The following is a 57671-nucleotide window of genomic DNA, read 5'->3' as shown; positions in this document are numbered from 1 at the left end:
GCGTACTAAAACCTAGCAAACCAGAAATAAATCGTATGACAACAAATAAAACTGCACCCTGTACCAAAGACATAACCTTTGTTCCAGCTAAGGCTTTGATAAAACGATAAATTAACCAAGATACAATTAAGATGTCAATAAGATTAATAATAATGGTAATTGGATTATCAAAAAGTGACCTCCAAAAATTGGCGTCTATATTAAATAAATTACTCATACAACACTCTCTCAATCTTATCTATTTTTTAAAGTCTTTCCTATTATACCATTTTTTGCGGTTTTTTTCTTTATAGGAAATCTAAATTTTATGTTAAAATATAGGAATGAAACTAAAAACATTAGCAGGAATGACTGCAGGAAAAACAAGTAAATTTATTTTAAATAGATTAGGAAGAGGCTCCACATTACCTGGTAAAATAGCTCTTCATTTTGATAAGGATATTCTAAAAACACTGGCTAGTGATTATGAAGTGATTGTAGTAACCGGTACCAATGGAAAAACTGTAACCACAGCTTTAACCGTTGGGATTTTAAAAGAAGCCTTTGGAGAAGTTATCACAAACACTAGTGGTGCCAACATGATTACTGGTATCACTTCTACTTTTTTGAGTGCCAAAAAAGGCAAGTCTGGAAAAAAGATTGCTGTTTTAGAAATTGATGAAGCCAGTCTTCCAAAAATAACAGACTACCTAACACCAAGTTTGTTTGTGTTCACCAATATTTTTCGTGATCAAATGGATCGTTATGGTGAAATTTATACGACTTATCAAATGATTCTTGATGGGACAGCAAAAGCACCCGAGGCAACAGTTATAGCTAATGGGGATAGCCCACTGTTTCACTCCAAGAAAATTCCTAACCCGATAAAATATTACGGATTTGATACTGAAAAACACGATCCACAGTTGGCTCACTATAACACAGAAGGTATTTTGTGTCCGAGATGTCAACACATTTTAAAATTCAAACTTAACACTTACGCTAACCTTGGTGATTATATCTGTGAAAACTGTGGTTTTAGTCGCCCCAAACTTGACTATGCTCTTACAGAATTAACAAATATCACAAATACTGATTCTGAATTTGTGATTGATAATCAGCGCTATAAAATCAATGTTGGTGGCCTATACAACATTTACAATGCTCTTGCTGCTGTTGCTGTTGCTGAATTTTTAGAAGTACCAGCAGAAAAAATCAAACAAGGATTTGAAAAAAGTAAGGCAGTATTCGGACGTCAAGAAACCTTTAAAATTGGTGACACTTCATGTACACTCGTTCTTATTAAAAACCCAGTAGGCGCTAGCCAAGCGCTTGAAATGATTAAATTAGCACCTTATCCTTTCACACTTTCAGTTCTTCTTAATGCTAACTATGCCGATGGCATTGATACCAGTTGGATTTGGGATGCCAATTTTGAAAGCATAACAGAAATGTCAATCCCAGAAATTTATGCAGGTGGTATTAGACATTCTGAAATCGCTAGACGTTTACGAGTGACAGGATACCCAGAAAATAAGGTTACTACCGTTGAATCTTTAGAAGATTTAATCATAAAACTTGAAACTCAAGAAACAAAACATGCCTATATTTTAGCCACTTATACAGCAATGCTTGAATTTAGAGAACTACTCGCCAATAAAAAAGCCGTACAAAAGGAGATGACATAATGGTTTATCGAACAATTGAATCCCCTCATGATAAAGAATATCGCTATGAGCTGAAAGTTGCTCATCTTTATGGTGATTTACTAAATACATATGGTGACAATGGCAATATTTTAATGCTAAAATATGTTGGTGAAAAATTAGATGCAAGAATGCAGTTTGATATTGTTTCATTAGGAGATGATTTTAATGCTGATAATTATGACATTATCTTTTTTGGTGGAGGTCAAGATTACGAGCAGTCGATTGTCGCTAAGGATCTACCACCTAAAGCTGATGAAATCAATCGATTTATTCAGGAAGATAAAGTTTTACTAGCCATTTGTGGTGGTTTTCAACTTCTTGGACAATATTATGTTCAAGCTAATGGTGAAAAAATTGATGGCATTGGTGTCATGAATCACTACACGCTAAATCAAAAAAATAATCGCTTTATCGGAGACATTAAAATTCATAATGAAGAATTTAATGAAACCTATTACGGCTTTGAAAATCATCAAGGACGTACCTTTTTATCCGAAGAAGAAAAACCACTTGGAAAAGTTGTCTATGGACACGGTAATAATAAAGAAGATGGGACAGAGGGCGTCCACTATAAAAATGTTTATGGTAGCTACTTCCATGGTCCCATCTTATCACGCAACGCTAAACTGGCTTATCGTTTAGTGACAACAGCTTTAAAAAATAAGTATGGTCAAGCTGTTTCATTAAAAGACTATGATGACATTCTTTCTAATGAAAAATCTGAAGAATTCCAAGATGTCAAAAATAAGGCTGATTTTGAAGCCTAAGAAAACTCACAGAAATTCTGTGAGTTTTTTAATATAATCAATCATCAAAACCTTCAAGTTTTTCAGCTACTTCTTCCCATTCAGTCATCAGATCACCTTGTTTTTTTGATTTTTGGTCTAGTTTTTCCTGAAGAGAGATGAGGGTTTCTGTATCATTTGTTTCTGTCATTTCTCTTTCAATCGTTGCAATCAATGCATCTGTTACTTCTAAAATCTCCTCAAGTTCAGCTAGTCGACGCCTTAGTTTGCGTAATTCTTTTTGATTTTCTTTTTGCGACTGATAATCTGATTTTTCAGCTTGTGTGGTAACTACATTTCTTTTTTCATCAAGACTTGCTTGTTCTATTAATGCCATTTTCTTTTCAAGATAATAATCATAATCACCCAGATAGAGAGTGCTACCTGTTTCAGAAATTTCAATAATTTTTGTAGCAACGCGATTGATAAAATAGCGGTCATGACTGACAAAAATCAAGGTACCATCATAATCAATAAGGGCATTTTCAAGCACCTCTTTGCTGTCAATATCAAGGTGGTTGGTAGGCTCATCTAATAAAAGAAAATTATTATTCTCCATGGATAATTTAGCCAGTAAAAGTCTTGCACGTTCACCACCTGATAAGACAGAAACAGTCTTTTTAACATCATCGCCTGAAAAAAGAAAGGCACCCAATCGATTTCTAATGGCAACTTCGGGTGTTGTTGGAAAAGTATTCCATAACTCATCAAGAACTGTATTGGTTGGTGTTAGGCGAGATTGTGTCTGATCATAATAACCACTTTCAACATTAGCACCGAATCTCACATCTCCTTTAATCAGTGGAATGTCTCCAATAATGGATTTTATAAGTGTTGATTTACCAATACCATTTGGACCGACAACGGCAATGGCATCATATTTTCTAATGTCAAGATTGATTGGTTCTGCTAAAATATTATCATGATAACCTATTGCCGCATCTAAGACGGATAGAACAACATTGCCTGATGGTTTATCGGAGTGAAAAGTCATATTAGCAGATTTCGTCTGACTTGTTGGCTTATCAAGTCGTTCTATTTTTTCCAATTGTTTGCGTCTTGATTGTGCTCGTTTGGTTGTTGATGCTCTTGCGATATTACGTTTAACAAACTCTTCAAGAGAAGCAATTTCCTTGGCTTGTTTTTCAAATAATTTTTCTTGAGTGGCTAATTTTTGAGCTTTTTGCTCCACAAAACGAGAGTAATTTCCAATATATCTATCAAGAGAATTTGGTGTTAAATCAAGTGTTATCGTTGTCACCTTGTCTAGAAAATACCTGTCGTGACTCACAATAATTAGGGCACCAGGATAATTAACAAGATAATTTTCCAACCAGGCAATCGTTTCAATGTCTAAATGGTTAGTTGGTTCATCAAGAATCAAAAGGTTAGGCTTTTCTAACAACATTTTTGCTAGGGCAAGACGTGTCTTTTGCCCACCAGACAATGAAGCAATCGGCATTTGCCACATGGACTCGTCAAATTTGAAACCATTTAAAATAGAACGAATGTCAGATTCATAGGTAAAGCCCCCGTCACGTTTGAAGCGTTCAGATAACTGATCATAATCATGCATCAATTTTTCCAAAGCATCTTTTGAGCTATTTCCCATCTGCTCTTCCATTTGGCGAAGTGTTTTTTCTGTTTGGCGTAGGTCATGAAAGACGAGAAGCATTTCTTCATAGATTTGGTTTTGTGAATCAAGTTGACTATCTTGTGCCAAATATGATAAAGAAAGATCTTTTTTTATGCTTAGTTGACCATCATTTGGTGTTTCTTCACCCACCAAGAGTTTAAGAAGCGTTGATTTTCCTGCACCATTTCGACCAACAAGAGCGATGCGATCACGTTCATCGACTTGAATATTGATATTATGAAATAAAATATCTCCAGCAAAGGAGCGTTCTAGCTTGTTTCCTTGTAAAATAATCATATTAATATTGTAACAAAAAAGCCCACAAAGTGGGCAAAAAATTAAAAGCTTTTAAAACTTAGAAACTAAAAGGTTAACAAGGTCTTGATTTTTCATTAACAGATAAAGGCCAATCAAAATAATGGCAACAAACAAGACAAATTTAATCAAGCCTTTGACAAAACGGATTAAAATAAGTACTCCCATAGAGATAAAAAGCCAAATCCAAGGCGAACCCTGAACCAGCACTTTAAGGTTTTCCAAATTGTCTCCTGTGAAAGCACGGATAGACTCAGGCATTTTTGACATGATAGCTTGCGAGTCAATGCCTAAATGATCAAGAATTGTTTGACTACCCATTTTTAACCAAGTGAAAACACCGGCATTAAATAAGAATAAAAAAACTTGTTCGGGAAATTTTTTAACGGTTCTAAATAACATTGATTATATCACTCCTTTTAATGTTGAAGCTCAAAATATTATTTATGGCTTAACATGTCCTTTTATTCTATAAAAAAAGAGAATGAAAAGCAATCAATTACCTTATTTGTAAACTAGACATAAAAAAAGTGGCTTGCCCACTTTTTTATTCTTTAAATTCTTCAAACTTACCATCCTTAACTTCTTTAAATCCTTGTTGTTCAATAAGTTGTATTGATTTATCAAGACTGATGTAATCGGAATTTTCAAGGTTAATAGATTCAATACCAGGAATTTGGGAGAGATCTGCAAAATTTGCCTTAGTATAATCTAGTGTAACGGTTTGTGTTAAAGAGGTTTCACCAAACTCAATTTTTTCAGTCACACCTTCAATACCTTCGTACATACTTGTAAACTGTTCAAGCTTAGCCTTAGCAGCCTCAGCATCTTTAACACCTAGGAAATCATAAGACATTTGTGTATAGGCTTCTTGTTTAGTGACTTCATCAGTATCCTTTTTATAATAATAAGTAATCCGATTATCAACACCTTCTTGAATGCTTTGATAAGAGACACTTTCAACATCATTTGCTTTTCCACCACAAGCCACTAAAATAGCAAGTAGGCTTGTCATTAACAAAGTAATAATAATATGTTTTTTTCTCATTATTTTCTCCTTTTCATTTTATATTATACTGACTTGTTGATAATAAAGCAAACAATTACGGTTGATTAGAGTTGGTTATAGTCCCTACAAATTTAAGGCTGAAAATCTTTGAAATGACCATCTCTCACTTCAACAAAACCACTATTTTCATTTCTAAATCCTTTTGTAGATTTTGCTAGGCTAAAATAGTCTGCATTTTCTTCTTCAATCTCGAATCTTTCATCATCTTTTAATTGCTTTAAATTGATTTTTAAATAATCAACAGTAATCTTTTCTCGGAAGTAGTCCTTTTCATATTCAACTGTCTCGGTAACACCTTTTAAGTTTTCATAGTCTTTTGATAAAGGATCTAAAAGTTCTTTTGCTTCTTCTTTTGAAGCAACACCGAAAGCTTGATAAGAAAAAGTTGTTATCGATTCTTGTTTAACAATTTTATCAGTGCCTTTTTCATAATAAAAAATATATCTAATATCTCTACCTGGTATAGAATTTTGATAACCAATAGATGCAATTTCTTTTTCTTTTGAACCACAAGCCGTTAACAAAAACATTATTGTAGCTAAAAGAACAACTAGCCATTTTTTCTTTTTCATTTCCTTCCCCTCTTTTAAAACATATCTTTATTTTATCTTGTTATTTAAAAGAAAACAAGATTTTTTTAATTCCAATATCTCATTTTAAAGAAAAAGAAAAAGCTATTGATAAGAGACTCTTATCAATAGCAATATTTTAAAACTTTGTTCTAATCTAGTGGTTGAAAGTCTTTAAACTTACCATCTTTAACTTCTTCAAATCCACTTTCTTTTAGCAAGTCAGCACTTTTTGTATAACTAACATAAGTGGCATTATTGTTACCATCTGATAAAAAACCAGGCAACTTAGAAGCATCGTTTATGTCAAGATTTTCATAATCTAAAACTAAATTTTCAATAATATACTCATCACCATAGTCGACAGTATGAGTAATTCCATCAATACCTTCATATTGAGAAAAAATTGGGGCTAAAGCTTCTTTTGCTTCATCAATAGTTGTGACACCCAAAGCTTTATAAGAAGCTTGAGTATGTGTTTCTTGTTTTAAAACCATATCAGTAGATGCTTCATAATAAAACGTTATTTGCGTATCAATCCCAGGTACTAAACTCTGGAAATATCCAATTTCTTGACTTTTTTCAGAATCTTTTTTCTCAATTGTAGTAGTTTTTGTGGAAACTTCTTCACTATCACTTTTAGTATTTTCTTGATTTCCACCAGAACCACACGCCACCAAAACAACAAGTGCAAAAAACGATAAAACACTAAGAATAATTTTCTTTGTTTTCATAATAGACTCCTAAATGATTTAATATCATCATTATAACTTTTTATCAGTGATAAAACAATGATAATTGCTGATTAAGAATAAAGAGTAAGAAATAGGTAATGCTTAATGAATAAAACTATCATTTTTAGTTGATAAAAGAGATTTAAACATTAGCAAATCATTAACAGTTGTAATTTTTAAATTGGTTTCACATCCCTTAGAAAAATAGACTTTTTCACCTAGTTCGTGCATCAAGACACAGGTTGCTGCAGATTTAGTAATTCCTTTTTCAGCAGCTTTTTCATGAATTTTAATAACATCAGATAACTTATAAACATGAGGCGTCTGTGTTCGATAGAGGAGATCTCTATCAATAACTGACTCACCATGAACACCGTCCTGACTCATAAATACTGCTTCTGTTGTTGGAATAGCTGCCACTGCTGAGCCATATTGGTGATAGGTTGCAATAGCATTATCAATAATTTCTGAGGTAACCAAGGGTCTATTACCATCATGAATCATTACAATAGAATCCTCAGAACTTATTTTCTTTATGGCATTAATACCTTTAAGGATTGAAGCTTGACCTGTTTTGCCGCCAACAACTATTTTTTTAAGTTTTGTGATATTGAATTGTTTGGCATAAGCATGTAATACTTTTACCCATGACTTAAGAGTCACAACTACTATGGCATCAATGTTAGGATCGTTTTGAAAGACTTCCATCGTATGAATAATAATCGGTTTGTTATTCACATGTAGAAATTGCTTAGGAATATCTTGTTTCATTCTTGATCCAGTTCCAGCTGCGGTTAATAATGTTGTAATCAATGTCCATTCTCCTTCTATACCATCTAAGGTACTGCATTTTTAGACGTACAATAATTTCATGGCAATTTGATTAACGTTTTTGTTACAAACTGTCTATATTGCTTGTTTATCCTCTTATTTTTTACCTATTGAAATAAGAGGATAAATAAGTGAATAAACTCATTATATATTATTCTTGGTTTTTATTCAATTTATTTATCTTTATTTAAATCTTTTTTAATCTGTGTTGTGCTTATCTCAGGTGTTCTCTCTAAATAAATGACTTCTACGCCTTCATCCTTTAAGAAATCAAATTTTCCTTTCCAGTCATCTCCAATAACAAATGTATCAATATGATATTTATGTACATCACTGATTTTTTGTTCCCAATTTTCTTCCGGAATAACCAAATCAACATATCTAATTGACTCAACAAGTGATTTTCTTTGGTCATATGAAAAATAACATTTTTTTTGTTTTTCATTCCAATTAAATTCATCAGTAGAAATGGCAGCAATTAAATAATCACCATAAGATTTAGCTCTTTTTAATAAATTAATATGGCCATAATGTAGCAGATCAAATGTTCCATAAGTTATAACTCTTTTCATGTAAATCCCCTTTTATAAATTGGCAAATGATTTAAGTGTCGTCCAAAAATCTAAATAGTCTGCTTTACGGTTTTCAAAGAAAACGGTCATGATAGTTTTATAATTCTCTAAGCGATCTTTTGTAAAGTAGCGTTCATCTTTTACATCATTTAGATGAGAAATTAATTCTTCACCATTGAAAACTAGTAAGTGTTCACAATACTCGTTTAAGTCAAAGAATATGCCGACATCACCATTTTTAAAATTCTCTAAATCAGGTGTATACATGATGACAGGAACGTTTTTGTAAACAGCATCAAAGACAGCAGATGAATAGTCTGAAACAACAGCATCGACATAGTCATAGAGAATATTAACATCAAATTTTTCATCTAGGAAATAGACATTTTTATATTTAGCTGTATCATTGATGGAAAAATCTGATGCAGAATGTTGTTTTTCTATCCAAAGGATATCATTTTTGTCAATAAAATCAAGTAGATGTTGATTTTCTAATGGATGAGTGTAGTTAGTATAATCACTTCTAAAAGTTGGTAAATAAATAACCTTCTTTTTAAATGGAGCAATTTCTTTTAAAACAGTTTTTTCGTCTTTTAAAAATTCTAGACAAGCGTTATTTCTAGGATACGATGAAATCCACATATTTTCCTTTAAACAACGAGAAATTTTAAAATTATCTTCGCGACTTTTTTCACTGGTTGATAAGAAATAATAGTCATCCCATCCACCTCTTGTCAAAAGATGACGTATTAAAGATCGTTCAGGGTCTTTAGGATTTGGATTTTTTGCTCTAGCTTCATTAGAGGCTGCTCCAACTGATTTGATAGCAATGCCATGCCACAATTGAATTCTCTTCGCACCAAACGATAATTCAGTCTGAATATCTGGTTGAAATTTTCCATTTTTTAACTCGTAGACTGCATTGCAAATGATATGAACACCTGATTTGAGATGCCAGTAAAAACTTGCAAGAGTACCGCATTTGTATACTTCATACCCCATTTGAAGTAATTCTTGATAAAGATCTTCATTTCGGGTAACCCAGATAACTCTTTTTAAGTTTAAATCGGTTTTGTTGTAATGTAAAAATTGGTAGAGATATCTTGAGTTATCAGAAAATTTTTCACCCATCCAACTTCCCACTAAAACAACAGATTTATCTCTCCAAATTAATAAATTGAGAAGTGAAACCAAAACGTTCATCAAGAGATTTTTTATCAATAGTAAAATCTTTTTTAACACAATATCATGACCTTTCTATCCAAGCGTTTTAAAACCAAAACGCCTTAGTATCTTATTCAAGTTAGTATCAATTGTTTCTTCTTTGAGTAGATATAACATACCAAAATAAATCACAGCAGCAATTATAATTTCAGAAATAATTTTTATAATAAGCGGTAATTGAAACATTTGATAAACAGCAATAACTAAGAACATAGCTACAGTTGCTTTAATGATTTTCGAAAGATTTGTTCTTAATGGTTTCAGCTTAAAATATCTTCTTCCAAAGTTAATATAAACAACCATAACAACTATTTCTCCAATCACTGAAGCTATAGCTGAACCGTATTCTGAGAATTGCTGAATGAGAAAGAAATTACCAATGAAATTAACAACTGCACCAATGAAAACAGCAATTAGCATTTTAGATTCATTGCCTGTTGCGAGCATGACACGTGAACCTAGTAAATAGCCGATTGGAGAAACTGTAATCATCAATGACAAAATTTTAAGAACACTAGCTGAGGGTAAATAATTTACTCCGTATAACAGGGTAATAATGTCATTTGAAGTAATGAAAATACCAACAATAATCGGTAAAGCTAGTAAAAGAATTAAATTCAAGGTACGTGATAAAACCAAGTTAAAGTCATCAAACTTCTTCTCTTTATAATAAAGAGAAATTCTTGGTACAACAACAATAGTAAAGGAATTAATAACCTGAAGAAGAATCTTTTGAATTTTACTAGCGTAGGAATAGATGGCTATGCTTTGTTTGGAAGCAAATACACCTAGCATGGTAATATCAACAAGAGTGTATATTTCAATAGCTAAATTGACTGCGACCAGATAGAGTATAGGCTTCATATGGCGTTTAAATTCAAGATTTTTTAAAACTATTTTTTTAAGAAACTTTGGCACATGAAACATGTTGACAATGTAGTTTCCCGCAGTTCCAATGACTGTTATCGCAGCATACCATAGATAATCAGAAGGTGATTTTACCAGAAGTATTAAAAGAAGAAATGATAAAATTTTAAAAATAAAATTTCTAATCGAAATGAAACCAAATTCTTCAAGTCCTTCATAAAACCAAGAAATTTCCATGGCATTTAAAGCGATAGCACAGCCGGTAATAACATATAATACTAAATTATTTCGAAACTGTGAAATGGATAAAACGAGAACGATATAGAGACTTAAAAATGTGATGGTTGAAACGAGATTGATAATAAATAATTCAGAAAATAATTTTGCTGTTTGTTCACTATCTTTTCTCACTTTAGATATTTCTCTCATTCCATAAGTTGGAATACCCAAAAAAGCAAAGGTAACAAAATATTGTGTAATGTTTTGTGCATAGGCAACTTCACCAATATTAACTTGGAGCAATGTCCTAGAGACATAAATTCCAGTTATCAAGGGAAAGAGAATATTGAGTGTATTATATATTAAAAAATAGAAACTATTTTTTGTAAGAGATTTTTGTGACATCACCACTCCTCAGTGTATGAATAATACTTATTGTTTGACTTTATTTGCCATTATTTGTGTAATTTTTTGATTATTGCCCCAAATAGCTTTTGAATCATATGGTCGATCTGGGAAGGTTCCGTATTGTAATCGAATATCAAAATGATTTTCAGAAATAAATCGTTCAACACGATCGGCTAATTTTTCCGGACGTCCAGAACAAATATTGATTGTTCCTAAGATATCATCTTGAAGAATGGCTGCAGTAACTTGTTGACAAAATTCAGGATAATCAAGAAAGTCAAATTGGTTAAGACCCATTGTGAACGGAAATTCTTTATCACCGTTTTTCACAGATTGAACAATTTTAGAAAAAATTGATGAGCCGTGTTCAGTGTTATTAACAATGTAAAAACCACGTAACCATTGTAGTTTTTTATGGTAAAGTTTATCTAGATATTCAGCATCTAATCTTAGGGCATTCTTTGCGATACCATATAGGCTCAAGGGTTGACAGGCTGAGTTTTCATCAACACTACCTTCATGAAAACCAATTTCATGCATTGTTCCCAACACCGCAATTTTCTTAACATCACTTTCAAATAGCTTCTTCAAGAACGTATGGTGATTAGGCAGTTTTAATAAATGGCTATCTGCGTTATGAACAAAACCATCTTTCCATGCCAAATGTAGTACCACATCAGGTTGTCCAAAAGCATTATAAGGATCTTTAACTTCAAATAGATTTGAAGCTACTTTTGTAGCTCTTTCATCAACATGGTCTAGTTTAAAATCCGTAGCGATAACATCGATATTTTCATCAAGTAATTGTTTGACAATACCAACTCCAAGAAAACCATTTGCTCCTGTAACGAGTACTTTCATCTAGAAACTCCTATCTTTTATCTTTTTAATTAATTATCTTTTTAATGAGCGATTGACTATTTTTAAAATAAATATGGTAAATAATGGTATTCCCAGACTAAACAGGGCTAATCTTGGAATTGCATAGAGATCATTTCTCACAGAGTACAAGAGTTCTCCTAAAATAAATGAAATGGTTAAAAAAGTTGCTATTTTTCGTTTAGCATTACTTTCAAGCAATTTCTTCTCTAAAAAACCTATCCCTGATCCGATAAGACCAGCAAATATGAAATACAGATAACCAAAATTATAAAACTGTTCAGCGTAAATAGAAGAACCGTAGCCAAAATTATTTGTATTATAGTAAAGTGGCGATAATGAACTGCTAATTGTTAACGTATAAGTATCTGTAAAGCCAAATCTTAGAAAATCAGGTAAACAGATAATAATGGCACCAATAAATGATTTCCCATTAAAAAACGGTAAAACACTTGGTACTTTATCAATGACATTACTTACCGTTGTAAAAGTAATTCCCGTTTCCCAGAAAATTGAACTAAAAGGTCTTCCAGTAAGATAATCAAAAACACTATCTGCAATCGATTGAATGGAGTAACCTGCAGAGCCTCTTAAATTAGTTAGAATCCCTAAAACAATGATAAGAGGGAAAAGAACAATTGGCAAATATTTAAGATGTTTCTTTTTAATAGATTTATGCCAGAGATACTCAATCAAAAAGATATTTAAAAAGATTTTTATCAATGTAAAACGAGAACCAGTCAACATATATATCATGCTATAAACCATTAAGATAGAGTATGGAATCCATCTGAGTCTTTTTTTAGAAATAGACATGATTAGCATATAAATTGCTGGTAAGAACCAATCTGCAATATAAATTTCTCGCAGGGAAACACCTAAAATTTCGTGATAATTCCATTGATTTTCAATCTGTCTTCTCATTAAATAGCCAAACTGCTGACTAAGACTATATTGCGCATAAACCTCTTTAAAGGCAGGATAAATAGAAATTATCAGGAAAATAATGGCAACTAAACTGTAGATAGAATAATGTTTGGTATTCTCTTTAGTCGGTTTTTCTATAACAGCTTCACTAAAGTCATTTTTATATCTATCATTGACCATAATATAACCAAAAGTTAGTAATAAGAGGAAGATGATAATCATAAAAGTGGCATTAATGATACTAGAATCCGCTAATCTCCCATCAAGAATGTGAAAATTTTGGTAGTATCTTAAATAATCATAGTCAAATATTGCCACAAAATGTTGTCCATAAGAAAATGGAATACTTAATAAAATAAAAATAAATAGAAAGCTAATTTGTCGGTACAGCTTTAACAAAATAGCAAATATGTAGCAATAAGAAACAAAGACAAATGCTGTTGCTATCGTTAGCTTATCAATCAAACTAACATCAAAAGCATTTAAGGTAATATTAAGTATAATACCAAAAAAAACAAAAAGAATTAAGAAAGCTGCGTAGCTTGGTATAGAAAACACTGTGCTTTTTTTATTATTCATTATTAAGACTTTCTTTTAATGCATCGAGATAGCCATATTGGTATCTTTCATCAGGTTCTAAATAACCACCTTCAGCCCATTCATTCCAAGCAAAAATGAAAATCATATCATTATGATAAGTATTTTTAACATTTTCAATTTGCTTTGTCATGTATTTTTTGAATTTATCAGGCGTTGAACCAATACAAACACGGCCTTTATTACCTCTTCTTGGTGTATTATCCCAGTCAACAAACATGCCTGCAACAGATTTTTCATCGTCACCGTGACGATTGATGATTGCTTGGCATAATTCATCATAATCTTCAAAACTAAGACCTTGTTTTGTAAGATTACCAGCAATATTAGTACCCAAAGCTTTATCAACCTTAGAAGCCATACCTCTGATACCTGTTTTGACAGTTAATAACTTACTTTTTATACCACCAGCATTTTTTTGAGCATCATATCGGGCATAACCTGGTTGGTACTCAATACGATAACGAAATCTGCTTTCATCTTTATCATCAAGTAAATAATAAGAAACTTGTTGGTAAGCAAAACACATACCAGGAAAACCAGCTTCTACTGCTAGTTCTTGCCAGTAATCCAGCATCTCATTTAAGCGTTCAACAATTTCTGGACGATATAAAACGAGTAAAGGTTTTCCATCAACTAGAATATAGTTTTTATCTTTGAAGAATTGCAGTAGGTAGTCAAAATGGTCTTTCCACTCAGCTTTATCACCGTAGCGTTGTGCAATAAGTGTTTTGGTGTTCCCATCTGCTTTCCAAGCATTAGTCCATGGCTCATTAGCCCAGCAAATTGTGTAGGGAAAGTTGATGTTATCATTCTTCAACATGTTTTCCATTGGTTTTTCAAGAAGCATATGCCCGTCAAACCAATAATGGTAGAAACAAAAACCGTATAAACCACTTTCTTGTGCCAACTTAACTTGCCACTCCATAGTCTTATCATCTAGTAAATTGTAATAATTATGATTGAGAGGAATTCGTGGCTGGTAGTGACCATCAAATAATGGTTCAGCAGATTTCATATTTGTCCATTCTGTAAAACCTTCTCCCCACCATTCATCATTTTCTGGAATAGCATGGAATTGTGGTAAATAAAAAGCAATTGTTTTCATTAATTTTTCTCCAAATCATTAAATACGTTAAGCCATTTTTGAATAATAGCATCATTGTCCCAGTTTATGATTGTATCTAAAGCAGCTTTTTTCATTTGTTCTTTGTCATTATTATTTTTAGTGATAAATTCACAAATTCTATTGGCAAATAACTCTTTATCATAACATGGAATTAAATAACCATTGTTTTCATCTTTTACAATATCACGTGGACCACTTGGTGAATCAAATGAAATACAAGGTACTCCAAAAGACATCGCTTCTAATAAAACCATGCCAAATCCCTCCATTTTAGAGGTAAAGACAAACAATTCTGCCTTTTGATAATAGTCAGTGATTTTTGATGTATGAGGAATAAAACTAACATTTGCGATCTTGTTAGAACGTGCAAAATTTTTCAAGTGATTTTCTTCTTCACCACTACCAATAATTTGTAATTTCCAATGATGTTCTGGTAATTTTTGATTCACCAATTGCCAAATTTCTAACAACATTTGCTGTTGTTTATCACTTGTTAGGCGACCAACATTGATGATAGTTTTAGTGTCTTTTGAAACAAGTGGTGAGGCAGAAAAAGTTGATAAATGTGGAATATAAACCGCATGATAGCCTTTGTTTTGATAAATTTCAGTATCCATAGTAGTTGGAACTGAAATAATCTTTAACCTAGGATATAAAAATGTTTTCATTCTTTGATAGACTGAGTTATAAGCATAATAAGAAGCATGTTCTGAGGCAACCAATTTTTTCCTAAGATTTTTTTCAGCTAGATAAATTTCAAGACCATTTGTAATATAAGCGGTATAAACAAGATCAAAATGGTGTGTTTTAAAGTATTTTTTTAAAACTCTCACTGAATTAACAATATTAACTGGCACACTAAAAATTCTTTTCAATCGTGAAGACATATCCATCACCAAAGCAGTATCAAGAGACTCGATTTTTATTTTTGGATTCAATGGATAAGACGAGATTGGGTTGTCTTTTACTAGAATAGTGATTTCAAAATTATCAACTAAAGAATTAGCAAGATTAGAGATAACCCTTTCAATACCTCCATAGGCATTCATGCTATTGACATAAAATAATAATTTTTTCATTTACTTAATTTCGTTAATACAATTCTTCTAAAATATTTTAGTTCACTAAATATTGTGATAAAAATGTAAAAAAGAAGAGTTATATCTTTTCTTTCTCTTAGTTCTTTCAAATTTTTTCTTATTCCATCTTGCATGGCTACAATGTTTCCAGAAAGACCTCGAACTCCGAACCCCCTCTTACCATTATCATAAATAACAAGTTGATCTGGAATATAATAGAAATTATAATTAACGCAAATCTTGTTAAAAAATTGACCGTCTTCAGCATAATTTCGACTCTCATCATACCCACCAATTTCTTCGTATATTTTTCTTCTAAATATTGCTGTTGAAGGTTGAGGTAATGATTTTATTAAAATTTCTTGAATTGTAGGTCTATATAAAGTTGTGATTTTTTTCCCTAAAATTGATATTGGTTTATCAAGATGATTGCCTCCAAGAAGGTCAATTTGAGGATTTTTTTTAATAACTTCTGATTGAATTTCAAGCTTTTTATCAAACCACTCATCATCTGAATCTAATAAAGCGATCCATTCTCCTTTAGCATGTTTCAATCCTACATTTCTTGCAGATGAAACGCCTCCATTTTCTTTATTAAAAAGTATAATTGGAAGTACTAAATTTTTAGAAATAAACTGTTTAATAAGCTCTTCTGTTTTATCAGTGGAACCATCATTAATAACTAAAACTTCAAGAATTAAATCTCTTCTTGATTGATTAATAACTGACTTCAATGTTGGAATAATGGTTTTTTCAGCATTATAAGCTGGAATAATAACAGAAATTGAAGCATTTTTTATACCTTCTCCCACTGTAAAGTCTCCTTATTAAAAGTTTTTATAATTTTTGCAGGTGAACCAACAATAACAGAATAATCTGGAAACTCACCTTTCACAACTGAATTTGACCCAACTATGCATTGTTTTCCTAACTTAGTCCCAGCTTGAATTGCTACACCAAAACCAATAAAACAATTATCACCAATAGTTGTTTCAATATTTTTCATTGGTTGTTCTAAAATATGAATATCAATTTTTTCATAAGAATGATTGACATTTGTAATAAAAACATTACCTGAAATAGTGGTGTTTTTTCCAATTAAAAGATTAGTTTTATCTGAAATAATGTGAAAATTTTGCCCGATAGAACAATTATCTTCAATAATGATAGTACCACTATTATATGTTTCCATACGGTTTCCGGGGAAAATTCTAACCTGATTACCAATAGTAATATTCTTAGTACCGATTAATGAAACAGATGGTCCCAAATAGGAAGATTTGCCTATTTTATTAAAAAAAGGCCGACGTAGTAGTAAGCGAAGCCACCACCAAAGTTTGCGTATTTTCATTTTCACTCCTTAAGCATTTCAAGGACCCATGCCTCTAAACTATAGTGATAGTATATTTCTTCATCTAGTGGTTCATAGGGTTTATCAAAAAAAGAAACATCAATCTTAACATCTTCTCTATCAATAACACTAATATTATTAGGATTGTAGAAATCATATTGCTTAATTGCAGCATTGGTAGTAATGATTTTTTTATGCATTCCAATCATCTCAATCGTTCTCATCGTTAAACCAGTCTGTTTAGGATGCTGAATGTCTAAGACTATTTTCGATTGTGAAACGACATCTGCTATTTCAATACTTGACATCTTATCAAAACTAAAATCTGATGGTCTAGTGTCTTTAAATTCTTCCTTGGTTAGTTTATAAAAGTCATACATAAAACGACTCTGCAAAAAATTGAAGAAAAACGTTTTGAGGTTGTTTTTCTTAGCAATTCTTTTCACTTGGCTAATAACTTTATAGCGGTCTGAATGAATAGTACCTAAAAAACATAAATCATAGGTAAAGTTTTCACTTAAAGAATGCTTTATTTGAAAATCATCAGCATAAAATAAAGGTCTAAAGTTAATATTATCATTACGTTTACTATCATCAACATCAAAACTGTAAATATCATCAAAAAAAGAAAGTTTTTTTTCGATATTAACAACATTTGAAAGAGAATCCCACATATAAAGGCAAAATTTAGATTCTTTAAAGTGGTTTCGATAGGTTTTCATGACCTTTATAGTAGGCATTTCACACTTTAAGAAGAAAACATAATCAAATTTAATATCCTTAACTTTCTCAAGAATATTAAAAAAGTAGCGTTCAGTTCTATGAGAAAATATATTTGGATTTACTTTTAATAAAGCTTTCTGATAACTTTTTGTAATCGGACGCTCATCAAAATAATAGACATCAGCGCCAAGTGCAATCATCTTATCTTTGATTTTTATTTCATACCCAAAAAAAGAGGGAGAGAAAAATAAGATTTTTTTATCTCGTAAAGGAAGATTAGACAATGTTAACTCCTTATTGTTCTGATTTTTTGACTGATTCTTCAAAATTTACCACTTGATAGTTGAAATCATAACTTGAAAGTTTTTTATCATAAGTCAAGTTGCCAAATAATTTACTGAGAGGCTTAATACTTGTCAGTGATAAAATAATAGGATTGAAGAAATGAGTTAATAGTGTTTTTCTATTGTGGCAAAAACGAATTTCTTTTACTAGATTGGAAGTATTAACATACTCCTTATTTTGTGGGAAATAGAGACCTGAAAGATTTAAATCAACAGCTTTTTTGATAAATTCTGAAAGATTATCGATGAAAATCATACTGCGTTGATTGTTGATATTTGGAAAAATTGGTGTTAGCTTAGAAAGTTTGGATAATCTTGTGTAATTACCTGTTGCTTTTGGACCATAAACCATTGGAGGTCTTAAGATAACAAGATTAAACTGATCTGAAACTAGTGTCGTTAATAGCTCTTCAGCTTCAAACTTTGATTTTGCATAGTGTGATTGAGGTTTTAAAGGGGTTGCATCATTAATTATTTCTAATCCATCACCATACACACTCATACTACTAAGAAAAATAAACTGAGGAACTCCTGCTTCTTTTGCTTTTTTTGCAATGGCAAAAGGAAGATCGCGATTAACTTGATAGTATAAACTTGATTCCACATTTTTTTCATTTTTGTGAACAATAGCTGCAACATGAAATATTGAATTATAATTACTAAAATCATGAGTCTTCCATTCGTTATTCTTCACATCAAGCGTATGAATCATGTAATTGTCATTTGATGTTGTCAACCACTTTTCAAATGAGGTGCCAATATAGGAATTAGCACCCGTTATGAGAATCTTTTTCATCTACTTATCCTTCTTTTGTCCAGTTCCACCTTCAACAACACCATCACTTTTAATCACTGAAATAAAAGTTCCAAAAAAGCATTTTATATCCATTAAAAGAGTCATGTGTTGAACATAGTAACCATCTAATTTTGACTTTTCTTCAATTTCCAATTCATCACGCCCATTTATTTGAGCCCAACCAGTTAAACCTGGACGAATATCATTTGCCTGATATTTATCTCTTTCAGAAATCAAATCATATTGATTCCACAAAGCAGGTCTAGGTCCAACAATAGCCATTTCACCTTTAAAAATATTAAAAAGTTGAGGTAGTTCATCTAAACTCGTTTTTCTTAAAAAAGCACCTATCTTTGTTATCATACTATTTGGATCTTTTAATAGATGAGTTGGCATATCCGAAGGGGCATCAACATACATGCTTCGAAACTTATAAATCATGAAATGCTTTTTATTTTTTCCAACACGTTTTTGTTTGAATAAAATTGGACCCTTTGAGTCAAGTTTTATTAGTAAAGCCAGTAATAGAAATACAGGGCTTAGGATGATAATAGCTAGTCCAGAAATGATGATATCTAATATTCTTTTGATAATTGGATACATCCTTTTTTACTCCTGTTTTGCAAATGCGACAAGACTCTCTTTAAGATCTTTGTCGTTTTTGATTAGTAATTCGTCGATAAATTGAGAGACTACACTCATCTCCTTATTAGTCACTTTACCGACAAATATTTTTTCATAGATTTGTTCGCTTACACGCTCGTCTTTTGAAAGCAACTCTTCGTAAAGTTTTTCACCGGGACGAATACCAGATTCTACAATCTCAATTTCACCCTCATTGTAACCACTAAGTTTAATAACTTTCTTAGCCAATTCTAGTATTTGAACAGGTTCACCCATATCCAAAACGAAAATTTCGCCACCTTTTGCCAGATAACCTGCTTGAATAACGAGACGACTGGCTTCTGGGATTGTCATAAAATAACGTGTCATGCGAAAATCTGTGACGGTAACGGGACCACCTTTTTTAATTTGCTCTTTAAAGAGTGGCACAACACTACCACGACTACCTAGAACATTGCCAAAACGAACGGCTGCAAATTGAGTGCCTTTATTATCATTTAATCCGGTTACAATCATTTCAGCGACACGTTTTGTCGCACCCATGACATTTGGTGGATTGACAGCTTTATCTGTAGAAATCATGACAAACTTGGAAACTCTTGCTGCTTTAGCAGCTTCTGCAACGTTTTTAGTGCCAAAGATATTATTTTTAACGGCTTCTCTGGGATTATATTCCATCATAGGAACATGTTTATGAGCTGCAGCATGATAGACAATATCGGGTTTATACTCTTGCATGAGGTGAAACATCAATTGTCTATCTTGAATATCAGCAATCAAAGGTTTAATTTCAGTGTATTTGGAATATTTGGCTGACACTTCACGATTTATTTGATAGATAGAGTTCTCTCCGTGACCTAACAATAAAAGTCGTTTAGGATGAAATTTTAATACTTGGCGACATATTTCAGATCCAATGGAGCCTCCTGCACCTGTCACGAGAATCGTTTTATCATCGAAATAGTTACCGAGTTTTGTCTGGTCTAACATTACTTCTTTTCTGCCCAGTAAATCTGAAACATCAATTTCTTTTAAAGCACCAACAGAAACATTTCCCATGATGATTTCTTCGACACTAGGCATGGTATTAACGACGATACCAAGTTCATTACAGATGTCGACAATTTTTTCTCTTTCAGACCCAGACAAGCTTGGAATGGCAATAGTTACTTGGTCAATGTCAAGTTCGCCAGCAATTCTAGCAATATCATTGCGATTACCAAGTACTTTTTTCCCGTGAACATAGGTATTTAACTTATTGGGATCACCATCAATGATACCAACAATATCAATATCATTGGAATTTTGCAAGACAGTACTGATAAATAAGCTTCCACCAGATCCTGCTCCTACAACTAATGTTCTTAGAGGTCTTTTATTCTTTTCTCCGATTCGTTCCTTTTTAGTATGAATAATTCGCCAAACTAGTCTTGGAGTAGTGACTAAAATCAAGGAAAAGATAAGTGATAAAAAGATAAATCGTAAACTAAATGCTTTAAAGAAAAGAAAAGATAATATTAAGAGAGCAAAATGTGATGACAAGAGTGCAATACAGATATTGGCTATCGCTCGATAATCAGTATATCTCGTTAGGATTGAATAAATTTTAAGATAAAAACCTGTAGCGAAATAAACTAGGGAAATAATGATTAATGAGAATAAAAAATATTTTGGAGTAATTTCTGCAATGACTTCTAAAAATTGAAGTGATGTACTTAGTGTACAGAATATCATTAAAAAATCAACAATAATTAAAATAATTTTTTTTGTTGAACGTTTCATGATACCTCCCTCTTGTTTCTAACTTCTTCTTTTAAGTAAAGATTTCTTCTCAGATTTTCTAGATTGATTACCATAATCGCCGTAAGCACCATAGGCCCCATACTGCTCTAGAGTTGAATCAACTTTGTTTAGAATAACACCTAGGAATTGTGCACCACTTTGTTCCATTTGATCTTTGGCTTTTTGAACAAAACGTCGTTTAACAGAACCTGCTTCTGTCACAATGATACTGGCATCACACTTTTGAGCAATGATTGCGGCATCAATGACAAGTCCAATCGGTGGTGAGTCAATAATAATATAATCATAGACAGAACGAGATAGTTCAATTAATTGTGTAAAATGTTTATTTTGTAATAAACTGGTTGGATTAGGGGGTACTTGACCCGCTGGAATAACCATCAAGTTTTCAACATTAGTATCACAAATAATTTCTGATAATTCACAATGACCAGACAAGTAATTTGTCAATCCAAGTACTTTTGACTTCGCCTTAAATGTTCCTGACATAACTGAGTTTCTAGTATCTGCATCAATCAAAAGTGTTTTATAGCCTGATCGTGCCATTGAGATAGCTAAATTAACAGATGTGGTACTCTTTCCTTCATTAGGTTGAACGGATGTAATAACAATGGTCTTGATATCACTCCCACTAAATTGAATGTTTGTACGAATAGAGTTATAGTATTCTTCGGTCTTTTTAACTAATAAAGCTTTTTGTCTTACTAATTCTAACTGTGCCATTTACGACTCCTATTTCAACTTATCAACTGAGGGTATAACACCAAGAAGGGTCATCCCGAGAACTTCTTCAATATCTTCTGGACGCTTCACACGATCGTCAAATAATTCAACAGCTAAAACAATCATTGTTGTCAAAAAACCACCAGCTAAGAAAGCCATCATAGTATTACGTCTTATTTGTGGAGATGATGGTGTGTTTGATGGTTTAGCTACCTCTAACACTGTCACATCTTCAACCTTAGTAACATCTTTAATTTTTTGAGCTGCAATTTCACGAACTGTATTGGCTAATTGACTAGCTTCAAGCGGATCTTGATCGCTTGCTGAAATAGAAATAATACGTGTATTTGCAGGAATGTCTAATGTAATCTTTTTAGAAAGAGTATCGATAGAATAATCTAAACCTTCATTTTCAATCACTGTAGACATGACATTGCTTGATGTGATGATTTCTTTATAGTCTTTTACCAAGTAATCACCAGCTTGTAAATCCTGTGTTGTAATACTAGCATCAGCATTTTGATTAACAACATAGATGCGTGTTGTTGAAGTATATGTTGGTTTAATCAAGAAAATATTAACCACTAGCATTATCGTCGCTAACAGCGATGCCACTAGTAAAATTAAAAATTTTCTACTCCAAATTTTTCTAAGCAGAAATAAAATATCAATTTCAATCTGACCGTTATCTTTCTTTTCCATTTTTCCTCCTAAATATAGTCATCTTCTAATAATGTACCTGGATTGATAATAAACAACTCGTCAGCCTTTTTTTTACCATAATCTTTTTTGATTTGGGCATAGGCTTCTTTCATGTAGGGTGGTCGCACATCGGTATTGTGCATATCACTTGCAACACAGTGAACCAAATCTTTTTCTAAGAAGAATTTGGCTCTCTTTTTATAAATTTTATACTTGTCACCAAATAACTTTGGTTTCAAAACATTTGAACTGTTGATTTGTGTATAGCAACCCATATTGATAATTTCTTTAACTCTTTTTTCATCGAACTCAAGAGCATTATAGCGTTCAATATGTGCCACTAGAGGCGTTATCCCGAGCATAAGAACATTGGACAATGCCGAGTGAATCTCTTTCCAAGGAGTTCCAGAACTAAACTCAATGAGAGCAAAACGCGTATTGTTCATTGTGGGAATTCTTTTTTCTTCCAATCCTTTTTGAACATCAAAAGAGTAGTATAGTTCACCACCATAATAAAGTTCTAGATTAGGTCGAATTTCTTTCATCGTTTCTTTAACGATTTGAAAATTTTTAGCGATTTTTTCTTCAGGTGTTTCAAACATACCCTTTCTTCGATGAGACGTTGAAACAACTTTTCTAACACCTTGTGAATATGCCAACTTTAACAGTGAAACACTTTCTTCAAGTGTTGAGGGACCATCATCAACATCGAAGATGATATGTGAATGCACATCAATCATTTAATTGCCCTCCATCGTGTTTTTTATTGCCAATTTTGCATTTGCTAGGCTATTCTCATCAAGAGATAACATATATAAGCTTGCTGAGGGCATCGCATAAGATGGTAATTCACCGGTTGAGCCTGTCCCATCAACTGATTGTGATAAAACTGAATAGTGTCCTTTTGTACTTAACTGATCATTTGCTAATCCCATCATTGTTTCAAGAGGCATATCAGTTTGTATTGAATCACCAATACCATTGATAATATTCGTATAATTAGTAATAGCATTAACAGAACTTAATTTATCAATAATAGCTGCAATGACCTTAGTCTGATTTCTACCACGATCCTTATCACCATTTTCAAGAGAATAACGTTCTCTGACAAAAACAAAAGCCATATCAGAAGTCATTTGAATTTTACCGACTGGAAAGTCATAGGAACCTGCTGAGAATGCTTGATCATTTTCAACTTCAATACCACCAAGAAGGTCAATTAATTTTAAGAATGAGGTAAAGTTAATTCTAGCGTAGTAATCAATCTTAATATCGTAAAGATTTTCGAGAGTATGAATGGAAGCTTCAACACCATAAATACCAGCATGGGTTAATTTATCATATTGATTATTACCGCCATCTGGAATTTGTACGTAGGCATCTCTAGGAGTTGTGGTGAGTAACACTTTATTGGTTTTTCGATTGACCGTCATAATAATATTAACATCTGAACGTGATACCGAAGAAATCGAACCGTAAGTATCGATACCACTAATATAAATATTGAAAGAATCTGTATTTGATACATGACTATCAGGCTTTTCAATTTTTTTAACAACCTTATAGGTATAAATTGTTTTAAGATTCTCCGCATAGTTAGTATGTTTTACTTCTAATAAACTATCATAAGCATTACTCATAATCATTGCCGGTTTTTCGCCTGACATAAGGGCTTCATAGGCTGCAGCATAAGAATCAACTGTTTCAACCGTCAAAACCTTGTTTTTCTCAGTTTTAATATTATCAATCAATGCTTCGATATTAGTCTTATCATTATTTAAAGGTGCTAAAACATTATCTAACTGAGTCACATCAGTAATGTCGCTATCTTTTGGAACAACAACACTCATCTCGATTTCAGAATAGCTTGCCGTTTCATTTAATCGATTAGAAACATCAATCGTTGATTTGGTGAAAAATAAACCTATACCAGATGCGATTGATAACAGTAATAATAAAAATAGAGTAAAAACTTTTGCCTTTTTTTTGACAATTAAAAAGAGACTAATTAGTAAAAATAAAATCAGGCTCGAAATGATAATGACATTAATAAATCTAATGCTCAAAATATTATATTTAAAGAAATTAAAAATAAATAGCCCACTTAGTAGAGAACAAATGGCTAATAGTGCAATATTAATAGTTTGTAAATAATCAAAAGACTTTGTTGGCGTTTTTTTAGTTCTTCTAGAACTATAAGACATTTTTCTTACCTCGGCAGCATATAATTTTCCTTCCCATTATAGCATAATTGCAGTTATTTTGCAATTTTATTTCATATGTCAAGTTTTTTTACGATAGTGTAACAAACTCTTTTCTTTTCTAATTTATGATAAAATAGAGTTATGAGAATACAACAACTACACTACATTATAAAAATTGTTGAAACAGGTAGCATGAATGAGGCTGCAAAACAGCTTTACATCACTCAACCTAGTTTGTCAAATGCTGTTAGAGATTTAGAAAAAGAAATGGGAATAACCATCTTTTTTAGACATTCTAAAGGAATTCGTCTGACAAAAGATGGCGTCGAATTTCTCTCTTACGCTAGACAGGTTGTCGAGCAGACTGCTCTCCTTGAAGAACGTTACAAATCTCCAAATAATAATCGAGAACTTTTTAGTGTGTCTTCACAGCATTATGCTTTTGTTGTCAATGCTTTTGTGTCTCTATTAAAGAAAACGGATATGACGCGTTATGAGTTGTTTCTTAGAGAAACGAGAACCTGGGAAATCATTGATGATGTGAAAAACTTTCGTAGTGAAATTGGTGTTTTGTTTTTAAACAAGTACAATCAGGATGTCTTAACTAAACTGTTTGAGGATAATCATTTGACGGCAACAAGTCTCTTTAAAACACAGCCTCATGTCTTTATCAGTAAATCACATCCTCTGGCTAACAAAACAATCTTAAGCTTGAAAGATTTAGAAGATTCTCCGTATTTCAGCTATGATCAAGGTCTCCACAATTCCTTTTATTTTTCTGAAGAGATTATGTCACAACTAACACATAAAAAATCTATCGTCGTTAGTGATCGTGCCACTCTCTTTAATCTCTTAATCGGTCTTGATGGCTATACTATTGCTACCGGTGTTTTAAATAGCAACCTAAACGGGGATAACATTATCTCCATTCCTTTGGATGTTGAAGATGAGATAAACGTTGTCTATATTACCCATCAAAAAGCATTACTGTCAAAAATGGGAGAACGGTTCATCGATTACCTCATTGAAGAAGTCAAATTTGAATAAACAAAAAAGCAGTGAAGCCACTGCTTTTTTATGTTAACCACTTCTTTTTAATAAAATGATTCATCTGATCAAAATAAAATTTTTTTCTGTTGTATTCTAAACCAGTATATTCAGCCAAATCAATAATTTTTTCAAGAAAGAGTTTCGAAGAAAATCCAGTAGTTCTGTGTAATTCTTTTTCATCAAAAGCTCTTATCAGGTGTGATAAGGGATTTCTAACTGATTTTTCAAACTGTCTGAGTAGTTCTACCGTTTCTTTGATCTCATCAGGCGTATTAGACACTAAAATCAAGTCAACTAAACTTCTTGATGTGACACGGGAATCTCGTCTTCTTGAAATAAAAGCTTGAATAGTTTGATTACTTGACGTTTTCATCTTTTCAAACCGCCAAGTATCATAGCGATCTGACCTCGAATTTTCAACATAATCAAATAAATCAGGAATTTCTTTCAACAAGACTCTAATAAACAAACGGTAAAGAATAGGACTAACACTTCTGACAAAATCAATGATTCGGCCATTTTTGATTTTAGCTTCTAAATCTAAAATGTAGTTAAGAATTGTCTCTTCAATCTTTGAATGACTAACAAGATTGAGACCATAGTTTTGTTTAATCGATTGATTTTTATCATGATGCTTGTAGAGAAAATCAATATTTAATTCCCTACGTTCTTTAAGCATTTCCAAAATGTAGAGACAATCACTGGAAAAATCATCCATAAGACTAGCCATTTTAAACGCATTTTGGTAATCATAAACATCTAGTAAAAAGTGTAGGCCTTTTTCAGATTTTTTCATATTATTCACTAATGAGGGTTTCAAGTCCCACAGTCATCATGTCAGTAAAGGTTGTTTGACGTTCTTGTGCTGTTGTGTCTTCTTCTGGATTTGTCAGATTATCAGAAATCGTCATAATCCCAAGAGCTTCAACTTGATGTTTAGCAGCAAGATAATAAAGAGCGGCTGCTTCCATTTCAACTGCTTTGATCCCCATACTTCCAAGTTTAATGATTTTATCAAAAAAATCAGAATAAAAGAGATCAGCAGATAAAACACTTCCTACATGAGTGGTCATTCCTAATTCTTTAGCAATATGATAAGCCTTGTCTAACAATTTAAAGTTAGCAATTTGTGGAAAATCAAACTCTGGCCAATCGTTTCTAATAATGGCTGAAGTTGTCGCAGCAGCTTGTGCTAAAACCAGTTCGCGAACATGAACATCTTTAGATGTTGAGCCTGCTGTACCCACACGAATCAAACGTTTAACACCATATTGAGTGATTAATTCATGACCATAAATAGAAATAGAAGGCATTCCCATTCCTGTACCCATCACACTTACGCGATGTCCTTTGTATGTTCCCGTATAGCCTAACATTCCTCTTACTTCGTTAAAAAGAACTGGATTTTCCAAAAAGTTTTCGGCAATAAATTTAGCACGTAAAGGATCACCCGGTAAGAGAATTTTATCGGCGATTTCGCCTGGTTTTGCTGAAATATGAATTGACATGTTTTCTCCTTATAATTCAACTAGTATTGATTTGATCAGATTTTTAAACTGATCCTTAATTCTTGTAGTAACTTCTACTACTTCATCATGATTTAGTTCTGATTGGAAACCTGCTGCATAATTAGTGATGGCAGAAATACCTAAAACTTTTAATCCTGAGTGCGTAGCAACAATAACTTCAGGTACAGTGGACATACCAACGGCATGAGCACCCATCAGTTTGTAAGCTCTAATTTCAGCCGGAGTCTCGTAAGTTGGACCTGCTACACCAAGATAAACACCATTTTCAAGCGTCATACCAAGATTTTTGGCAACTTTGTGAGCAACCTCGCGATAAGCCTTAGTATAGGCATCTGACATATCTGGAAAACGTGGTCCAAATTCTTCTAAATTAGGACCAATCAAAGGATTTTCACCAGTCATGTTAATATGATCTGTGATAGTCATTAATGTTCCTGGACCATAACCAATACCTCCTGCAGCATTGGTCACAATAACACCTTGACAACCGAGAGCCTTCATAATTCTGACAGGAAAAGTCACTGTTTCAAGTGGATTTCCCTCATAAAAATGGAAACGTCCTTGTAAGGCTAAAACATAACGCCCAGATAGTTTACCGTATACCAGCTTTCCAGCATGGCCAACCACAGTTGATTCTCCCCAGTTAGGGATTTCAGAATAATCAACGACAATCGCCTCATCGATGTCATCTGCTAAATCACCAAGACCTGAGCCTAAAATTAAACCAAATTCTGGTTTTGTCATGCCTTTTTCTTCTAAAAAGGCTGTTGTTTCTTTAATTTTATCTAATAACATTTCTTCTCCTTTGTTATTGTTAACGAGAACGTTTCTTGTCACTCACTAGTTTAACTCACTTAAAAAGCTTTCGCCTATCATTCCTTTTGAAACGCCAAAGTTTTCAGCAATAGTCGCAGAAATATCAGCAAAATGTCCAACTGGAATGACTCCTCCACCTTTAAAACTCTTACTAAAAATCAAGAGTGGAATATATTCACGTGTATGATCTGTTCCAACAAAGGTTGGATCATTACCGTGGTCGGCACTAATCATCAACAAGTCATTTTCTTTCATGTTGTCGATAATTTCAGGCAAGCGACCATCAAATAACTCTAAACAATCACGATAACCTTCTGGGTTACGACGATGACCATACTGGGCATCAAAATCAACGAGGTTGGTAAATGAGAAACCAGTTTTAAACTCTTCAAGGTTAAGTGTTTTGATAAGCGTGTCAACACCGTGTGAATCAGATTGATTATGACCCATATCATTAGAAATTCCTGAGCCATTAAAGATATCATTGATTTTGCCAATAGCGTAGGTAGGCACACCAGCTTCGTGTAGATGGTTTAAAACCGTGTCTGAAAACGGTGATGTGGCATAATCATGACGATTTGCTGTTCTTGTGAAGTTACCGGGCTCACCAACATAAGGTCTTGCAATGATACGACCCAAAAGTGATGGACGCTCTAAAGTGATAGAACGAGCAAATTCACAAATTCTATACAATTCATCAATCGGAATAATGTCTTCGTGGGCTGCAATTTGAAGAACTGGATCAGCAGATGTGTAGACAATTAGCTCACCTGTTTTCATTTGACGCTCACCAAAATCAGCAATGACTTGTGTCCCAGAATAAGGTTTGTTAGCTTCTCTGATAATCTTGCGACCAGAAAATTCTTCAATTTTTTCAAGTATTTCCTCTGGAAAACCATCTGGAAAAACATCGAAAGGTTCTGTGATTTTAAGCCCCATAATTTCCCAATGACCAGTTAGTGTGTCTTTTCCAAGAGACTCTTCTTCTAATTTAGTGACATAGCCAGTAGGGTTATCCTCTTTTGGAACAGTTTTAAGTGGTGTTTCTCTTGGAATATTTCCAAGACCAATTTTTTGCATATTTGGAACATCTAGCCCAACTTGTTCAGAAATGTGACCTAAGGTATCAGACGTGGTATCTGGCGTATCAACGTTGAAAAATTTATCAGCATCTGGTGCAGAACCAATACCTACTGAGTCTAAAACGATTAAATGTATGCGATCATATTTTGCCATTTGTTTCTCCTTATTTCTTTTTTTCAATGATGGAAACACCTTTTGATGATCCCACAATAACAGTATCCACCATATTGTTGAAGAGACCATGCTCAACAACGCCTACGGTTTCATCTAATAATTTCCCTAATTTTTCAGGCTCATGGATGACATCAATATGTAAGTCAATAATATGATGTTTCATATCAGTCACTAATAGTTGGCCGTTTTCGTCATAGCGATAGGTTGGTTTGAAACCAGCTTTTTCAAATTGACGAAAGAGTTGTTTAATCCCGTATGGAATAACCTCAACAGGTACTTTAAATGAGCCTAGTTTTTGAGATAATTTAGAGTCATCAACAATCCAAATATAATGCTTGGTGTAGCTCGCAACGATTTTTTCCATTAAAAGTGCAGCACCGCCACCTTTAATACCATTTAAGTCATCATCAACTTCATCTGCACCATCAACAGTGACATCAACATGAGTCACATCGTCAATTGATTTTAAAGGAATACCAAGTGCTTTGGCTTGATCTGCAGTCCGGTGAGATGTTGTCACCGCAACAATGTCAAGACCTTCTTCTTTTACTCGACGACCAAGTGCTTCCACAAAAAAAGCTGCCGTTGAACCCGTCCCAAGACCAACAATCATTCCATCTCTTACAAATTCAGCAGCTTTAATACCAACTAATTGTTTTAAATTTTCCATTATAACTCCTAGATTGTTTTATCAATAATAATTATATCATATTTCATGCTATTTTCGTATAAAGGGTTTTACCACTCCAAAAGAGTGACTTTTTTATGTGAGTTGTTAGAATGACAATCTCTTTTGTTAAGTTTTTTCCTTAACGTGATATAATGTTAACTAAGGACTTTTGTCCAATAAGTTTTTTTAAAAACGAATGAAAAGATTGAGGTTTTTATGATTACAAAAGAATTTGATACCATTGCTGCTATTTCAACTCCTCTAGGAGAGGGAGCTATTGGTATCGTACGCCTTTCAGGTACAGATGCCGTCTTGATTGCTAGTCGTATTTTTAAGGGCAAAGATTTGAGTAAGGTCAACTCACACACCTTAAATTATGGTCATATTTTCGACCCTGATAACAATGAGATTCTTGATGAGGTGATGGTTGGTGTTATGAAAGCACCAAAAACCTTTACCAGAGAAGACGTGATTGAAATCAACACTCACGGTGGTATTGCTGTCACCAATGAAATTTTACAACTGGTTTTACGTCAGGGTGCTCGTATGGCAGAACCCGGTGAATTTACTAAACGTGCCTTTTTAAATGGACGGGTTGACTTAACTCAGGCTGAAGCTGTCATGGACCTTATTCGCGCTAAAACGGATAAGGCCATGTCTATAGCCGTTAATCAATTAGACGGGTCTTTGTCTACTTTAATTAACAATACCAGACAAGAAATCCTAAACACACTCGCTCAAGTAGAAGTTAATATCGACTACCCAGAATATGATGATGTTGAAGAGATGACTACAGCACTTATTAAGGAAAAAACACAAGCGTTTGAACGTTTGTTGAGTAACCTTTTGAAAACAGCAAAGCGTGGCAAAATTTTGAGAGAAGGATTATCAACGGCAATTATCGGTCGACCAAACGTTGGCAAATCAAGTCTTCTTAATACACTTCTCAAAGAAGATAAGGCGATTGTCACTGATATAGAAGGAACCACGCGAGATGTTATCGAAGAATATATCAATATTAATGGCGTACCACTTAAACTCATTGACACTGCTGGTATTCGTGAAACTGATGATGTCGTTGAAAAAATTGGTGTTGAGCGTTCTAAGAAAGCTCTTGAAGAAGCTGATTTGGTGCTTTTAGTCTTAAATAGTTCAGAAAAACTCACCAAACAAGATGAGGAATTGCTTGCAATCAGTCAAAACAGTAATCGTATTATCCTACTTAACAAGACTGATTTGCCTCAAGTAATTGAGGAAGACAAACTGCCAGAAGATAGTATTAAAATATCTGTTTTAGAACATACCAACATTGATAAAATCGAAGAAAAGATCAATGCTATTTTCTTTGATAATGCAGGTATTGTTGAAAAAGACGCAACTTATCTCTCCAATTCTCGCCATATCTCCCTTATTGAAAAGGCTATTGAGAGTTTAAAATCTGTTAACGAAGGACTTGAACTACAAATGCCTGTTGATTTACTTCAAATTGACTTGACAAAAACTTGGGAAATTCTTGGTGAAATTACTGGCGATGCAGCACCCGATGAACTGATAACACAGCTCTTTAGTAATTTCTGTTTAGGCAAATAATAATACTCATAAAAAGAGATGCTTTTGTTATAAGGTATCTCTTTTTTGATAGAAAAAACCCTCTTCTTTTACTGAAAAAGAAAGAGGGCCCAAAGATATTAAACCAAACAAGGTGTATCTTATTATATTTTATTTGATAAGCTCATAAATGGCTTCAGCATAGATAGCTGCTGCTCTGTATAAATCCTCTACATCGGTAAATTCATTGGCTTGATGCATGGTATTGACATAGCCTGGGAACATAGCACCATAGGCAACACCTCGTTTTAGAAGGCGTCCAAAGGTACCACCACCAATAATTTTTTCTTCCCCTTTTAAGCCAGTGTGTTTTTCATAAACACTCAGTAAAGTTGCAACTAATGGATCATCCATTGGTACGTAGTGGGGAACATGACCATGTTCTGACACTGTTACCTTTTCAACACCTGCTAGTTTTTCAAGCACTGCTTTAATCTTTTCTGGTGTTGTGCCTTGAGGGTAACGCATGTTTAAAGCGATAGTATTGTCATCAGACATTTCATCAAATTTGAAAACACCGGCATTCATGGTTAACTCACCCATTTTGTCATCAGTGTATGCTATGCCAACTTTTTTGCCATAATAATCTTGATGGAGAATATTACCAATCAAGGTTAGGAAGGCTTTTGCAGGTCCATCAAAATCACAATTAGCGATGAAACTTGCTAAGTATGTTGCTCCATTGATTCCTACTTGAGGAGACATCCCATGAGCAGACTTACCAATCACAGTGATGACAATTTTACCATCTTCTTCCGTCACTGTACCAGAAATTTCAGGATTTTCTGCTACGTATTTGTCAAAAGCAGATTTTGTTTCAGCAAGTGTCAAGTTACCAGAAATAATAGCTGTAGCAGACTCAGGAACCATGTTTTCACGAAGACCACCTTTAAAGCTATGAAGCACTAAATCTCCTGAATTCTTCCCTGAAAAATGAAGGTATTCGGTGATATTTCCTTTTTCACCGTTGATGATTGGAAATTCCGCATCTGGAGAAAAACCAAAGTCAGGTAATTTTTGATCATTATGTTTGAAATAATAATCCATATCTCCCCAACCAGACTCTTCATCAGTACCAACGATAAAACGAACTTTTTTAGAGACTGGAAGCCCTAATTCTTTGATGATTTTTAAACCATAGTAACACGCCATGGTTGGTCCTTTGTCATCTGAAGAGCCACGCGCATAGAGTTTGCCGTCTTTGATAACTGGTTCATAGGGGTCTGTTTCCCAATCACTACCAGCTGGCACGACATCGAGATGGGCAAAAATACCTAAAACCTCATCACCATCACCATATTCAAATTGACCGGCATAATTGTCAATGTTTTTAGTGGCATAGCCGTCACGCTCAGCCATTTTTAAAAAATGATTAAGGGCATTAACAGGACCTGGTCCAAAAGGATGAGTGGCATCTGCCTTATCATCTTCACGCTCAGACTTAATTCTTAGTAAGTCGAGTAAATCTTTCATCATATCATCACGACGTTTTGCTACTTCTTGTTTAAAATCTACCGTCATTATTTCTCCTTATCTTTTTTCAATTAATTCATTTACAGGTATACGGAAATTAGCTTCTAGTTTTTCATCGGTATAGCCAACACTTAAGACAATTTCAGGTCTAAATCTTGGATCAATTCCCAAAACGTCATTAGCTTTTGATTTGTCAAATCCCATTAAAATATTTGAACCAATTCCTTGGTCTGTTAAGGCTAAGGCAAGATTCATAGTAACCAGACCGATATTAAAGGATAAAAATTCTCCTTTTGTTTTTTCATCATATTTCTCAAGCATTTTTGGATAAACAGTTGCATAATTACCAAGCTGTTCATCAGAAATTTTATTGACCGCAAAACGAGCAATCTTTCTGGCACGTTTAGGAAGATCAGTATCACTAAAAATGACAATGGCACATTGTGCTTCCTCAATTTGTTTGACATTACGACCAAGCATGATATCAGCAAGTTCTTTTTTCTTTTCTTTCACAATAACAAACTTCCAAGGTTGAATGTTAAGAGCACTTGGTGCCAAAGTGGCAATCTCGATAGCAGTTCTCACATCATTCAAATCGACAGGTTTGTCGTTGAAAGAGCGAGTGGCATGACGTTTTTTGTTCAGTTCTAGAAATTTCATAGTTAGTTCCTTTCTAAAAGCTCTAATAATAATATTTTATCATTTTTTGTAAAGGATTTCAGCCATTGATGACATAAAATTAATAGCTAACGACTAAATGATTCTTGTTAACTGTCAGCTATTTTTGAACGGACTCTTCTTGTAACACTTCCAAGACTGTTTTTGCAACTTTTTCAGGAATACCAAGTGTAACAATCTCTTCAACACTAGCTTCTTTTATCTTGGTCAAACTCTTAAAGCTTTTAAGCAGTTTTTGTTTTCTTTTAGGTCCAAGTCCAGCAATGCCATCCAATTTAGAAGAAAAAGAATTCTTACTACGGACTTGTCTATGAAAAGTGATGGCAAAGCGGTGAACTTCGTCTTGAAGACGATGAAGAAGAAAAAATTCTTCAGAGTTTCGCTTTAGATCAATCACCTGTAACGGGTCTCCAAACAGTAATTCATGGGTTTGGTGCTTATCATTTTTTTGCAACCCTGCCACTGGAATCGCTAGTTCAAGTTCCTTTAATACCTCCTTGGCAACTGTCATCTGCCCTTGTCCGCCATCGACAACAATTAAATCAGGCTGAGGTAGTCCTTCATTTTTTAAACGACTGTACCGTCTTTTAATCACTTCTCTCATCGATGCGTAGTCATCAGGTCCCACAACTGTTTTAATCTTATACTTACGGTAGTCTTTTTTACTTGGTTTACCGTCTATAAAAACAACCATGGCTGAAACAGGACTCGTTCCCATAATATTGGAGTTGTCAAAGGCTTCAATATGATGAGGAGTGGCAATATTTAGTTTTTTTCCAAGGTTTTCAATCGCTCCCTTGGTTTTCTTTAAATCTTTTTCTAGGAGGTCAAATTTTTGTTGGAGACTCATTCTAGCATTTTTTGTCGCTAGATTAACCAACTGCTTCTTTTCACCCCGTAGAGGTTTAACAACCTTACTTGAAACCAAAGCTGAAACCATCGTTTCATCGATATCTTGAGGGATAAAAATCTCCTTGGGCATTAAGTGTTTGTTTTCTTGATAGAATTGACCGATATAGGTTAAAAAATCTTCCTCAGGCTCATTGTAGTAAGGAAACAGATTGACATCTCTTTCAATGAGTTTTCCTTGTCTGACAAAGAAAACTTGTACACACATCCAACCCTTATCGATTGCATAAGCAAAGATATCACGGTCAATCATATCTTGATGCATGATTCGTTGCTTGGTTCTTAGTGTGGCTATTGCCTGTAAGAGATTGCGATATTCTGCTGCTCTTTCAAATTCTAATGCTTCAGCAGCTGTTTGCATTTTTTCCTTAATTTGATTAACGATTTTATCATCTTGTCCGTTTAAAAAATGCTTCACATCATTAGCCATAGCCATAAAAAATGCCTTATCAACATGACAAACAGTATGCGCCATACACTGTCCTAAATGATAATAAAAACAAACTTTTTCTGGTGGATTAGTACATTTTTTGAAAGGAAAAATACGATCTAGCATTTTTTTGATATCATTGGCTGCCCCTGCATCTGGATATGGACCAAAATAACGACCGCCATCTTTTTTGACTTGTCGCGTAATAACAATTCTAGGATAATCCTCATTAGTTATCTTGATAAAAGGATACGATTTGTCATCTTTCAAGCGAATGTTGTATTTGGGCTTGTTTTCTTGAATAAGATTGATTTCAAGAAGGAGGGCTTCCGTGTTTGAGTTGGTAACTATAAACTCAAAATCTTCAATTTCAGACACAAGCATTTCTGTCTTGGTATCATGACTTCCTCTAAAATAAGAACGGACACGATTACGAAGATTTTTTGCCTTACCAACATAGATAATCTGACCATTTTTATCCTTATGAAAATAACATCCTGGACTATCAGGTAATAATTCTAATTTGTGTTTGATACGTTCATTCATAACATTATTATAACAAAAAAGGAGCAAAAGCTCCCATATAGACTATGATTTATCAAGATTTAAAACCACGCTTAGTAATTCTTCTAAGCTTTTAATTTCAAACGTTGGTTGAATATCAAGTGTGTTTACTTTATTGTCAGGATTATACCAAACAGTATCAATGCCAGCATCTATACCACCTTTGATGTCAGCTAAAAGATTATCCCCAATCACAAGAGCCTCACGCGCTTTAAAGGCATCAATAGCTGTTGCCACATGATTAAAAAAAGCAATGTCTGGCTTGTGATGACCAATTTTGTCTGAAATAAATACCTGTTTAAAAAAGTGACTGATTGGTGAATGATGGAGTCGGTTTTCTTGAATGGCGGTAATGCCATTAGTCACCGCATAAAGTTGAAAATTTTCTTTGGTTAGTCTCTCTAATAAACTTGTCACAAAAGGATAAACGTCACCTTGTTGACCAAGATAGTACTCATAACGTTTTGCCCAGAAAAGACCATCTTCTGTGCGATTAAAATGAGCAAATAAATTGGCAAAACGTGTTTTAACCAAGACTTCTTTTGTGATTTCTTTTTTTGATAAAGACACCCACATAGCCTTATTCATGGGTTTATAATAGGCCATATAAGAAGAAATATCATTCACATTAGCTTCTTTTAATAGTAAGGTCAAAGCTTTTTCTTCTGCCAATTCAAAGTCAAACAAGGTGTGGTCTAAATCAAAAAGTAAAAATTTATAATCCAAAACATATTCCTTTCTGTGTGAGAACATTATTTTATTATATCACAAAAAGCAGTCATTTTTTTGACTACTTGATTTTTCTAAACAATTGACACATCTATACATAATAACGTTTTAAACCAACAATAGCTAGAGCTGACCAAGCAAAAAGAACAATCATTGCTGAAATTGCAAGTGGTACTGAAACTGCTTCTGCATAATAGGTTCCAATTACCTGTAACAATGCAGTAATAACAGTCGCTAAACCTACTATTTTTGAACGACTTAAAACAGCAATGGTTATGACACATGGTACTAATGCCAGTGATACCAAGTGTAATCCAGCAAATAATTGACTTGCTGAAAGTAGGGCGAGATCAGGTGTTAGTAATAAGCCATTAACAGGATACACCAATCTGCCAAGAGCAAATACAGTATAGATAATGCCAATTGTCAAAACGAAAAACAAAGCAAGCATAATTGAAGATTGAAGAGGCATTTGTTTGTTTATTTTATGATGCAACAATAGAACTGCTGATAATAGTGTTGGTGCACTAAACACTAATAATTCATCTGCTAACTGTAAAATAACTTGCTGTTTTTGCGCCCACAGGATGACACCATTAGCATCAGCTGACGGCATGGGAAGAGTCATCGCAATTAGTATTGAAGCAACAGCTAGTAAACCAAATCCTAGAAGCCATAAAATGCTGTAAGTGACAAAAGGTCTTTTCTTTAGATATTTCATACTGTCTCACTCCTTTCATAAATCCTTTTAAAGAACACGTTATTATTTTAAAAAATTTAGTATAAGCGATAAACCGACAAGAAAACTAGCTAGCTTTGTCAGATAATCAAGAGATGTCCTTTTATTTAGTCCATTACTTTATATAAATAGTAAAGCTATTTATTTGAAACTTTAAATCAAGCACTATTTCACAATCCTTATAATAGTTTTATTTTATCACAAAAAAGCAGTCAGACTTTTTGACCTGACTACTTTTACTCTAATAAATCATCTAAGTAAAATCATTAGTTCTTTTAAAAATAACTCTGAAGTCACTACCTTGATTTTTTTCTGAATCTACACTAACTTGTGCTTTATGGAGGGTTGCTATTTCTTTAACAAGTGACAAGCCAAGACCTACTCCTTTTGTGTGTCTTGAGCTATCAATTCGATAAAAACGATGCCAGATTTTTTCCAGCTCATCTTTTGCAATCCCTTTTCCATTGTCTTTTATACTAAGAACAATATCATTTTCCGTTTGAGTTAAACTGATTTTAATGGTGTCTTTCGTAAATTTGAGTGCATTAGAAACCAGATTATCAATCAAACGTTTTAACAAAATAGGATCGCCAACTAAACTGATACCTTCTTCAATCTGCGTGTCCAAGAAAATGGATTGTTCACTAAATAGCCTTTTACTATCTTCAACAAACTGTCTAACAAATTGTGAAAAATCAATGGTTTCCATTGTCAATTGTGTCTTATTTTCTGCCCTGGTCAACTCTAAAATTTGCTCAACCAATTGTTTCATTAATTGTGATTGTCTATGGATGACATTGAATGATTCTTTAGCATCTGATAAATTTTCAGCGTATTTTTTACCGTATTCACTCTCAGAAAGAATAACTGTTACAGGTGTTCTCAGTTCATGAGAGACATCATTGTTAAATTGTTTCTCTCGTTTAAAGGAATTCTCAATAGAGTCAAGCATAGTGTTTATCACTTGAGCCAGAGTGGTTAGTTCATCTTTTTTATCAGAAATGGCAATCCGTTTACTGTAATCTTTCTGAGTTGTTATTTCTTGAGCTGTTTGATTAATCTCTTCAATCGGTTTGAAGGATTTTTTAAGAATCAAATAGCCGCCTAAAATAACAATCATCATCATCAAAGGTAAAACAATGATAACTGTTAAAAGCAAGGTCTTTAGCTCTTCATCCATCTGATTTTTAACTCGAATAGCTCTTAGCCATTGACTATTGTTTGAAATTGCCAAGTCATAATATTGAAAAGTTCTATTATTAATTTTCACATCTGTGATTTGTCCAATGTTTAATGGTGAATTAATGTCAAAAGATTGAGGATAACTCCCTTGAATAACCTGACCATTACCATCATAAATGACATAATAGATGCCATCATCAAAGGACTCAAAATCATCAAAGTCATCATCTAATTCACCAACCATGTTAAGGGCACTTGATTGTAACTCATGTTGACCTGCTGTTTCTGAAATATTACGAGAAACGAAAAATGACGCTACAAAAACTATTATTAAAATAACAAAGATAAAAAAACTATACCAGAGTGTTATTTTTTTAATGATACTTTTTTTCCCTAAGGAAGTCTTTTTATTCGGGAATGACATAGCCAAGCCCTCGCTTCGTTAGAATAATCGATTGTTCTTGATCAGTGTCTAGTTTTCGTCTAAGATTTTTGATTAGAACATCAATGATATTTGATTCTCCAACATAGTCTAGATTCCAAACATGTTCACGGATTTGTTCTCGCGAAAGTACTTGATTACGATGGCGCGCTAAATACTCCAATAACTCATATTCTTTACCCGTCAGATCAATCAACTCCTTGTTCTTTCTGACTTGCTTTAATGATAAGTCAATCTCAACATCATGGATGTTAATGATGTTAGAAAGAACCTTGCGATTGGTTCGTCTCATCATTGCTCTAAGACGTGCCATTAATTCATCAAAAGCAAAAGGTTTTGTGAGGTAGTCATCTGCTCCTGAATCAAGACCAAAAACACGGTCCTCTAAAGCATCCTTAGCAGTAAGCATTAAAACAGGAACTTGATTATCACTGTTTCTTAATTCTTTGAGAAATTCAAAGCCATCCATTTTGGGCATCATGACATCTAAAATAATCACGTCATACTCACTAACAGCAACATAATCAAGGGCTTCTTGACCATTATAAGCACTATCAGTCGTATAGTGTTGTGTTTTTAATAATTTAGCGATACTTTTGTTCAAATCAAACTCATCTTCAACAATTAAAATTTTCATTTTGCAATCCCTTTCTTATTTATTATAACACAAGACATCTGTGTGATATAAAGAAGAGGGGAATCCCCTCTTCTTTTGATTATTTGATTGCAAGTTTTAAACTTGAATGTTTAATCATCTAGTTTTTCTGAAATAACAGACGCATCATCAGCACTGATGATGATTTCTTTTTCTAAATTATCAGCAATAATAGTGACATCATAAACCATTTGATTTGGGAAATCAGAATCTAGTGAAATATCTTTTAATTGTGCTCCTTTGTATTTGTTTCCAATCAAAACAATAATATCTGCCATTTTTTGTTTTGGCTCAGTGATTGGATAATCGTCCTCATTTTCAACCATGCTTGAGATGATTTGACCTGTTGTTGCATCAATGATATAAGATTTTTGTGTATTATTTTCTGCAATTTCAATATCATAGTGTGGTTGATTGTTATCAAAATCTAACTCAATATCAGTCACAAATCCTGTTTTAGCATCTGCTAATGCTGTTTTCATAGCAGAATTAAAATCAACTTTAACAGCTTTTGGTTGTGGTGATTGCACTGCTTTTTGTGTATTATTTTTACTTTCAAAATGATCATCGTCATCGACATCATTAACATCATCATCAAAAATAGTTTCTACTTTTTCTTCCATTGGAGAATCTCTATCAAACAATTCATTAGCGATAGCATAACCTCCTGCTGCAATAACAACAATAGCTACAATTCCAATCATTAACCATTTTTTTGTTAGTTGTTTCATTTTAGTTACCTCTTTCTATTTTAAAAAGTTAGTTTTCTTATTTACAATTTAATGATAAAATTCTTAAATGAATGGAAAATGAATTTTCAAACTTTTTTAAAATTTTTTTTAAAAAAAGACTGGTTAAACGAATAACCAGTTTTTCATTACATATATTTTTATATGGCATTGAAAATTAAGAAAAACAAAAAATTTTTAGTCATCAACTTCTTCAGAAATAATAGAACCATCAGCCACATTTACTTTTAATTCTTTTTCGACATTATCAGATATAATAGTAACTTCATAAACTGGATTTGGAGAGTCATGTTCTAAAGTAATGCCTTGCAGCTCTGCCCCTTTATATTTGTTTTCAATCATTGTCATGATGTCTTTAACAGTTTGTTTTGGTTCTAAGACTGTGTACCCAATATCACTAGCTTGCATGCTAACAATGATTTCACCTGAATTAGCATCTATAAGGTAAAATTTTAAATCATCATTTTCAGCAATTTCAATATCATAATATGGTATATTCTCTTCAATATCAATTTTAGCTTTAGTCATAAAACCTGTTTTAGCGTGAGTTGAGGCAATATCCATAGCAGTATTAAAGTCGATCTCTATTGGAAGCAATAACGTTGATTGATTAGATTTTTTTGACTCATCTTTTTTGTCAAAACCATCATCTAAATCCTTGTCAAAAGAATCGTCATCATCAATAACAGTTTCTACTTTTTCTTCCATCTTTGAATCATTATCAAACACTCCATTACCAAAAGCAAAGCCTGCTAATGCAATAATAAGCACAGCAACAATCCCAATCATTAACCATTTTTTCGTTGTTTTTTCCATTTAGTTCCTTCTTTCAATATAAAAGTTGAGTTACTTTTCGACACTCTAATTATAACATTCATTAATAAATAAACAATAACGACAGCTTATTTTAAAGAGATTATTAATGTTAATTCTAATCTTTTTGACAATTAAGTCAGTTGGCTTGTGTTTGACTCTTCCTTCTCAGAGATAATGGATGCATCATCTGCGCTTATTATTAATACTTTTCCCATGTCTTCTGAGAAAATAACAACTTCATAAACCATTTGATCTGGAGAGTCATAATTCAAACTAATACTATGCACCAATGCACCTTTATATTTATTTTCAATTAATGTTAAAATATCACCAACACTTATTTGAGGTTTATTAATGGTATAGCCTATTTCACTCGCACTCAGAATGGATATGATTTCACCTGAGTTTGCATTAATAAAATAAAATTTTTTACTATCTTCATAAGAAACATCAAGACTAAAGTATGGTATATTGTCTTCGAAATAAACTTCTATTTTGGAAACAAATCCTTCTTTAGCATGAGTCAAGGCAATTTCCATTGCAGTGTCGAAATCAACTGTTATTGGAAGTATTGACGATGATTGTTCTTTTTTTTCTGTGTCGTTTTTCTCTTCTGAAGAATCGAACAAATTAGTAGATTCATCGTTAGAAATCGTTCTCTCTACTCTTTTTTCTGAGGAGTCTCTATTAAATGATTCACTAGAGAAGGCGAAATATCCTATAATAAAAATAAAAACGACAACCATTCCAACAATCAAGTGTTTTTTTGTGATTTTTTTCATTCAAATTCTCTCTTTCAATTTAAACTCAATTTATTAATTCTTAGTTTAATTATAACATTCTTAATGGAATATAAATATTTTTTTACAAAAAAACTGGTTAAAAAGATAACCAGTTTTTTCATTAAATATAATCTTGAACAGTATCAAGGAGTTTTGAAATGGCAGAGGCATCAGAACCACCGGCCATCGCCATATCAGGTTTTCCACCACCTCGACCAGAAATAATCGGAGCTAATGCTTTAACAAGATTGCCAGAATGAATGTCTTTTGTTTTACTTGCTACAAGGAGGTTCACTTTTTCACCAATTGCAGCCACTAAGACAAGCACATCTGAATAATCTTTTTGTTTCCATTGATCAGCATAAGTTCTAAGAGCACCTGCATCTGAAACATCAACTTTTTTGGCGAGTAAACGAATTCCTTTAATCTCTTGAGGATTACTAAAGATTTCACCTGCTGCTGCTGACGCAGCTTTTTCTTTTAAGATAGCATTTTCTTTTTGCAATTCGCGTAATTGTTCTTGAAGACTCGCTACTTTATTTGATACTTCTTTAAGCTGAGGCGCTTTAATCGTTTTAGCAATTTCCTTAAGAGCATCTTCTTGATCACGGTAGGCAAGATAAGCTTCTTTACTGGTCACAGCTATGATACGACGCGTTCCTGAGCCAATTCCTTCTTCTTTGATGATTTTAAACATACCAATTTCAGAAGTGTTTTCAAGATGGGTACCACCACACAACTCAACAGAATAATCACTGATAGAGACAACACGAACAACCTTACCATATTTCTCACCAAAGAGAGCCATAGCTCCCATTTCTTTAGCGGTATCTATATCAGTTTCTATCGTATTGATTGGAATAGCTTCCCAAATTTTTTGGTTAATCTCTTCTTCAATTTGACGTAGTTCTTGGTTGGTCAAAGCTTCAAAGTGAGTAAAGTCAAAACGTAAGAAAGCTACTTCATTTAATGAACCTGCTTGGACTGCATGATTACCAACAATATGATGAAGTGCTGCATGAAGTAGATGGGTTGCTGTATGATTTTTCATCACTCGGTAGCGACGGTCATTGTCAATTTCTAGATAATAAGTTTGACCTTCTTCAAGTAGACTTAAAACCTCTACCTTATGAAGCGGTTGGCCATTTGGTGCCGATTGAACATCAACGACTTTAGCAACCACATCACCAGTAGGTGATTTAATAACACCATGGTCAGCCACTTGTCCCCCTTTTTCAGCATAAAATGGCGTTTCCTCAAAAATTAAGAAGGCTTCATTTTCACTAACTGCTGAAACACGTTCATCATTTGCGACGATGGCTGACAAAGTACTCTCTGTTGCATTTGTTTCATAAAGGAATGTCGATGGTTCAGTGATATTAGCCAAGGTTTCATTTTGCATGCCCATTGACCCACCTTTAACAACGTTAGCACGCGCACGTTCTTGTTGTTCTTTCATTGCTTCTTTAAAGCCTTCATGATCAATAGTGAAGCCTTCATATTCAGCCAATTCTTCCGTCAGTTCAACAGGGAAACCATAAGTATCATAGAGTTTAAAGATATCTTTTCCTTCTAGAGTAGTTTGACTTTTTTCTTTTAACGAAGCTAATAATTGGTCTAAGTGAACTGAACCTGAATCAATGGTTTTAGCAAATGTTTCTTCTTCACGTTTAATAATTTTTTCAATAAAGTCATGTTTTTCAAGAACTTCTGGATAATAGCTTTCCATGATTTGACCAACAATAACAACCAAACGATATAAGAATGATTCTTTAATCCCCAAACGACGGCCATGCATAACCGCACGACGAAGAAGACGACGTAAAACATAGCCACGCCCTTCATTTCCAGGAAGTGCCCCATCACCAATGGCAAAAGCAAGTGAACGAATATGATCGGCGATAACTTTAAAACTCATGTTGTTACCATCTGGATCGTAGGTTTTACCAGAAAGTTTTTCTAGTTCACAAATAATCGGCATAAAGAGGTCTGTTTCAAAGTTTGTCTTAGCGCCTTGAATAATGGCAACCATGCGCTCAAGTCCCATGCCGGTATCAATGTTTTTGTTTGGTAGTTCTTTATACTCACTTCTTGGAACACTTGGATCCGCATTAAATTGTGATAACACAATATTCCAAATTTCAATATAGCGGTCATTTTCAATATCTTCTTCAAGTAAACGAATACCAATATTGTCGGGGTCAAAAGCTTCACCACGGTCAAAGAAAATTTCAGTATCAGGGCCTGAAGGACCAGCACCAATTTCCCAGAAGTTTTCTTCTAAAGGAATCAAATGACTTGGTTCAACACCCAATTCTATCCAGCGATTGTAAGAATCTTTATCAGCTGGATAATAAGTCATGTAAAGTTTTTCTTTTGGAAAAGCAAACCATTCGTCACCAGTTAATAATTCATAAGCAAAAGCTATGGCTTCATCTCTAAAATAATCACCAATAGAAAAGTTACCAAGCATTTCAAACATGGTATGGTGTCTGGCTGTTTTACCAACATTTTCAATATCATTAGTTCTAATTGATTTTTGAGCATTGGTAATTCTTGGATTGTCAGGAATCACTGACCCATCAAAATATTTTTTTAAGGTGGCAACACCTGAGTTAATCCATAACAGTGTGGGATCATTAACAGGTACAAGATTAGCAGAAGGTTCAACAGAATGTCCTTTTGATTTGAAGTAGTCTAAAAACATCTGTCTAATTTCTGCACTGGTCATTTTTTTCATTTTATTTTTTCCTTTTCTATTTTCGTGTTTATCTATTTGAAGAAGCAGAACTTGCTGCTGCCATTTCTTCTTTTACTCTATCTATCGCAATGACAAGAGAAATAACCAAATCACTATAGTTTTCATCAAAAACTTTCACATTGTAAGTTGAAGTTAATTTAAACCATTCTTCTGAAATGGTTGCGACTAATTGGCCCTGTAAATATAAACTAAAATTCATAGACCAAAAATCACCCTTCACGACCATTCCCAAGTTTTCGATGCGAAACTTTGGTTTAAACAAAGTCCACTCCTTAATGATAATAAACTGTCTACCATCAGAAAGTTCAACATCAAATTTTGGTAGAAATGACCACAGTCGTTTAGTAATATGACTGACCATATTACCATTCATATCAAGGATGGTATAACGTTTTGGAATTTCTAAAAAGCTTCCTCTCACTTCATAATGGGCATTATTTTCTATGTCTTTGATATAGAATTTTCCACCAAGTGACCACATTTTTTGTTTGATACGAAATACTTTTGTCATAACAAGCTCCTTCAAAAAAACAAGTCCACTAAAGAAGGGCGAAAACCGCGGTACCACCTTCATTCAATGAACTTGTCATTCTTCATGATTTATTATTTAATTTTCTATTAAGTAGCATGTTTTTAGAGTCTGAATGGCTTGCATCAACCGCCACTTTTCTGGATCAACCCGATTAAAAACAATTCTTAACAGGACTATTATACGTTCTTTATAGACTTTCGTCAATAAAGAAATCATTATTTTTTGTCGTCAGCTTCTTTACTATCATCTGCTTGATTAGCATCTGTTGGTGTAAATTGAGAAAGAACATTTGCAAAAGTATCATCTGTAATCTTAACATTAGCTTTATCAAGTGCCTCTGAAATGACAACATTTCTAAAAGCTGGATCATTAGTTTTTTGAGTGATGAACATCTCTTTCAAACGATCTTTATAGGTATTCCAATCAGCATCTTTTTCAGCTTTTTTAGTTGTTTTAACAATATAGTAATTTGTTCTGTAAGTTGATGTATCGACGATTGGAACAACTCCTGAAATGCCATTAGCATCAAGAGCAAAAGCTGTTTTCATCACATCAGGTAAGACCTTATTATCTGCTGAATCAAAAGTAACTTCGATATTATCTTTGTCTAATGATTTTTCTTGAGCAATTTTTAAAAAGTCTGCACCTTCAGCTCTCACTTCTTCTAAAGTAGCATTTGCGGCTTCTTCTGAATCAAGAACAATGACCTGAGCTGTTGTTTCAGGAGTGTAGCTTTCATAAGCTGTTTTATAAGCATCATCATTTAATTCTTTTTCAGCTGCTTTATTAATAGCATATTCCAGTAATTTTTCAAGACGAATGGTTTTCTTATATTGTTCAGCTGTAGTACCTGCTTGGGCAAGAGCTTGCTCGAATTGATCTCCGTACTGTTTAGCATTTTCATTATAAGCATCAGTGACTTCTTTATCAGACACTTTGTCACCATATTGATCTTCAAAGACACGCTCTAAAATTAGAGTGACCATTGTTTGCTGTGCAGCTGTTGAAGACTTCACTTCATTATAGAAATCTGACAATGTGATAGTATCACCCTTCATTGTTGCTAATTTAGCATCAGCATCTTTACTGGTTGAGCAGGCTGCTAATGTCACCACTGATAATAAAGTGACAAGACCTGTTGCAAATAGACGTTTTTTCATTAGTAATAGTACTCCTTATTTATCGTTAACTTCATTATTATACCATAATGTCTTAAAAAAAACTTAATCTTCGATAGTAATCCTATCAGAATTTTTTCTTAAGAGCAATAAACCATCACCTAAAGGTAGAATAGTTGCCGTCAACTCTTGATGACGCAAAGTTGTTTTAAATAATTTTTGAAGACCACGGTAAATGGTCCGTTGCCCTCGACGAACGTCTTCAATGGGTCTAACGATGTCGCCACCTTGAAAAACATCATCAAAAACGATAACACCACCAACTGCTAAATGTTTTAAAATCTCTGGTAAAAAAACGATGTACTTTGATTTGGCAGAGTCCATAAAAACAAAATCATAGGTCTCTTCAAGAGTTGCTAAAAGCTCACTCGCATCACCCTCTAAAAGTGTGATCTGTTTTCTCGTATCATACTTAGCAAAATTAGTTTTTGCAAACCCAATCATTTCTTCGTTTCGATCAATCGTTGTGATTTTAGCAGTAGGAGCATTTTCTGCCATAAGAAGAGCAGAAAAACCAATAGCTGTTCCTACTTCAAGTATTTTCTTAGGTGCTAGTGTTTGTATTAAAAATCTGAAATAAGAAACAATTTCCGGTTGAATAATTGGAATATTTTCATTTCTTGCAAAAATTTCCAATTCTTTTAAATGACCAGTGTTTTCTTTTTGTGCCGTTCTCATAAATGAAACGACTTCTTCCTTAATAACGGGACGTCTCATGTTATGATTAGCATTTTTACTATATGATTTCACCATAATTTATTTTATTCATTCTTTCTCTACGATATAGCTGTTTTTTAAAATAAACTTTTTATCTCTTCTAATTTAGTGATATGTTGGTTATCTGCTGATGTTTTTACACCAAGATTAATACTCTTTATACCACTATTAATGGCTAACTCTTTGTCCAACTTACGATCACCAATATAGTAGGCACTTGCTTTGTCAAAATGATATTTTTTAGCCAGATAATCAATCACTTCTGGATCTGGTTTACGTTTAAAACCTGAGTCACCTGTCAATACTTCTTCGAAATAATCAGAAATCCCTAATTTTTTTAAAACAGAGAATGTATTATCACCCTTATGGGTGTACATGAAATTCTTAATCCCTTGTGAACGTGTCCATTCAAGTACTGACAAAGCACCTGGCATAAGTCGAAACTCATCATCTCTCTTTAAAACATCCTCTGACATCACTCCTTTAATAAGCTCAAAAGAAATGCCTGTTTCAATCGACTTTTCAAGTAAGAGTTTACCAATTGATTCTTCCAAGATGAAAGTTCTTATGGGTTCTCTTTCAAATGTCCAGTTAAAGTGATTGTAAGTTACTTCTAAAGAAGCAAGCATGGCATCATAAGAATCGATTAAAGTACCATCTAAATCCCAAATAAATGTCGTCATGCTAAAGTCCTTTCTATGTTTATCCAATAGCGAGCTAATTTTTTCCCATCTTCCATGGTAATAATATCTTGCAATCTGCCACCAACTTTTTCAATCGTTCTACGACTAGCAATATTATCTTCCAAAGCTGTGATAAAAATATCGTTGATATTTCTTTCTTTATATTTTTCAAAAGCAAAATATAGTAATTTTGTTGTTATTCCTTGTCTGCGATAAGAAGAAAGTGTGACATAGCCAATATGACCACCTATCTCAGACAAATTTCCTTTTTCCAACTCCCAACGACATGAAATTTTAGCTAAAATCTCTTGATCGCGAAAGTAATAATAGGAAGTTACCGTTGACCAATCAGCTTGGTCTGTTAATGTCTCCAATTGTTTGGTCTTTTGGTAAAAACTAGAGTAATCATCAATTAATCTTGTTTGTATAAAAGAATTTCCCGCTTCTTTTTCTTTATTTAACAAGCGATTAAACGTGTAAAAAGCTTTTTCATCTGATAGACGAAGTGTTCTAATGTCATCCATAGCTTAACTCCTTTTCAAAAAAATCCCTTACGGGATTCTTTTTAACGGATGCCTTTTTTGACAAGTTCTTCAAAAGCATCTAAGCGCTCTTCAAAAACTTTGAAAGCTTCATCCAAATAGTCTGTGGTTGTCATATCAACACCAGCTTTTTTGATCACATTTAATGCATAGTCTGAATTTCCTGCCTTAAGGTAGTTAAGGTAATTTTCCTTATCTGTTTGAGTACCATGAACGATTTTATTTGCAAGGAAACTTGCTGCAGCAAAACCTGTCGCATATTGATAGACATAGAAATTATAGTAAAAATGAGGAATTCTAGCCCATTCATATTGAATTTCTGGGTTGTCTTCTTTTGAAAGTCCATAGTATTTTTCGTTTAAATCAGCATATAAGGCATTTAAAAATTCACTGGTTAAGACTTCACCATCTTGGTCTGCCTTATGAATAGCCGCTTCAAATTCAGCAAACTGTGTTTGTCTAAAGACTGTTCCTCTAAAACCATCCAAGTAATGGTTTAAAATAGCAAAGCGTGTGTGATCATCAGTCACTTCTTCTAATAATTTTTCTGTCAAAATATTTTCATTGGTTGTTGAAGCGATTTCAGCAAGGAAAATACTATAATCACCATAAACATAAGGCTGATTTTCACGCGTAAATACTGAGTGAAGACTGTGTCCTGTTTCATGCACTAAAGTATAGAAATTATCCAGATTGTCTTGCCAGTTAAGAAGCATAAAGGCATTAGTATCGTAAGAACCTCCAGAGTATGCACCTGAGCGTTTCCCTTTATTTTCATAAACATCAATCCATCGTTCACTAAAGGCTCTCTTAACACGATCTGAATAGTCTTTTCCTAAAATAGCCAAGACCTCTTCTGATTTTTTCAAAGCATCTTCATAAGAAATACTCATATCTGTTTTTGAAAGTGGTGTGTAAAGATCATACATTTTTAAATCTTCTAGACCTAAGATTTCTTTACGAAGTTTGATGTAACGATGGAGTAGTGGCAGATGCTTATGAACTGCCTTAACCAAGGTATCAAAAACAGTTTCTGGAATATGGTTTTGTGCTAAAGCAGCAGCTCTTGCTGTTTTGTATTTTCTAAGTTTAGCATTTAGGTTATGAACCTTAACATTGGTTTGAAGGGTCTTAGCATAGGTATGTTGATACTGTTCATAGACACTGTAAAGAGCTTTATAAACGGATTTTCTAACGTCTCTGTTTTTTGATTCAACTAAGCTAATATAATTGCCATGAGACAGCTGAACATCATTACCTTCTTCATCTTTAACCATTGGAAATACGATATCAGCATTATCTAATATAGCAAAGGTTTCTGCTGGTGATTCAAAAATTTCACTACTTGCAGCAAGTAACTCTTCTTCTACTTGTGATAGAATATGATCTCTTTGTTTCAATAATTTATCAAAATAATGAGCATAGTCTTTAAGTTTTTCTTCTTCAGACAAAAAGCGCTCATAATCACTCATGTCTAAAGTCATGAATTCAGGTTCATAAAAAGCAAACGTTTCATTAAATTTTGCAAAGATGGCAGTTGCCTTCGCTTGAAATTCTTGGTATTTGGCAACTGTCGTATCTTGGTCATTTTTCATCGAAGCATAAACATAAACTTTTTCAATGCGACGCATGAGATCTAGTTGTGCTTCAGTGACTATGAGTAATTGATGACTTGAATCAAGTAAGTGTCCTTCATATTGTTTTGCATCATCTAAGGCACTTGATAGGGATGCTAATTCTTTTTCCCACAGCTCATCCGTAGCAAAGATGGTTGTTAAATCCCACGTAAATTCTTTAGCGATATGTTTTCTGTTATCAGACATTTGGCTCTCCTTTTTACACTTTTCTCTTACTGTATTGTATCATAAAATTTTGGAGGGTATAACGTTTGTTGCCTTTTATTATCAACTTTTTGATAGTAGTGCTCAAAATTTTGATAATAGACCATTAGATTGGCAGTTATTTGAGCAAACCCATTGTCAGATTTTAAGGGATTAACTTGTGGATAAAAATCATCTTGTTTCTTTAAGAGAATATTATTACCAGCTTGATAAGCATGTGCTTGTTTTTTCAACCATTTTGGCGATTTGTAGTATAGTTGTTTTTGAATATAAAAAAGAATATCTTCAGCCATTTTAATCTGATAACTACTCATTTTTTGTTTTAGATAGGGAAATCTTAAAAACATTAGAAGGTCTTCATCAAAAGAGCAACTTTTTTCCAGATAATGACTTTTTCCTTTTAAATCTTCGTAAATGAGATACTTTATTCTCAGACATCTCTTTTTTAAATCAACTTCATAGAGATAAAATCCGATATTTTTTGAAAAATAGATTAACTGTTTTTGAAGGCTAGTGATGCTATCTCCCAACCATAGTTTATGACCAAGTAACCAAAGAACAGTATAGTGATTTTTTTGATAACTTTTTGTTCTTTCTTTTAATCTTTTTTGCGATAAGGGACTACACTGAATTTCTATAGCTAATGATTGATTAACGAGTAAGTCTGCTATTTGATTGAATTTGGGTAATATAGTTTCAATGGACACCTCATGTTTTTTTGACAAGGCATGATACAATTCTGATTTTAACCCAAGATGCTCCTCTCCTTCATTTTCAGAAGAAAATAAACAATCCTTTAATCTGACATGAGCAAAATGAGCCTGATAAATCTGTCCAAACCTTAGTCTAACAGGTTGCCTACAAGCACAACAAGTAAATGACTCTTTGACTAATCCCTTTTTATCAAGATGAGATAAAGTGATTAGATTAATTCGTTTTCCATTTTTATTGTTTGCTGTTAACATAGGTCTCCTTTAAATGCGGTTACCTTTTTATTCGAAAAAAAGATGAGTCTCCTTGACTCATCTTTCATTTCTTATAGTTCTGAAGCAGCTTCCTCGTCAACAATAACATAAACATCTTTGTGATTTTGAAGAACGCTAGCTGGAACATCTTTTGTGACTGGACCATTAACTGTCTTAGCAATGGCATCTGCCTTTGATTGACCATAAGCCATTAAGATAATCGTTCTTGCTTTTAAAATTGACGCAATGCCCATAGAAATAGCTTGTCTAGGAACATCTGATTCTTTTTCAAAAAAGCGAGCATTAGCTTTTATAGTATTTTCTTTTAAATCAACGAGATGGGTTTTTGTATTAAATGCTGTGCCAGGTTCGTTAAAACCAATATGACCATTGTTCCCAATTCCTAATATTTGAAGGTCAATAGGGTATTTTTCTAGAATGGCATCGTATTCTTTGGTGTGTGATTCAATGTCAGTAGCCATTCCATCAGGTAAAAAGCTTTCTTTAAATGGTTTTTTATCAAAAAGATACTCTTTCATAAATTGATAGTAAGATTGAGAATCTTCTTTTGACAAGCCAACATATTCATCGAGATTAACACTACGCATATCAGTAAAATCTAAGTCACTAGCAACCATTTTGTTGTATAACTCAATTGGTGTACTTCCAGTTGCTAAACCAAGTGTTTTGGCACCATTTTCAATTTTTTCTTTTAAAATATCAAATGCAACTTGTGCCCCTTCTAGTTGATCTTTCACTGTAATAATTTTCATGATCTTCTCCTTTTGGTATAGACTAATTCTTAACCCTATTATATGGTATATACCAATTTTTGTCAATATTTTCATTAAAAAGTGTTATAATGAAAGAGATATTTTACCAAAGGAGAGACACGTTGAATACTAAGGATTTTGATTTTGATTTACCTGAGGAACTCATTGCCCAAACACCACTAGAAAAAAGAGATGCATCAAAACTACTCATTATTGATAAAACAACAAAAACGTTTGTTGACACCCATTTTGATCATATCATTGATGACTTAAACCCTGGTGATGCTCTTGTTATGAATAATACTCGCGTATTGCCCGCCAGACTTTACGGTCAAAAAGAAAAAACAAATGGTCACGTTGAACTCCTTCTTTTAAAGAATATAGAAGGTGATGCTTGGGAAGTATTAGCAAAACCAGCCAAACGATTAAAAGTGGGATCTGTTATTATCTTTGGTGATGGTCGTCTAAAAGCCACTGTCACTAAAGAATTGGAACATGGCGGTAGAATTGTTCAATTCTCCTATCAGGGTATTTTTCTAGAAGTTTTAGAAAGTTTGGGAGAGATGCCACTACCACCATATATCCATGAAAAACTAGAAGATAAAGAACGTTATCAAACTGTCTATGCTAAAGAAAATGGTTCAGCAGCTGCTCCTACTGCTGGTTTACATTTCACTAAAGAACTCTTAGAAAAAATCGAGAAAAAAGGCGTTAAATTAGTCTATCTAACGCTTCATGTTGGTCTTGGTACTTTTAGGCCTGTAGCAGTTGATAATATTGAAGAACATGATATGCACTCAGAGTTTTACCATTTTTCTGAGGAAGCCGCAAAAACACTAAACGATGTTAAAGCATCAGGTCACCGTGTTATTGCTGTAGGGACAACATCCATTCGTACACTTGAAACCATAGGTAATAAATTTAATGGTCACTTAAAAGCTGACACTGGCTGGACCAATATCTTCATTAAACCTGGTTATCAGTTTAAGGTTGTCGATGCCTTTTCAACTAATTTTCACCTACCAAAATCAACTCTAGTCATGCTTGTTTCTGCTTTTGCTGGTAGAGAATTTGTGCTATCTGCTTATCAGCATGCCATAGAAAAACACTATCGTTTCTTTAGTTTTGGTGATGCTATGTTTATCAAATAAACTAAAAAAGCACCTCAATAGTTAGCGAATTGCCTAACAATTGGGGTGTATACTTCTTGATATCCTATGGGTATCTTTTTTTAATGTCTTATGCTTTAGCGGCTTCGTAAAGTTCGTTAACCTTGTTCCAGTTAATCACTTCAAAGAATGCTTTGATATAATTTGGACGAACATTGCGGTAGTTTAGGTAGTAAGCATGTTCCCAAACGTCTAACCCTAAAATTGGTTTAAGACCATTTGAAATTGGATTATCTTGATTTGCTGTTGAAGTGATTTCTAATTGTCCTTCTTTGTTAACAACTAACCAAGCCCAGCCTGAACCAAAACGTGTAGCTGCTGCTTTTGAAAATTCTTCTTTGAAGGCATCAAAAGAGCCAAACGTTTTTTCAATATCTTCTTTAAGTGCTTTAGACACTTCTGTTTTTTCAGGTGTCATTAATTCCCAGAAAAGCGCGTGGTTGATATGACCACCACCGTTGTTAATCAAAGCTTGACGAATGTCTTCTGGAATTGAAGTAACATCACTTAGTAAGCTTTCTAAATCTTCACCAATCTCAGGGTGTTTTTCTAAAGCGGCATTGGCATTAGCAACATAAGCAGCATGATGTTTATCATGATGAAGTGTCATTGTTTCCGCATCAATATGAGGCTCAAGAGCATCATAGGCATAAGGTAGTTCTGGTAATAGAATTGTCATTTTGATTTCCTTCTTTCTTAAAAACTACCTTAATCATACCTAAAATAAAGAGCGTTATCAACTAATCTGCTTATCAAGGTTAGCAAGCTTTAAAAGTGCTAAATCAAAAAGATAATCTTTTTCGTATTGACCAGATTTTATTTGATAATCAGTGTCAATAAGATAGTAAAGGGCTCGTTTTAAAAAAGAAATAGACAGAACTCTTGTGTCTCTGAGTGCAAATTTTATCTGATAAGGATTGACACGACGCCCCAAATGAGAAGATAACTCCTCAATGATTTGTCTCTCATCAAAACCTTCTTGAGATAATAATTTAACTTGAAGCATGATTCTTAGTTGACTAATCATAATAGCAATCAGTTTGACCTCATCTTCACCTTGAAGGGTTAAATCATGCACTAGAAGTCTTGCTTTGTCAATGTCTTGTCTAAGAATAAACTGCGTTAAATCAAAAATATTATCCTTTAATGTTTTAGGTAAAGCGTCAACGATATCCTCATGGCTAATATGACCATTAGATTGGTAAGATTGTAAAAAAAGCAAATTTTTCATCATATCATCAAATTGTAAATTGGATGCCATCACTAACTCTTCAAAAACGCCTGCCTCAAAAATTAAGCCAAGTTGATGGGCATATTTTTGAAAATAGGTCTTGAATTCTCTTTCTTTTAAGAACGTCGCTTCAAAAATGGTGGCATCTCTTTTTAACAGTTTGACCACGCGCTTTTTACTATCCAGCTTACCTGGGGCTAGGATAATGAGTTTAGTTTCTTCAATAGGATTTTCAAGATAGTTTTCAAATTGTTTAGATGCTTTTGTGTCAAGGTAAGATTTCTTTGTTGTTGTGATATCCAAAAAATAATCAAAAATAACAATTTTGTCTTCCGCAAAAAAAGGCAAACTCTCAAGCTCCATTTGTGCGTCTTGATAGTTAGCAGTTGAAATATCAAAATAAGAAATACCTAAATCATTAGCCTGATAATCCAGTTGATCAAACAAAAGCTGTTTCATCTGAGCGTATTGCCCTTGGTCTTCGCCTGTTAGCACAGTGATTGGCGCTAGATTAGTTTTTGTTAATTGTGCGATTTTTTCTATAGCTATCATGTCTTTATTATACCAAAAAATAAGATAATTTTATCTATCCAGAGAAAATAAAAAGTATCAGAAAATCTAATACTTTAAAAAATATTTTTACAATAAAACAATTTTTAGGGTTCTAACAATTCGGCGCTTAATAAGATATCATTAAATTCTTGTTTTTCTTTTTCAAAATCTGAAGGAAGAGTTGTCATTAAAACAAAGGCAACAAGATCAGGATTATCATCAAATGTAATCATATTAAAGAAATAAATAAATTTTGTTGATTCATCTTTTTTAATTCCACTATAAACCACTTGCGAAATCTTGATATTTTCCTGTTTATCCACAACTGTTAATGGTTCAACTTCTATGAATTCATTACGTTTACTTTTTAAATCATCAATATGAAAATTTAAGAGTTTCTCAGCACTATTTAAATCGTCATTAAAATCACTTAAATGATAAACCAAGACCCCCATATAGGATGAATCATGCCACAATTGTAAATCAAAAGGACCCTCTTCATCATCGACTTGCCACCTTTTATCTGTCATAAATTGGACATCATTACCCAAGTCAGCATGTTTTTCTTTTTTGTTCACTTCTACTGTTTTATCATTAGTTGCAATATTTTTTGTTTCTGATTGGTTGGAACAGGCTATCAGTAACCAGAAAGAAAAAACAAATAAGATACTGAAAATATAATTATTTTTTTTATTCATAAAAACTCCTTTTTTTAGATATTAGATTTCAAAATCACTAGCTTTGGAAAGCAGTGAACTTGTTAGAGTTTTTCTTCAACTGAAGAAGGCGTAAAGACACTGATAAAAAGCCTGTCAATAACTTTTTTAGTAGAAAAAGTATTTTAAAGACCACTTTTTTCTCGTAGTAATGTTTTTAAATGGTGACCAATAATAGCTAAGTCTCTAGGTGAACCATTTTGCTTCATGCGATAGATCGGAATAAGAGGTTGATACTGTCTATCTAGTTCACTGATGATATAGTCGAATCTTGTTTTCTCATCAAACGCTTTAAAATGGACGTACTGATTATTATCTAGACAATGACGTAATTTCAAAATAAGAATAGCCTGTCTAACAGGATTATCGCCTGTGTCAATTCCAACATTTAAGATTTTTTGACGTTTTTCATGGCTAAAGATTAAAAGTTCTCTTAATTCTCTTTTACAACTTTCTCCTAAATCACTATGATGAAATTCTCTAGCATCGGCAAGAACAAGAACGTGATTTAAAAGAAGAGCTAAGGTATCTCTATTTTCTTTAGCAACAATAGCTTCTGTAAGATAATCATCAGTAGGTTGCGATAAAATTTTGCCTTGAAAAAAATACGCCTTACTAAACAACTGACCCAGTCCATAGATAACTTCTTCAATAGTTCCTTCCTCAATCATCTGACCTTTTCGAAGCAACCAAAGTGCTTCAGTGACTTTTTCAGAGACAGGTCCACCAAATCCTAATATATATTTCATAGTTGCTATTGGTAATAAGTCTTGAGAAGTAAGAAAGGCAAACAAGGCCATCACTTCACTGGTGTCAAATTCAATGGCAAAACGACTAAAGTAATGAGAAACAGCTTTTTCAAGTCGACTGTAAAAAACATTTTCGAGATAACTTTTTGCTTTTTCTCTTAATAACACCGTATTATCTTTATTAAGCATCATGAGGCGTTGTTGTGAAATACTCAACCAAAGCATAAGCTGGTCAATCTTATCTTGAGATAAGGTTGTTGCACACAAGCGCTCGATTAGTCGAACATAAGGTGTGACATCTAGTTGTCTGACAAAATGCTGTCGTTCTTTAAGGGGTAAACTTTGACTGAATAGTTCGTAGTAAAAATAACGCCATTGTAATTCTTCACCGACTTGATGACCTTGAGATATGCCAATATGAAATTCTGCCAAGAGTTTATTTAATCCGGATAGATGACGGTTTAAAGTTGCTTCACTAATAAGAAGCGTTTGAGCTAACTGGGTAATATTAAACTGTCTGTGTTTAAATAAATGATATAAAATTTGATATTTGATATCATCTTTTAAGAACATAAAGACTAGATGTTGCCAACTCAAATCATCTGGCATTTCCCACAGCAAACGATCATCTTTAACAATCAATCGTGTATTAAACTGACTAAGTTGAAGAGTGCTATTTAAGGACTCAATATACTTTATCACTGTTTGTTTTGAAAGATTGGTATTTCTTGTCGCCTCTTTCAAAGTCATTTCATTAGTACTTTGATAAAATAGACTGATAAGCTGGTATTGAGCTTGTTTTTCTTTCTCCATTAATTGTTCTATTTGCATAGACCCATCCTTTTCTCATATAAAGCTTGAACGGCATAATGAAAATGAATGGGTATTTCATCATTGCCCATACTAAATAAGAAATCTTGGAATGCTAAGGTTTGATCAGTCATTCCTTGGTTCATGGCTTGTGCTAATTGATTAGCTAAAAGTAAAATATTTTGTTGACTTAAGAGTTGTGCGCCTAATAATTGACCTGTTTCTTTTGAGACCACTAATTTTAACCAGATAGAGTGTTCTTGATGTATAGAGAGTTTTGATGAGTAACGATAAGAAACCACATCTTGATAGAGCTCTGCTTCTTCTTGTGTTAGTCCTAGACTGGCACGATAATAGCCAAATTGAAAAGCTCCCAATACTCTCGTTGTTTGTAATTTTGGAGACTCAATTCCTGCTAAATAGTAAGCAAGTCTCTCACCAGAACGAATAGCAACATTAATAAGAGGCATATAATAATTTTGGTTAAAATGACTCATCTCAAGAGCTATTAAGTCACCAATTGCAAAAATAAATGGATCAGTTGTTTGAAGGTTTTCATTAACAATAACAGTTTGA

58 protein-coding genes (2 of these 58 cut by a window edge) are annotated in these 57671 nt (G+C 33.3%); 5 read left to right on the top strand and 53 right to left on the bottom strand.

Annotated elements, in window-relative coordinates; genetic code table 11:
- Nucleotides 1–217, bottom strand: partial view of a diadenylate cyclase CdaA gene (cdaA, locus tag N7659_RS03680; RefSeq protein ID WP_263275871.1) — the 5' end (the start) only. Its footprint begins 641 nt before the window's first position; 217 of the gene's 858 nt are visible here — the first part of the coding sequence; the start codon lies at nucleotides 215–217; its stop codon lies beyond the left edge, outside the window.
- A gap of 106 nt (nucleotides 218–323) precedes the next feature.
- On the opposite strand from cdaA, the gene murT reads away from it, so the two are divergent.
- Nucleotides 324–1667, top strand: coding sequence for a lipid II isoglutaminyl synthase subunit MurT (gene murT, locus N7659_RS03675; RefSeq protein ID WP_263275870.1), 1344 nt, complete (start codon nucleotides 324–326; stop codon nucleotides 1665–1667).
- A complete protein-coding gene (gene gatD, locus N7659_RS03670; protein WP_263275869.1) occupies nucleotides 1667–2455 on the top strand; it encodes a lipid II isoglutaminyl synthase subunit GatD in 789 nt (262 codons plus the stop codon). The genes murT and gatD overlap by 1 nt, the downstream gene beginning before the upstream one ends.
- A 37-nt stretch (nucleotides 2456–2492) precedes the next feature.
- Here gatD and N7659_RS03665 read toward each other — a convergent pair whose 3' ends face one another.
- The 23 genes from N7659_RS03665 to N7659_RS03555 all read right to left on the bottom strand — a co-directional run bounded on the left by N7659_RS03665 (nucleotide 2493) and on the right by N7659_RS03555 (nucleotide 24798).
- A complete protein-coding gene (locus N7659_RS03665) occupies nucleotides 2493–4406 on the bottom strand; it encodes an ABC-F family ATP-binding cassette domain-containing protein (protein WP_263275868.1) in 1914 nt (637 codons plus the stop codon).
- Between the two features lie 51 nt (nucleotides 4407–4457).
- Nucleotides 4458–4826, bottom strand: a complete 369-nt coding sequence (locus N7659_RS03660; RefSeq protein WP_263275867.1) for a hypothetical protein — start codon at nucleotides 4824–4826, stop codon at nucleotides 4458–4460.
- Between the two features lie 145 nt (nucleotides 4827–4971).
- Entirely contained in the window at nucleotides 4972–5472 is a 501-nt protein-coding gene (locus tag N7659_RS03655; protein ID WP_263275866.1) for a DUF1307 domain-containing protein, read from the bottom strand.
- A 92-nt stretch (nucleotides 5473–5564) separates the two neighbouring features.
- Nucleotides 5565–6065 (bottom strand): DUF1307 domain-containing protein, encoded by a 501-nt coding sequence (locus tag N7659_RS03650; RefSeq protein WP_263275865.1) that lies wholly within the window; start codon nucleotides 6063–6065, stop codon nucleotides 5565–5567.
- Nucleotides 6066–6214: 149 nt separating this feature from the next.
- Entirely contained in the window at nucleotides 6215–6796 is a 582-nt protein-coding gene (locus N7659_RS03645; protein WP_263275864.1) for a YehR family protein, read from the bottom strand.
- Between the two features lie 102 nt (nucleotides 6797–6898).
- The gene (locus N7659_RS03640) at nucleotides 6899–7609 is read right to left on the bottom strand and encodes a 2-C-methyl-D-erythritol 4-phosphate cytidylyltransferase (RefSeq protein ID WP_263275863.1); all 711 of its coding nucleotides are present in this window, start codon (nucleotides 7607–7609) and stop codon (nucleotides 6899–6901) included.
- A gap of 191 nt (nucleotides 7610–7800) precedes the next feature.
- Nucleotides 7801–8199 (bottom strand): glycerol-3-phosphate cytidylyltransferase, encoded by a 399-nt coding sequence (gene tagD, locus N7659_RS03635; protein ID WP_263275862.1) that lies wholly within the window; start codon nucleotides 8197–8199, stop codon nucleotides 7801–7803.
- A gap of 12 nt (nucleotides 8200–8211) precedes the next feature.
- Nucleotides 8212–9402, bottom strand: a complete 1191-nt coding sequence (locus N7659_RS03630; protein ID WP_263275891.1) for a CDP-glycerol glycerophosphotransferase family protein — start codon at nucleotides 9400–9402, stop codon at nucleotides 8212–8214.
- A 54-nt stretch (nucleotides 9403–9456) separates the two neighbouring features.
- The gene (locus N7659_RS03625) at nucleotides 9457–10914 is read right to left on the bottom strand and encodes a flippase (protein ID WP_263275861.1); all 1458 of its coding nucleotides are present in this window, start codon (nucleotides 10912–10914) and stop codon (nucleotides 9457–9459) included.
- A gap of 27 nt (nucleotides 10915–10941) precedes the next feature.
- Nucleotides 10942–11778 carry an NAD-dependent epimerase/dehydratase family protein gene (locus N7659_RS03620; protein WP_263275860.1) on the bottom strand — a complete coding sequence of 279 codons (837 nt, stop codon included), beginning with the start codon at nucleotides 11776–11778 and terminating at the stop codon, nucleotides 10942–10944.
- 33 nt (nucleotides 11779–11811) lie between these two features.
- Entirely contained in the window at nucleotides 11812–13302 is a 1491-nt protein-coding gene (locus N7659_RS03615) for an O-antigen polysaccharide polymerase Wzy family protein (RefSeq protein WP_263275859.1), read from the bottom strand.
- On the bottom strand, nucleotides 13295–14428 hold the full coding sequence (locus tag N7659_RS03610; protein WP_263275858.1) for a glycoside hydrolase family 99-like domain-containing protein: 1134 nt from the start codon (nucleotides 14426–14428) through the stop codon (nucleotides 13295–13297). The genes N7659_RS03615 and N7659_RS03610 overlap by 8 nt, the downstream gene beginning before the upstream one ends.
- Entirely contained in the window at nucleotides 14428–15528 is a 1101-nt protein-coding gene (locus N7659_RS03605) for a glycosyltransferase family 4 protein (RefSeq protein ID WP_263275857.1), read from the bottom strand. The genes N7659_RS03610 and N7659_RS03605 overlap by 1 nt, the downstream gene beginning before the upstream one ends.
- Entirely contained in the window at nucleotides 15525–16340 is an 816-nt protein-coding gene (locus tag N7659_RS03600; RefSeq protein WP_263275856.1) for a glycosyltransferase family 2 protein, read from the bottom strand. The genes N7659_RS03605 and N7659_RS03600 overlap by 4 nt, the downstream gene beginning before the upstream one ends.
- A complete protein-coding gene (locus N7659_RS03595; RefSeq protein ID WP_263275855.1) occupies nucleotides 16325–16879 on the bottom strand; it encodes an acyltransferase in 555 nt (184 codons plus the stop codon). The genes N7659_RS03600 and N7659_RS03595 overlap by 16 nt, the downstream gene beginning before the upstream one ends.
- 2 nt (nucleotides 16880–16881) lie before the next feature.
- Nucleotides 16882–17802: a capsular biosynthesis protein CpsH gene (locus N7659_RS03590; protein ID WP_263275854.1), complete on the bottom strand. Its 921-nt coding sequence runs from the start codon at nucleotides 17800–17802 to the stop codon at nucleotides 16882–16884.
- Between the two features lie 94 nt (nucleotides 17803–17896).
- The gene (locus N7659_RS03585) at nucleotides 17897–18742 is read right to left on the bottom strand and encodes an NAD-dependent epimerase/dehydratase family protein (RefSeq protein ID WP_263275853.1); all 846 of its coding nucleotides are present in this window, start codon (nucleotides 18740–18742) and stop codon (nucleotides 17897–17899) included.
- Nucleotides 18743–19345: a sugar transferase gene (locus tag N7659_RS03580; protein ID WP_263275852.1), complete on the bottom strand. Its 603-nt coding sequence runs from the start codon at nucleotides 19343–19345 to the stop codon at nucleotides 18743–18745.
- Between the two features lie 6 nt (nucleotides 19346–19351).
- Entirely contained in the window at nucleotides 19352–21148 is a 1797-nt protein-coding gene (locus tag N7659_RS03575; RefSeq protein ID WP_263275851.1) for a polysaccharide biosynthesis protein, read from the bottom strand.
- Nucleotides 21149–21166: 18 nt separating this feature from the next.
- On the bottom strand, nucleotides 21167–21892 hold the full coding sequence (locus N7659_RS03570; protein WP_263275850.1) for a tyrosine-protein kinase: 726 nt from the start codon (nucleotides 21890–21892) through the stop codon (nucleotides 21167–21169).
- A 9-nt stretch (nucleotides 21893–21901) separates the two neighbouring features.
- Entirely contained in the window at nucleotides 21902–22594 is a 693-nt protein-coding gene (locus tag N7659_RS03565; RefSeq protein ID WP_263275849.1) for a Wzz/FepE/Etk N-terminal domain-containing protein, read from the bottom strand.
- 8 nt (nucleotides 22595–22602) lie between these two features.
- Nucleotides 22603–23334, bottom strand: a complete 732-nt coding sequence (gene cps4B / locus N7659_RS03560; RefSeq protein ID WP_263275848.1) for a capsular polysaccharide biosynthesis protein Cps4B — start codon at nucleotides 23332–23334, stop codon at nucleotides 22603–22605.
- Nucleotides 23335–24798, bottom strand: coding sequence for an LCP family protein (locus N7659_RS03555; RefSeq protein WP_263275847.1), 1464 nt, complete (start codon nucleotides 24796–24798; stop codon nucleotides 23335–23337).
- Between the two features lie 141 nt (nucleotides 24799–24939).
- Between N7659_RS03555 and N7659_RS03550 the strand changes: the two genes are divergently transcribed.
- Entirely contained in the window at nucleotides 24940–25845 is a 906-nt protein-coding gene (locus N7659_RS03550; protein ID WP_263275846.1) for a LysR family transcriptional regulator, read from the top strand.
- Between the two features lie 28 nt (nucleotides 25846–25873).
- On the opposite strand, the gene N7659_RS03545 is transcribed toward N7659_RS03550, so the two are convergent.
- Genes N7659_RS03545 through rpiA form a run of 5 tightly spaced genes read right to left on the bottom strand, consistent with a single transcriptional unit; the run spans nucleotide 25874 to nucleotide 30120 of the window.
- Nucleotides 25874–26644, bottom strand: a complete 771-nt coding sequence (locus N7659_RS03545; protein WP_263275890.1) for a LytR family transcriptional regulator — start codon at nucleotides 26642–26644, stop codon at nucleotides 25874–25876.
- Nucleotide 26645: 1 nt separating this feature from the next.
- Nucleotides 26646–27356, bottom strand: a complete 711-nt coding sequence (deoD, locus tag N7659_RS03540) for a purine-nucleoside phosphorylase (RefSeq protein WP_263275845.1) — start codon at nucleotides 27354–27356, stop codon at nucleotides 26646–26648.
- 9 nt (nucleotides 27357–27365) lie between these two features.
- Complete coding sequence (locus tag N7659_RS03535) at nucleotides 27366–28172, bottom strand: purine-nucleoside phosphorylase (protein ID WP_199567251.1); 807 nt, start codon at nucleotides 28170–28172, stop codon at nucleotides 27366–27368.
- Between the two features lie 45 nt (nucleotides 28173–28217).
- Entirely contained in the window at nucleotides 28218–29429 is a 1212-nt protein-coding gene (locus N7659_RS03530; protein ID WP_263275844.1) for a phosphopentomutase, read from the bottom strand.
- 10 nt (nucleotides 29430–29439) lie between these two features.
- A complete protein-coding gene (rpiA, locus tag N7659_RS03525) occupies nucleotides 29440–30120 on the bottom strand; it encodes a ribose-5-phosphate isomerase RpiA (protein ID WP_263275843.1) in 681 nt (226 codons plus the stop codon).
- Nucleotides 30121–30336: 216 nt separating this feature from the next.
- On the opposite strand from rpiA, the gene mnmE reads away from it, so the two are divergent.
- Complete coding sequence (gene mnmE, locus N7659_RS03520) at nucleotides 30337–31710, top strand: tRNA uridine-5-carboxymethylaminomethyl(34) synthesis GTPase MnmE (protein WP_263275842.1); 1374 nt, start codon at nucleotides 30337–30339, stop codon at nucleotides 31708–31710.
- Between the two features lie 129 nt (nucleotides 31711–31839).
- Here mnmE and pepV read toward each other — a convergent pair whose 3' ends face one another.
- From pepV to N7659_RS03425, 19 genes are all read right to left on the bottom strand, one after another.
- Entirely contained in the window at nucleotides 31840–33201 is a 1362-nt protein-coding gene (pepV, locus tag N7659_RS03515) for a dipeptidase PepV (RefSeq protein ID WP_411575296.1), read from the bottom strand.
- A gap of 57 nt (nucleotides 33202–33258) precedes the next feature.
- Nucleotides 33259–33861 carry a nitroreductase family protein gene (locus tag N7659_RS03510; RefSeq protein ID WP_263275840.1) on the bottom strand — a complete coding sequence of 201 codons (603 nt, stop codon included), beginning with the start codon at nucleotides 33859–33861 and terminating at the stop codon, nucleotides 33259–33261.
- A 118-nt stretch (nucleotides 33862–33979) separates the two neighbouring features.
- Complete coding sequence (uvrC, locus tag N7659_RS03505; protein ID WP_263275839.1) at nucleotides 33980–35764, bottom strand: excinuclease ABC subunit UvrC; 1785 nt, start codon at nucleotides 35762–35764, stop codon at nucleotides 33980–33982.
- 42 nt (nucleotides 35765–35806) lie between these two features.
- Entirely contained in the window at nucleotides 35807–36508 is a 702-nt protein-coding gene (locus tag N7659_RS03500; RefSeq protein ID WP_263275838.1) for a YjjG family noncanonical pyrimidine nucleotidase, read from the bottom strand.
- A gap of 94 nt (nucleotides 36509–36602) precedes the next feature.
- Entirely contained in the window at nucleotides 36603–37232 is a 630-nt protein-coding gene (locus N7659_RS03495; protein WP_263275837.1) for a hypothetical protein, read from the bottom strand.
- 271 nt (nucleotides 37233–37503) lie between these two features.
- The gene (locus tag N7659_RS03490; protein WP_263275836.1) at nucleotides 37504–38856 is read right to left on the bottom strand and encodes a sensor histidine kinase; all 1353 of its coding nucleotides are present in this window, start codon (nucleotides 38854–38856) and stop codon (nucleotides 37504–37506) included.
- Nucleotides 38840–39511: a response regulator transcription factor gene (locus N7659_RS03485; RefSeq protein ID WP_263275835.1), complete on the bottom strand. Its 672-nt coding sequence runs from the start codon at nucleotides 39509–39511 to the stop codon at nucleotides 38840–38842. The genes N7659_RS03490 and N7659_RS03485 overlap by 17 nt, the downstream gene beginning before the upstream one ends.
- 110 nt (nucleotides 39512–39621) lie before the next feature.
- Nucleotides 39622–40260 carry a PepSY domain-containing protein gene (locus tag N7659_RS03480; protein ID WP_263275834.1) on the bottom strand — a complete coding sequence of 213 codons (639 nt, stop codon included), beginning with the start codon at nucleotides 40258–40260 and terminating at the stop codon, nucleotides 39622–39624.
- A gap of 195 nt (nucleotides 40261–40455) precedes the next feature.
- Nucleotides 40456–41094: a PepSY domain-containing protein gene (locus tag N7659_RS03475; protein WP_263275833.1), complete on the bottom strand. Its 639-nt coding sequence runs from the start codon at nucleotides 41092–41094 to the stop codon at nucleotides 40456–40458.
- Between the two features lie 131 nt (nucleotides 41095–41225).
- Complete coding sequence (locus N7659_RS03470; RefSeq protein WP_263275832.1) at nucleotides 41226–41876, bottom strand: PepSY domain-containing protein; 651 nt, start codon at nucleotides 41874–41876, stop codon at nucleotides 41226–41228.
- Between the two features lie 121 nt (nucleotides 41877–41997).
- Entirely contained in the window at nucleotides 41998–44616 is a 2619-nt protein-coding gene (alaS, locus tag N7659_RS03465; protein ID WP_263275831.1) for an alanine--tRNA ligase, read from the bottom strand.
- Between the two features lie 28 nt (nucleotides 44617–44644).
- On the bottom strand, nucleotides 44645–45148 hold the full coding sequence (locus tag N7659_RS03460; protein WP_263275830.1) for an LURP-one-related/scramblase family protein: 504 nt from the start codon (nucleotides 45146–45148) through the stop codon (nucleotides 44645–44647).
- A gap of 236 nt (nucleotides 45149–45384) precedes the next feature.
- On the bottom strand, nucleotides 45385–46329 hold the full coding sequence (locus N7659_RS03455) for a peptidyl-prolyl cis-trans isomerase (protein ID WP_263275829.1): 945 nt from the start codon (nucleotides 46327–46329) through the stop codon (nucleotides 45385–45387).
- A gap of 63 nt (nucleotides 46330–46392) precedes the next feature.
- Complete coding sequence (locus N7659_RS03450; protein WP_263275828.1) at nucleotides 46393–47100, bottom strand: O-methyltransferase; 708 nt, start codon at nucleotides 47098–47100, stop codon at nucleotides 46393–46395.
- Nucleotides 47101–47141: 41 nt separating this feature from the next.
- Entirely contained in the window at nucleotides 47142–47747 is a 606-nt protein-coding gene (locus N7659_RS03445; protein WP_263275827.1) for an HAD hydrolase-like protein, read from the bottom strand.
- Nucleotides 47744–48271: a GNAT family N-acetyltransferase gene (locus N7659_RS03440; RefSeq protein ID WP_263275826.1), complete on the bottom strand. Its 528-nt coding sequence runs from the start codon at nucleotides 48269–48271 to the stop codon at nucleotides 47744–47746. The genes N7659_RS03445 and N7659_RS03440 overlap by 4 nt, the downstream gene beginning before the upstream one ends.
- A gap of 41 nt (nucleotides 48272–48312) precedes the next feature.
- A complete protein-coding gene (pepF, locus tag N7659_RS03435) occupies nucleotides 48313–50112 on the bottom strand; it encodes an oligoendopeptidase F (RefSeq protein ID WP_263275825.1) in 1800 nt (599 codons plus the stop codon).
- Nucleotides 50113–50138: 26 nt separating this feature from the next.
- The gene (locus N7659_RS03430; RefSeq protein ID WP_263275824.1) at nucleotides 50139–51095 is read right to left on the bottom strand and encodes a competence protein CoiA; all 957 of its coding nucleotides are present in this window, start codon (nucleotides 51093–51095) and stop codon (nucleotides 50139–50141) included.
- A 71-nt stretch (nucleotides 51096–51166) separates the two neighbouring features.
- Nucleotides 51167–51868, bottom strand: a complete 702-nt coding sequence (locus N7659_RS03425) for a glucosamine-6-phosphate deaminase (protein WP_263275823.1) — start codon at nucleotides 51866–51868, stop codon at nucleotides 51167–51169.
- Nucleotides 51869–51990: 122 nt separating this feature from the next.
- Here N7659_RS03425 and queA point away from each other — a divergent pair, with 122 nt between their 5' ends.
- On the top strand, nucleotides 51991–53019 hold the full coding sequence (gene queA / locus N7659_RS03420) for a tRNA preQ1(34) S-adenosylmethionine ribosyltransferase-isomerase QueA (protein ID WP_263275822.1): 1029 nt from the start codon (nucleotides 51991–51993) through the stop codon (nucleotides 53017–53019).
- Between the two features lie 88 nt (nucleotides 53020–53107).
- Here the strand turns inward: queA and N7659_RS03415 are convergent, their stop codons facing one another.
- The 5 genes from N7659_RS03415 to N7659_RS03395 form a co-directional block, all read right to left on the bottom strand.
- On the bottom strand, nucleotides 53108–53716 hold the full coding sequence (locus N7659_RS03415) for a superoxide dismutase (protein ID WP_263275821.1): 609 nt from the start codon (nucleotides 53714–53716) through the stop codon (nucleotides 53108–53110).
- Between the two features lie 57 nt (nucleotides 53717–53773).
- On the bottom strand, nucleotides 53774–54820 hold the full coding sequence (gene holA, locus N7659_RS03410) for a DNA polymerase III subunit delta (protein ID WP_263275820.1): 1047 nt from the start codon (nucleotides 54818–54820) through the stop codon (nucleotides 53774–53776).
- 104 nt (nucleotides 54821–54924) lie between these two features.
- Nucleotides 54925–55518, bottom strand: a complete 594-nt coding sequence (locus N7659_RS03405; RefSeq protein WP_263275819.1) for a hypothetical protein — start codon at nucleotides 55516–55518, stop codon at nucleotides 54925–54927.
- Between the two features lie 143 nt (nucleotides 55519–55661).
- Nucleotides 55662–57116: a helix-turn-helix domain-containing protein gene (locus N7659_RS03400; RefSeq protein ID WP_263275818.1), complete on the bottom strand. Its 1455-nt coding sequence runs from the start codon at nucleotides 57114–57116 to the stop codon at nucleotides 55662–55664.
- Nucleotides 57107–57671, bottom strand: the 3' portion of a protein-coding gene (locus tag N7659_RS03395) for an FAD/NAD(P)-binding oxidoreductase (RefSeq protein ID WP_263275817.1). It continues 776 nt past the right edge of the window; 565 of the gene's 1341 nt are visible here — the last part of the coding sequence; its start codon lies off the right edge, out of view; its stop codon occupies nucleotides 57107–57109. Before N7659_RS03395 ends, N7659_RS03400 begins: the two co-directional genes overlap by 10 nt.

The sequence above is a fragment of the Streptococcus sp. CSL10205-OR2 genome, assembly GCF_025660655.1.
Classification (GTDB): domain Bacteria; phylum Bacillota; class Bacilli; order Lactobacillales; family Streptococcaceae; genus Streptococcus.
This window is presented reverse-complemented; position numbering and strand designations above follow the sequence as displayed.

Excerpts from the sequence above, each read along its gene's own strand:
- N7659_RS03655 (WP_263275866.1), bottom strand. The coding sequence starts at position 5,472 with ATGAGAAAAAAACATATTATTATTACTTTGTTAATGACAAGCCTACTT.
- N7659_RS03620 (WP_263275860.1), bottom strand. The coding sequence starts at position 11,778 with ATGAAAGTACTCGTTACAGGAGCAAATGGTTTTCTTGGAGTTGGTATT.
- N7659_RS03445 (WP_263275827.1), bottom strand. The coding sequence starts at position 47,747 with ATGACGACATTTATTTGGGATTTAGATGGTACTTTAATCGATTCTTAT.
- N7659_RS03650 (WP_263275865.1), bottom strand. The coding sequence starts at position 6,065 with ATGAAAAAGAAAAAATGGCTAGTTGTTCTTTTAGCTACAATAATGTTT.
- N7659_RS03610 (WP_263275858.1), bottom strand. The coding sequence starts at position 14,428 with ATGAAAACAATTGCTTTTTATTTACCACAATTCCATGCTATTCCAGAA.
- gatD (WP_263275869.1), top strand. The coding sequence starts at position 1,667 with ATGGTTTATCGAACAATTGAATCCCCTCATGATAAAGAATATCGCTAT.
- N7659_RS03605 (WP_263275857.1), bottom strand. The coding sequence starts at position 15,528 with ATGAAAAAATTATTATTTTATGTCAATAGCATGAATGCCTATGGAGGT.
- N7659_RS03595 (WP_263275855.1), bottom strand. The coding sequence starts at position 16,879 with ATGAAAATACGCAAACTTTGGTGGTGGCTTCGCTTACTACTACGTCGG.
- N7659_RS03405 (WP_263275819.1), bottom strand. The coding sequence starts at position 55,518 with ATGAATAAAAAAAATAATTATATTTTCAGTATCTTATTTGTTTTTTCT.
- murT (WP_263275870.1), top strand. The coding sequence starts at position 324 with ATGAAACTAAAAACATTAGCAGGAATGACTGCAGGAAAAACAAGTAAA.
- N7659_RS03430 (WP_263275824.1), bottom strand. The coding sequence starts at position 51,095 with ATGTTAACAGCAAACAATAAAAATGGAAAACGAATTAATCTAATCACT.
- N7659_RS03625 (WP_263275861.1), bottom strand. The coding sequence starts at position 10,914 with ATGTCACAAAAATCTCTTACAAAAAATAGTTTCTATTTTTTAATATAT.
- N7659_RS03585 (WP_263275853.1), bottom strand. The coding sequence starts at position 18,742 with ATGAAAAAGATTCTCATAACGGGTGCTAATTCCTATATTGGCACCTCA.
- N7659_RS03555 (WP_263275847.1), bottom strand. The coding sequence starts at position 24,798 with ATGTCTTATAGTTCTAGAAGAACTAAAAAAACGCCAACAAAGTCTTTT.
- N7659_RS03665 (WP_263275868.1), bottom strand. The coding sequence starts at position 4,406 with ATGATTATTTTACAAGGAAACAAGCTAGAACGCTCCTTTGCTGGAGAT.
- N7659_RS03645 (WP_263275864.1), bottom strand. The coding sequence starts at position 6,796 with ATGAAAACAAAGAAAATTATTCTTAGTGTTTTATCGTTTTTTGCACTT.
- N7659_RS03415 (WP_263275821.1), bottom strand. The coding sequence starts at position 53,716 with ATGACAATTCTATTACCAGAACTACCTTATGCCTATGATGCTCTTGAG.
- N7659_RS03425 (WP_263275823.1), bottom strand. The coding sequence starts at position 51,868 with ATGAAAATTATTACAGTGAAAGATCAACTAGAAGGGGCACAAGTTGCA.
- N7659_RS03440 (WP_263275826.1), bottom strand. The coding sequence starts at position 48,271 with ATGGATGACATTAGAACACTTCGTCTATCAGATGAAAAAGCTTTTTAC.
- N7659_RS03460 (WP_263275830.1), bottom strand. The coding sequence starts at position 45,148 with ATGACAAAAGTATTTCGTATCAAACAAAAAATGTGGTCACTTGGTGGA.
- N7659_RS03630 (WP_263275891.1), bottom strand. The coding sequence starts at position 9,402 with ATGAACGTTTTGGTTTCACTTCTCAATTTATTAATTTGGAGAGATAAA.
- N7659_RS03490 (WP_263275836.1), bottom strand. The coding sequence starts at position 38,856 with ATGTCATTCCCGAATAAAAAGACTTCCTTAGGGAAAAAAAGTATCATT.
- N7659_RS03450 (WP_263275828.1), bottom strand. The coding sequence starts at position 47,100 with ATGGTGAAATCATATAGTAAAAATGCTAATCATAACATGAGACGTCCC.
- N7659_RS03475 (WP_263275833.1), bottom strand. The coding sequence starts at position 41,094 with ATGGAAAAAACAACGAAAAAATGGTTAATGATTGGGATTGTTGCTGTG.
- N7659_RS03480 (WP_263275834.1), bottom strand. The coding sequence starts at position 40,260 with ATGAAACAACTAACAAAAAAATGGTTAATGATTGGAATTGTAGCTATT.
- N7659_RS03545 (WP_263275890.1), bottom strand. The coding sequence starts at position 26,644 with ATGAAAAAATCTGAAAAAGGCCTACACTTTTTACTAGATGTTTATGAT.
- pepF (WP_263275825.1), bottom strand. The coding sequence starts at position 50,112 with ATGTCTGATAACAGAAAACATATCGCTAAAGAATTTACGTGGGATTTA.
- mnmE (WP_263275842.1), top strand. The coding sequence starts at position 30,337 with ATGATTACAAAAGAATTTGATACCATTGCTGCTATTTCAACTCCTCTA.
- N7659_RS03660 (WP_263275867.1), bottom strand. The coding sequence starts at position 4,826 with ATGTTATTTAGAACCGTTAAAAAATTTCCCGAACAAGTTTTTTTATTC.
- N7659_RS03550 (WP_263275846.1), top strand. The coding sequence starts at position 24,940 with ATGAGAATACAACAACTACACTACATTATAAAAATTGTTGAAACAGGT.
- N7659_RS03590 (WP_263275854.1), bottom strand. The coding sequence starts at position 17,802 with ATGATTGCACTTGGCGCTGATGTCTATTATTTTGATGAGCGTCCGATT.
- N7659_RS03570 (WP_263275850.1), bottom strand. The coding sequence starts at position 21,892 with ATGGCACAGTTAGAATTAGTAAGACAAAAAGCTTTATTAGTTAAAAAG.
- cps4B (WP_263275848.1), bottom strand. The coding sequence starts at position 23,334 with ATGATTGATGTGCATTCACATATCATCTTCGATGTTGATGATGGTCCC.
- alaS (WP_263275831.1), bottom strand. The coding sequence starts at position 44,616 with ATGAAAAAAATGACCAGTGCAGAAATTAGACAGATGTTTTTAGACTAC.
- pepV (WP_411575296.1), bottom strand. The coding sequence starts at position 33,201 with ATGAAAGATTTACTCGACTTACTAAGAATTAAGTCTGAGCGTGAAGAT.
- N7659_RS03485 (WP_263275835.1), bottom strand. The coding sequence starts at position 39,511 with ATGAAAATTTTAATTGTTGAAGATGAGTTTGATTTGAACAAAAGTATC.
- N7659_RS03510 (WP_263275840.1), bottom strand. The coding sequence starts at position 33,861 with ATGAAATTTCTAGAACTGAACAAAAAACGTCATGCCACTCGCTCTTTC.
- uvrC (WP_263275839.1), bottom strand. The coding sequence starts at position 35,764 with ATGAATGAACGTATCAAACACAAATTAGAATTATTACCTGATAGTCCA.
- N7659_RS03615 (WP_263275859.1), bottom strand. The coding sequence starts at position 13,302 with ATGAATAATAAAAAAAGCACAGTGTTTTCTATACCAAGCTACGCAGCT.
- N7659_RS03455 (WP_263275829.1), bottom strand. The coding sequence starts at position 46,329 with ATGAAAAAACGTCTATTTGCAACAGGTCTTGTCACTTTATTATCAGTG.
- deoD (WP_263275845.1), bottom strand. The coding sequence starts at position 27,356 with ATGTCAATTCATATTTCAGCAAAACCAGGCGAAATCGCCGATAAAATT.
- N7659_RS03580 (WP_263275852.1), bottom strand. The coding sequence starts at position 19,345 with ATGTATCCAATTATCAAAAGAATATTAGATATCATCATTTCTGGACTA.
- N7659_RS03535 (WP_199567251.1), bottom strand. The coding sequence starts at position 28,172 with ATGTTATTAGATAAAATTAAAGAAACAACAGCCTTTTTAGAAGAAAAA.
- N7659_RS03470 (WP_263275832.1), bottom strand. The coding sequence starts at position 41,876 with ATGAAAAAAATCACAAAAAAACACTTGATTGTTGGAATGGTTGTCGTT.
- N7659_RS03575 (WP_263275851.1), bottom strand. The coding sequence starts at position 21,148 with ATGAAACGTTCAACAAAAAAAATTATTTTAATTATTGTTGATTTTTTA.
- holA (WP_263275820.1), bottom strand. The coding sequence starts at position 54,820 with ATGATAGCTATAGAAAAAATCGCACAATTAACAAAAACTAATCTAGCG.
- N7659_RS03530 (WP_263275844.1), bottom strand. The coding sequence starts at position 29,429 with ATGGCAAAATATGATCGCATACATTTAATCGTTTTAGACTCAGTAGGT.
- N7659_RS03495 (WP_263275837.1), bottom strand. The coding sequence starts at position 37,232 with ATGAAATATCTAAAGAAAAGACCTTTTGTCACTTACAGCATTTTATGG.
- tagD (WP_263275862.1), bottom strand. The coding sequence starts at position 8,199 with ATGAAAAGAGTTATAACTTATGGAACATTTGATCTGCTACATTATGGC.
- rpiA (WP_263275843.1), bottom strand. The coding sequence starts at position 30,120 with ATGGAAAATTTAAAACAATTAGTTGGTATTAAAGCTGCTGAATTTGTA.
- N7659_RS03565 (WP_263275849.1), bottom strand. The coding sequence starts at position 22,594 with ATGGAAAAGAAAGATAACGGTCAGATTGAAATTGATATTTTATTTCTG.
- N7659_RS03400 (WP_263275818.1), bottom strand. The coding sequence starts at position 57,116 with ATGCAAATAGAACAATTAATGGAGAAAGAAAAACAAGCTCAATACCAG.